The 44,743-nt window shown below is 46.2% G+C and carries 42 protein-coding genes, 1 tRNA gene and 1 pseudogene; 17 read left to right on the top strand and 27 right to left on the bottom strand.

Annotated features, from left to right (window positions below; translation table 11 throughout):
- The 4 genes from BKN38_RS06670 to BKN38_RS06655 all read right to left on the bottom strand — a co-directional run.
- A partial coding sequence (locus BKN38_RS06670) for a hypothetical protein (protein WP_143000234.1) occupies positions 1-367 on the bottom strand: 367 nt, incomplete at its 3' end.
- A gap of 25 nt (positions 368-392) precedes the next feature.
- On the bottom strand, positions 393-932 hold the full coding sequence (locus BKN38_RS06665; RefSeq protein ID WP_066453325.1) for an adenylyl-sulfate kinase: 540 nt from the start codon (positions 930-932) through the stop codon (positions 393-395).
- Between the two features lie 91 nt (positions 933-1,023).
- Positions 1,024-1,854: a class I SAM-dependent methyltransferase gene (locus BKN38_RS06660; protein ID WP_070957745.1), complete on the bottom strand. Its 831-nt coding sequence runs from the start codon at positions 1,852-1,854 to the stop codon at positions 1,024-1,026.
- A gap of 31 nt (positions 1,855-1,885) precedes the next feature.
- The gene (locus tag BKN38_RS06655; RefSeq protein ID WP_066453353.1) at positions 1,886-2,662 is read right to left on the bottom strand and encodes a class I SAM-dependent methyltransferase; all 777 of its coding nucleotides are present in this window, start codon (positions 2,660-2,662) and stop codon (positions 1,886-1,888) included.
- A gap of 179 nt (positions 2,663-2,841) precedes the next feature.
- Between BKN38_RS06655 and BKN38_RS06650 the strand changes: the two genes are divergently transcribed.
- From BKN38_RS06650 to BKN38_RS06600, 11 genes are all read left to right on the top strand, one after another.
- A complete protein-coding gene (locus BKN38_RS06650) occupies positions 2,842-3,069 on the top strand; it encodes a FeoA family protein (RefSeq protein WP_066453356.1) in 228 nt (75 codons plus the stop codon).
- 455 nt (positions 3,070-3,524) lie between these two features.
- Entirely contained in the window at positions 3,525-4,145 is a 621-nt protein-coding gene (nth, locus tag BKN38_RS06645; protein WP_066453462.1) for an endonuclease III, read from the top strand.
- Positions 4,146-4,194: 49 nt separating this feature from the next.
- Positions 4,195-4,608 (top strand): chemotaxis protein CheX, encoded by a 414-nt coding sequence (locus BKN38_RS06640; RefSeq protein WP_066453360.1) that lies wholly within the window; start codon positions 4,195-4,197, stop codon positions 4,606-4,608.
- A 195-nt stretch (positions 4,609-4,803) separates the two neighbouring features.
- Positions 4,804-5,169, top strand: a complete 366-nt coding sequence (gene fliN / locus BKN38_RS06635) for a flagellar motor switch protein FliN (RefSeq protein WP_066453368.1) — start codon at positions 4,804-4,806, stop codon at positions 5,167-5,169.
- Between the two features lie 49 nt (positions 5,170-5,218).
- A complete protein-coding gene (locus BKN38_RS06630) occupies positions 5,219-6,529 on the top strand; it encodes a hypothetical protein (protein WP_070957744.1) in 1,311 nt (436 codons plus the stop codon).
- 6 nt (positions 6,530-6,535) lie between these two features.
- On the top strand, positions 6,536-7,480 hold the full coding sequence (locus tag BKN38_RS06625) for an energy transducer TonB (protein WP_082942403.1): 945 nt from the start codon (positions 6,536-6,538) through the stop codon (positions 7,478-7,480).
- A 10-nt stretch (positions 7,481-7,490) separates the two neighbouring features.
- On the top strand, positions 7,491-8,702 hold the full coding sequence (gene pyrC / locus BKN38_RS06620) for a dihydroorotase (protein WP_066453372.1): 1,212 nt from the start codon (positions 7,491-7,493) through the stop codon (positions 8,700-8,702).
- Positions 8,703-8,854: 152 nt separating this feature from the next.
- Positions 8,855-10,162 carry a serine--tRNA ligase gene (gene serS / locus BKN38_RS06615; protein WP_066453375.1) on the top strand — a complete coding sequence of 436 codons (1,308 nt, stop codon included), beginning with the start codon at positions 8,855-8,857 and terminating at the stop codon, positions 10,160-10,162.
- 20 nt (positions 10,163-10,182) lie between these two features.
- A complete protein-coding gene (locus tag BKN38_RS06610; protein ID WP_066453378.1) occupies positions 10,183-12,819 on the top strand; it encodes a tetratricopeptide repeat protein in 2,637 nt (878 codons plus the stop codon).
- Entirely contained in the window at positions 12,819-14,900 is a 2,082-nt protein-coding gene (locus BKN38_RS06605) for an ATP-dependent helicase (RefSeq protein WP_172798588.1), read from the top strand. Before BKN38_RS06610 ends, BKN38_RS06605 begins: the two co-directional genes overlap by 1 nt.
- Positions 14,901-15,293: 393 nt before the next feature.
- On the top strand, positions 15,294-16,865 hold the full coding sequence (locus BKN38_RS06600; protein ID WP_082942404.1) for an outer membrane family protein: 1,572 nt from the start codon (positions 15,294-15,296) through the stop codon (positions 16,863-16,865).
- Between the two features lie 152 nt (positions 16,866-17,017).
- On the opposite strand, the gene BKN38_RS06595 is transcribed toward BKN38_RS06600, so the two are convergent.
- From BKN38_RS06595 to BKN38_RS06585, 3 genes are all read right to left on the bottom strand, one after another.
- A complete protein-coding gene (locus tag BKN38_RS06595; protein WP_066453382.1) occupies positions 17,018-18,562 on the bottom strand; it encodes a Na+/H+ antiporter NhaC family protein in 1,545 nt (514 codons plus the stop codon).
- Between the two features lie 529 nt (positions 18,563-19,091).
- Positions 19,092-19,439: a hypothetical protein gene (locus BKN38_RS06590; RefSeq protein ID WP_066453385.1), complete on the bottom strand. Its 348-nt coding sequence runs from the start codon at positions 19,437-19,439 to the stop codon at positions 19,092-19,094.
- A 197-nt stretch (positions 19,440-19,636) separates the two neighbouring features.
- A tRNA-Val gene (locus tag BKN38_RS06585) sits at positions 19,637-19,712 on the bottom strand.
- 76 nt (positions 19,713-19,788) lie between these two features.
- Here BKN38_RS06585 and BKN38_RS11130 point away from each other — a divergent pair.
- A complete protein-coding gene (locus BKN38_RS11130; RefSeq protein ID WP_156528067.1) occupies positions 19,789-19,932 on the top strand; it encodes a hypothetical protein in 144 nt (47 codons plus the stop codon).
- A 213-nt stretch (positions 19,933-20,145) separates the two neighbouring features.
- Here the strand turns inward: BKN38_RS11130 and BKN38_RS06580 are convergent, their stop codons facing one another.
- The 3 genes from BKN38_RS06580 to BKN38_RS06570 all read right to left on the bottom strand — a co-directional run bounded on the left by BKN38_RS06580 (position 20,146) and on the right by BKN38_RS06570 (position 22,491).
- Positions 20,146-20,556 carry a hypothetical protein gene (locus BKN38_RS06580; RefSeq protein ID WP_066453388.1) on the bottom strand — a complete coding sequence of 137 codons (411 nt, stop codon included), beginning with the start codon at positions 20,554-20,556 and terminating at the stop codon, positions 20,146-20,148.
- A 79-nt stretch (positions 20,557-20,635) separates the two neighbouring features.
- Complete coding sequence (gene galU, locus BKN38_RS06575) at positions 20,636-21,472, bottom strand: UTP--glucose-1-phosphate uridylyltransferase GalU (RefSeq protein ID WP_066453391.1); 837 nt, start codon at positions 21,470-21,472, stop codon at positions 20,636-20,638.
- 158 nt (positions 21,473-21,630) lie between these two features.
- Positions 21,631-22,491: a menaquinone biosynthesis family protein gene (locus BKN38_RS06570; RefSeq protein ID WP_066453394.1), complete on the bottom strand. Its 861-nt coding sequence runs from the start codon at positions 22,489-22,491 to the stop codon at positions 21,631-21,633.
- A gap of 405 nt (positions 22,492-22,896) precedes the next feature.
- Here BKN38_RS06570 and BKN38_RS06565 point away from each other — a divergent pair, with 405 nt between their 5' ends.
- On the top strand, positions 22,897-23,184 hold the full coding sequence (locus BKN38_RS06565; protein ID WP_143000232.1) for a hypothetical protein: 288 nt from the start codon (positions 22,897-22,899) through the stop codon (positions 23,182-23,184).
- A 143-nt stretch (positions 23,185-23,327) separates the two neighbouring features.
- Here BKN38_RS06565 and BKN38_RS06560 read toward each other — a convergent pair whose 3' ends face one another.
- The 8 genes from BKN38_RS06560 to trxA form a co-directional block, all read right to left on the bottom strand.
- Positions 23,328-24,152 (bottom strand): amino acid ABC transporter ATP-binding protein, encoded by an 825-nt coding sequence (locus BKN38_RS06560; protein ID WP_066453405.1) that lies wholly within the window; start codon positions 24,150-24,152, stop codon positions 23,328-23,330.
- A complete protein-coding gene (locus tag BKN38_RS06555) occupies positions 24,139-24,855 on the bottom strand; it encodes an amino acid ABC transporter permease (RefSeq protein ID WP_066453411.1) in 717 nt (238 codons plus the stop codon). The genes BKN38_RS06560 and BKN38_RS06555 overlap by 14 nt, the downstream gene beginning before the upstream one ends.
- Positions 24,856-24,940: 85 nt before the next feature.
- Positions 24,941-25,864: a transporter substrate-binding domain-containing protein gene (locus BKN38_RS06550; RefSeq protein WP_104720822.1), complete on the bottom strand. Its 924-nt coding sequence runs from the start codon at positions 25,862-25,864 to the stop codon at positions 24,941-24,943.
- Between the two features lie 131 nt (positions 25,865-25,995).
- Positions 25,996-27,111: a metallophosphoesterase gene (locus tag BKN38_RS06545; RefSeq protein WP_158655953.1), complete on the bottom strand. Its 1,116-nt coding sequence runs from the start codon at positions 27,109-27,111 to the stop codon at positions 25,996-25,998.
- A gap of 149 nt (positions 27,112-27,260) precedes the next feature.
- A complete protein-coding gene (locus BKN38_RS06540) occupies positions 27,261-29,549 on the bottom strand; it encodes an AAA domain-containing protein (protein WP_066453417.1) in 2,289 nt (762 codons plus the stop codon).
- Between the two features lie 7 nt (positions 29,550-29,556).
- Complete coding sequence (gene dapB, locus BKN38_RS06535; RefSeq protein ID WP_066453420.1) at positions 29,557-30,321, bottom strand: 4-hydroxy-tetrahydrodipicolinate reductase; 765 nt, start codon at positions 30,319-30,321, stop codon at positions 29,557-29,559.
- 183 nt (positions 30,322-30,504) lie between these two features.
- Entirely contained in the window at positions 30,505-31,449 is a 945-nt protein-coding gene (gene trxB / locus BKN38_RS06530; RefSeq protein WP_066453423.1) for a thioredoxin-disulfide reductase, read from the bottom strand.
- A 63-nt stretch (positions 31,450-31,512) separates the two neighbouring features.
- Positions 31,513-31,830, bottom strand: coding sequence for a thioredoxin (gene trxA, locus BKN38_RS06525; protein WP_066453425.1), 318 nt, complete (start codon positions 31,828-31,830; stop codon positions 31,513-31,515).
- Positions 31,831-31,935: 105 nt separating this feature from the next.
- Here trxA and BKN38_RS06520 point away from each other — a divergent pair, with 105 nt between their 5' ends.
- A complete protein-coding gene (locus BKN38_RS06520) occupies positions 31,936-32,130 on the top strand; it encodes a hypothetical protein (RefSeq protein WP_066453432.1) in 195 nt (64 codons plus the stop codon).
- A gap of 3 nt (positions 32,131-32,133) precedes the next feature.
- Here the strand turns inward: BKN38_RS06520 and BKN38_RS06515 are convergent, their stop codons facing one another.
- The 7 genes and pseudogenes from BKN38_RS06515 to purC form a co-directional block, all read right to left on the bottom strand.
- Positions 32,134-33,726, bottom strand: a complete 1,593-nt coding sequence (locus tag BKN38_RS06515; protein ID WP_143000231.1) for a hypothetical protein — start codon at positions 33,724-33,726, stop codon at positions 32,134-32,136.
- A 208-nt stretch (positions 33,727-33,934) separates the two neighbouring features.
- A complete protein-coding gene (locus BKN38_RS06505) occupies positions 33,935-35,449 on the bottom strand; it encodes a YifB family Mg chelatase-like AAA ATPase (protein WP_066453438.1) in 1,515 nt (504 codons plus the stop codon).
- Positions 35,450-35,930: 481 nt separating this feature from the next.
- Positions 35,931-36,554: pseudogene (locus BKN38_RS11940) on the bottom strand (1-acylglycerol-3-phosphate O-acyltransferase); the annotation flags it as partial.
- Positions 36,541-37,845: a hypothetical protein gene (locus BKN38_RS06495; protein ID WP_066453443.1), complete on the bottom strand. Its 1,305-nt coding sequence runs from the start codon at positions 37,843-37,845 to the stop codon at positions 36,541-36,543. The gene BKN38_RS06495 and the pseudogene BKN38_RS11940, both read right to left, overlap by 14 nt.
- 1 nt (position 37,846) lies before the next feature.
- Positions 37,847-38,590 (bottom strand): phosphoribosylformylglycinamidine synthase subunit PurQ, encoded by a 744-nt coding sequence (gene purQ, locus BKN38_RS06490; RefSeq protein WP_066453445.1) that lies wholly within the window; start codon positions 38,588-38,590, stop codon positions 37,847-37,849.
- Between the two features lies 1 nt (position 38,591).
- Positions 38,592-38,834: a phosphoribosylformylglycinamidine synthase subunit PurS gene (gene purS, locus BKN38_RS06485; RefSeq protein WP_066453488.1), complete on the bottom strand. Its 243-nt coding sequence runs from the start codon at positions 38,832-38,834 to the stop codon at positions 38,592-38,594.
- Positions 38,835-38,994: 160 nt separating this feature from the next.
- Positions 38,995-39,771, bottom strand: coding sequence for a phosphoribosylaminoimidazolesuccinocarboxamide synthase (purC, locus tag BKN38_RS06480; RefSeq protein ID WP_082942406.1), 777 nt, complete (start codon positions 39,769-39,771; stop codon positions 38,995-38,997).
- A 20-nt stretch (positions 39,772-39,791) separates the two neighbouring features.
- Between purC and BKN38_RS11935 the strand changes: the two genes are divergently transcribed.
- Positions 39,792-39,923: a hypothetical protein gene (locus BKN38_RS11935; RefSeq protein ID WP_256325554.1), complete on the top strand. Its 132-nt coding sequence runs from the start codon at positions 39,792-39,794 to the stop codon at positions 39,921-39,923.
- A gap of 129 nt (positions 39,924-40,052) precedes the next feature.
- On the opposite strand, the gene BKN38_RS06475 is transcribed toward BKN38_RS11935, so the two are convergent.
- Together BKN38_RS06475 and BKN38_RS10660 are read right to left on the bottom strand one after the other, a co-directional pair.
- On the bottom strand, positions 40,053-41,417 hold the full coding sequence (locus BKN38_RS06475) for a S41 family peptidase (protein WP_066453447.1): 1,365 nt from the start codon (positions 41,415-41,417) through the stop codon (positions 40,053-40,055).
- A 2-nt stretch (positions 41,418-41,419) separates the two neighbouring features.
- On the bottom strand, positions 41,420-41,617 hold the full coding sequence (locus BKN38_RS10660; protein WP_143000230.1) for a hypothetical protein: 198 nt from the start codon (positions 41,615-41,617) through the stop codon (positions 41,420-41,422).
- Between the two features lie 68 nt (positions 41,618-41,685).
- On the opposite strand from BKN38_RS10660, the gene BKN38_RS06470 reads away from it, so the two are divergent.
- Positions 41,686-41,835, top strand: a complete 150-nt coding sequence (locus BKN38_RS06470) for a hypothetical protein (RefSeq protein WP_156528070.1) — start codon at positions 41,686-41,688, stop codon at positions 41,833-41,835.
- Between the two features lie 19 nt (positions 41,836-41,854).
- The gene (locus tag BKN38_RS06465; protein WP_066453458.1) at positions 41,855-44,422 is read left to right on the top strand and encodes an ATP-dependent Clp protease ATP-binding subunit; all 2,568 of its coding nucleotides are present in this window, start codon (positions 41,855-41,857) and stop codon (positions 44,420-44,422) included.
- Positions 44,423-44,743: the final 321 nt, after the last annotated feature.

Here is a 44,743-nt window from a genome sequence, read left to right as displayed (position 1 = left end):
TTTTTGCCCTTATTGGGACTGACGGTGTAGTAAAAACCCCTTCTCTAAACGCAAACATAGGCATAGGGAGCACAAAAGAAAAATTTACAGGTTTTTTCCCCCCCCCCCCCCCGGCAACCATATTATTTGTGGTATTTTGGTTTTTTGCTGTTTTTAAAAGCGAAATAAAATACAAAAAAGCATGAAACCCAACGCCGTGTGTTCCAAGAATTGCAAAGTCCCATTTTGGATAAGGCTTAATTTTTAAGTAAATATTTGGAAATCTTATGCAAAACCCTAGCTTAAACACAAAAAACAATCCATATTCCAGATAATGTTGTTTTATGTTAGACCATTTGTAGACAATTTTATTAAATATTTTTTTCATACATTCTCCTGTTAATATGTTGATTTTATTTTTTATTTAGCACAGGATAAACAGCATTTAAAACACGCTCGACCTTATCCTCAAGCCGGTCTTGAGCACGATTATCGATAATCAAATGCGGATTTGGCTTATCAAAATCTATATCCACACCTACCACATTTTCTATTTCGCCTTGCATTGCTTTGCTATATAGCCCCTTTTGGTCGCGCGCGCATAGCTCTTCCATATCACATTGTATATAAACCTCAAAATAACGCTTCAAGCGAGATCTATTATAGGCATAAATCTCATCAAACATTGATATAGTCGTGACAATTACGACCATGCCTTGCTCTGCCAAAAAATGAGCGATATCAGAGCGCTTTTTTGCTACCTCTATGCGACTATGTTTATCATATCCATACGCGCCCAAAATATCGCGCAACTCATCGCCATCAAGATATATTACATTTGATATTTGCGATTTGAGTCGCTCATAAAGCGCTCTTCCAATCGTGCTTTTGCCACTTCCTGCTAGCCCTGTAAGCCATATGACTAAGCCAGTATTTTTTGATTTTTCGGTCATGCGCTTCCTTAGATTTTAAAACCATCAAACCCAAATATACCCAAGCATTACTGCAAAAAACCAGAGCGCGCACGCCTTTCAAGCTAGACTTTTAATTGCGTGCTTTGGCACTCCAGCATCTTGTAGTATATTTGATATCAAATTCGCTTGGTAGTTTATGTCGCATTTGATAAGCTATTTTGTCAAAAAGTTCTTGCCCCTCACTCGTCTCTAGATCCCAATATGGATTTTTTACACTCTTCCATGCCGCAATATATGTTTCTATATTTTGATGAAAATAAAAATCCTCTTCTATATATATGATAGTATCAAACAAATCTTTGTGCTGTTCAATCACAGGTCTTTGATCCTCTCTGCGCACGCCTCTAGTGTAGTTTGGCACAAGCTCCAATATCACCTCTTCTGCCACTTCTTGGATAGGATCATTCAAATCCCTATGATTCCACATGCAAGAAAAATATCCTTGCGGTTTTAGCAAGCGATGAGATTCTTTTAGGGCTTGACTTCTATCCATCACATTAAAGCTACTGCCAAATGTCACCCAGTCAAATCCGCTATCCTCTAGGCCAGATTCTAGCCCAGTAGCACGCACCCACTTGATATTTTTATCCTTAGTGCGCGAGATTCCTATTTCCCTCATAGCATCATTTGGCTCTACCGCCACCACTTCGCATCCTCGCTCAAGTAGCATTATGCTTAGATTCCCTGTCCCAGCGCCAATGTCCGCTACTCTTAAGCTATTTTTTGCTGCATTATTTGCATTTTTGGGTGCTAAAGGTTTGCCCCCCCCCCCCCCAATGCCGCCATATTTGCTTACGCAAGCGATCAGCATATCGATTGTAGCATTCGCATAATTAGGGCGAAACTCGTAAAATTTCGCGTGTTTTGTGTAGTCCCAGTGTTGTTCGACAATTTTTTTCATCGTGTTCTCCTTGAAGTTTAGATTGGGGGTTTTAAGCCCTATTTGCTTTTCTTGCAGTCCAAGCGCGTATTTTATAAGGGATTTCAATGATTTGCATATCCTTTATTTTAGATTCTATCATTTGCATGATCTGATTCCAGCGCTCTTCTCCAGCTTGCGCTTGAATATCATTTACCGAATGCCATGCGCCTATATAGCGACTTTTATCCATCATCTCGATATAGTCGCATTCCATAAAAAAGCAATCCTCAAAATCCCCCGTAGAAACAAGCACTTCTTCCCATTTTTTGGTGTTTTGGCTTCCACTAGAAACGCGGTTTAGCTCTGGGACTATGCGCTTTATCTCTTCTTCTATCTCGTAAAATACAGAATCTGGCTTGATATTGCGCGGATTCCAAATGGCCGTGAAATATCCGCCATCTTTTAGTATGCGCGCAAATTCTGGTAGGCTTTGAGCCGGGTCGGTCCAGTGAAATGAGCTTGCCATAATCACCCAATCCGCCACATTAGATTCTACTCCGGTGTTTTCTCCGCTTCCGCTTTTCCATACGATAGAGGTATTTTTGGTATAGTTTATGCCCTCATTGCGCATATTGTCATTTGGCTCTATGGCGGTTAGTTTTAGGCCAAAGTTCGAGAGCATTTTGCTTAGTTTTCCTGTCCCAGCACCCACTTCTACTACGCTCAAATCTTTTGTTGGCAATTTTTTGTCATTGATGCAGCTTATCAGCTTTTCCAATAGCATTGCGCTATATGCTGGGCGGTTGTGGTAGTATTTGGCTACCTTGGTAAAGTCTCCTTGTTTCATTTTACTTCCTTATAAAAAATGACGACTTTAAGATTTACATAAAGATGTATGATTTTAGCAGGCAATAGATAATTTTTACATTAATTTTAAAGCACGCTTTATATTTGTGTATATTTTTAATGTTTTTCAGTCAAATTAGTGCTATAATGATAACACATATTATCATTATAGGGGATAAAATGACACTAGATCAATGCGAATGCAACCACGACTACAAAATATCATCCATAACGCTAGGCAGCGACGCGGCAAAAGAGCGCTTCGAGTCACTTGGCATCATCGTAGGCGCTATCCTCACCCCGCTTTGCATATCGCCCAAAAAAGCCACCATGTCCGTGCAGGTCAATCAAACGCTAGTCGCGATGCGCAGCGAGGAGGCGAAGCATATCAAGGTGGAGTCGTTTTAGATTTTGGCGCTGGATTTTGGCTTGTCATTTTGGCGATTTTGGCTTTCTAGATTCTGCTTTTTGGCTTGGCAAGTGGTAGAAAAATGCTATAATGCGCGCTTTAAAAATCTATAATACACGCAAATCGCACCACGATAAAAAGCCAAAGGAATATGATGCCTAGCGACAGCATAAAACCCGCGCAAAAAGCCAAAAAAGATTCTGCGGATTCTAGGGCAAAAACCAAAGCCACACCAGAATCCAAATCCGCGCGCGCGACCACGACAAAGAAAAAAACAAAATCCAATCCTGTATCAAAACCAGAATCTAAGCTCGCGCAAAAGGCAGAATCCAAAACTTCGATTGCCTCAAAACAAAAAGCCAAATCCGCAAAATCAAAATCCACCGCCCAGCGCACGCCACAACTCGCCACTAAGCCCAATTCACCCCGCACCACCCGGCGCACCAAAGCGCAAATAGACACGATAAAATCGCGCTTTTTAGAGCATTACCCACATGCCAAAACCGAGCTTATCTATCGCAATATTTATGAGCTTTTGGTATGCGTGATGCTTTCAGCCCAATGCACTGATAAGCGCGTAAATATCGTAACTCCAGCCCTTTTTGCGCGCTACCCGGATATCAAATCGCTTGCCAACGCTAACCTTGATGACATCAAAGAGCTCATAAAAAGCGTGTCATTTTTCAACAACAAAGCCAGACATCTGCTGACGATGGCACAGCAGGTGCTAGCGGATTTTGGCGGCGAGGTGCCTACCACGCAAGAGGCGCTAAAATCGCTAGCGGGTGTCGGGCAAAAGACTGCAAATGTCGTTTTGATAGAGTTTTTTAATGCCAATGTGATGGCGGTGGATACGCATGTTTTCCGCGTCTCGCATAGGCTTGGGGTGAGTCGCGCCAAAAGCGCGATAGACACAGAGGCGGATTTGACAAAAGCGTTTAAAACGCAGCTTTTTGCGCTGCATCAGGCGTTTGTGCTTTTTGGCAGATATGTTTGCAAGGCGCTTAGGCCAGAGTGCGCGCAATGTTTCGTGCAGGAATTTTGCACCACTCGTTCCAATTTCAAACCAGCATAAAATCAGAAAAATTGGATATAATACGCAAAATCTCAAAAAAAGGGCGGCAATGGAGATTATAAAAGAGAGCTTTTTTGAAGTCATCAAAAAGTCCATCGGTGTGGAGCCAGAGGAGTCGATCATCCCACTAAAAAGGGGCTATCTAGCATCGATTGAGATGGTGGGAAGCGGCGTTGAGGTGTTTTTGGTGTTTAACAAGCCGTTTTTGAAAATCATGTGTCATCATTTTTTGGGCGATGATGATCCCACGCCAGAATCCCTAGAAGACATGGCGCGCGAGGTGGCAAACCTCACCGTGGGGCATGCCAAAGTCATAGCCCAAGAGCACAACAAAAGCTTCAACATCTCAACGCCAGAATTTCTAGGCATCCGCACGATATCAAACTATAACCACGGAATCCACTTCCGCCTTAGCGGCGTGGGGCATTGCAGCATTTTTATGCGAAACAAGGCGGGCGCGTAGATTCTGGGATTTGGCGCTAGAATCTAAAGGCTAGAATCCAAAAGCTAGAATCTAAAACTAGATTCTGATTCTGGCGCTGGATTCTGGGATTTTAGATTCTAGGACTCCGAGATTTTAGCCCCGCTAGATTTTAGAGGTGCGATAAACCAAGGCGCGAAGCACGCAAAAAGCGCAAAAACACTTTTAAGGAACATTATGGCAGAGCGACCAAACTCCATACTAGACAAACAAAAAGCCCACACGCAAGAGGAAATCGAGCTTGCTACTTATCTTGAAGATATGATAGAAAACTATGGCGGACTGCTTGATATGAGCGTGGTTTTTACCGCTGATCTTGGCTCGACCAAAATCCCTTTGGCAGAGATTTTGAAATTTGAAAAAGGCTCGATTATCGATTTGCAAAAGCCGGCGGGAGAGAGCATCGATGTGTTTGTAAATGGCAGGATCATCGGCAAAGGCGAGGTGATGGTGTATGAGCGCAGCCTCGCTATCCGCTTAAATGAGATTTTGGATTCCAATGCGATTGTGTATTACATCGCTAGAAGCAGCAATTATGATTGATGTTTGGCATGATTTAGCCAGATTGTGGAAGTAAGATTTGGAGCAGAAAATGATTTGCGCGCGCGCTAAATGGGCTTTTATCATAGTTTTTGGTATCTTTGTGGCGGGGCTTGGATTCTTGCAAGCTAGCGCGCTAAAGCAGGTGCAGACATATCCGGACAAAGACAAGCTAGATGTGCTTTTGATGCTGGATTCTGCGTTTGGCGGGGAGGTGGGCACGACAAATATCCAAAATGAAAAAATCACCATCATCTCTGGCGTCTCAAGCCCTAGCAAATGGAGCAAAACCTTCACCACCTCGCCTATCAAAAAGCTAGAGCTCATCTCCAAAAATGGCAATCTCTACATCATGGTGGATTCTCGCAAGGCCCACTACATAAAGCCTAGCATTACCAAAGATAGAAACACCATAAGGCTAAGCTTTTTTGCCTCGGATAATGGCATCATAAATAACCTCCTCCAAGCGCCCACGACGATAAAACCAGCGCCCATAAAAGATATGCTAGAAAAGGATCTAAGTGCTGGGAGTGCTGTGAGCGCGGGCAAAACAGGGGCTGCAAATGTGGCAGGGGCTACGAGTATGGCAGGTGCTGGTGCAGAATCTAAAAAAGTGGATTCTAGCAAATCAAATCTGGCCAATCTAGATTCTAGCGCGCAGAATCTAAGCGCAAAAGCCGGTGCGCGCTCTACCACCAGCGCATTTGCCAGCGCCACCAGCGCAAATGCCAATCCATACGCCAACTCATATGCGATGCACGCTGCGCTAGATTCTAGCAGTTTCCCAAGCGCGCCAAACGCGACCGGCGCAAATGCAAACACAAACGCCGCCAAAGGCGCAAACACCGCTGGCGCGCCAAACACCACCGGCGCATTTGCCGAGAATCTAAAAGACAGCTTCAATAGCGATGATTATCTGATTTATATCATAGGATTTGTGGGCATCATCGCTGCGTTGCTGCTACTTCGCGCGTTTGTTCTGCGCCGCTCGAGCCTAAATGACGCGATAAAAGTCGTCTCCCAAAGCCAAATCGATGCCAAAAACAAAGTCATCATCCTTGAGACCAAAGACTTTTTCTACATGGTGCTTTTGGGCGACAAGGGCAATGTGCTGTTAGATAAAATCGCGCGCGCCAAAGAGGCAGAATCCACCCCAAGCTATATGCCTCTAAGCCAAGCATTGCAGCAAATGCAAAGCGCGCAAAGCGCCCAGCCAAACAACGCGCAAAACACGCGACAAAACACGCCAAAAACCACGCCAAGCACAACACCAAAACAAAGACCAATCACCCAAAACACGATAGCCAATGAAAAAGCGTTTGGCGAGGATTTTTGGAACTCATTACAAAACATCAAAAAATGAAAATAAATGAAAAATCTAGGCGCGCCCGCACACACTAACCAAACAACTCGCGCTAGCCAAACAAACCACGCAAACCACGCAGGCTACACAAACTACGCCAGCCAAGCAACAAGCCACACTAGCCACGCGCGCCCGAGCCTAAGCCTCCGCGATGAGCGCGCTTCTAGCCGCTTTTATATAAGCCTTGCGCTCTCTTTTGTTTTGCACGCGCTTGTGCTTGCTTTTGCGTGGTGGCTTCATGACTACATCACGCACCAAACGCCAAAACTCCACAAAGTCAATCTAGAAAATATGCTAGTGCTCAAACGCGGGCAAAGCCTTGATAAAAACGCTAACACGCCCGGCGCGCCAAAGCCAAGCCTCGCCATGCCACAAAGCCAGCCAACCCCGCCAAGCACATACACACCGCCAATCCCAAACCAATCCGCCCCCACGCCAAGCCAAAAGCAAGCGCAAAATATGCCAAAGCCACAGACAGATTCTGGCGTGCCCTCGCCCGCAGAATCCTATAACCCACGAGATTTGAAACTTTTCAATCCCCTAGAATCCATGGCGCAAAGCAACCCGCGCGCTAGATCAAGCGAAAACGACAAAGGATTAGATAGACTAACTTCGCGCGCGATAAACGAGCTCTATGGCGATGAATGGGGCGATCTAGGCAATGCCGAAAAAGACTATGTCACTAGCAACCTCCGAGAAATCGCGCGCATCACACAAAGCTACCTCGAATACCCCCAAACCGCAGCCTATCTGCGCCAATCCGGCGAAAACGCCGTGGAGTTCTACCTCCTGCCAAATGGCGACATTGATGGCTTGAAATTGCTGCTATCTTCTGGCTTTGTGATCCTTGATAAAAACTCGACAAAAACCATAGAAATCGCCTTCAAAGACTATCCGCGCCCCAAACAGCGCACGCTCATACGATTTCACATCACATACCGAATCTACTAAAGGAGAATCCATGCAAATCACGCTAAAAAACCCCCTAGATATGCACCTGCATTTGCGCGATGGCGCGATGCTGCGCGCGGTGGCGCCATATAGCGCGCAAGGCTTCATAAGCGCTGTAGTCATGCCAAATCTAACGCCGCCAGTAGCTTCGCTAGAATCCGCGCTAAGCTACAAGCGCAGAATCCAAAAGGCGCTGGAGTCGTATAAGGTGGATTCTGACAAAATAGATTCTGGCGCGGAATCCAGTCGATTTTTCATCGCGCGGCATTTTGATATGCGCTTTGATCCGCTTTGCGCGCTTTATATCACTGATAGCCTTAGTGGCGCGGAGCTTGAGCGCTGTGCCGAGCAGGGATTTAGGCTATTGAAGCTTTATCCCAAAGGTGCGACGACCAATAGCGATCAAGGCGTGCAAGAAATCATGAGCAAGCACACGCGCGAGATTTTTGCAATCGCTGAGCGGCTTGGGATGATTGTGTGCGTGCATGGCGAAAGCGGCGGGTTTATGATGGAGCGCGAGCATAAGTTTGGCGAGGTGTTTAAGCGCATCGCGAGTGCCTATCCGCGCCTAAAAATCATCATCGAGCATATGAGCGATAGGCGCACGATCCCGCTGCTTGAGGATTATGAGAATCTCTACGCCACGCTTACGCTGCATCACATTAGCCTTGATCTTGATAGCGTGGTGGGCGGGCATCTCTGCGCGCATCATTTCTGCAAACCCACGCTAAAAACGCCCGCGGACACGCAAGCCCTGCTAGAGCTCGCCCTTAGCGCGCATCACAAAGTGTGTTTTGGCTCGGATTCTGCGCCCCACACGCTAGAATCCAAACTGCAAAAAGGTGCGGCGGGGATTTTCAGCGCGCCACTTCTGCTGCCTCAACTTGCCGAGCTTTTTGACAAACACGGCGCGCTGGCGTCTTTGCAGGCTTTTGTCAGCGACAATGCGATGAAAAATTATGACCTGCTCTCATGGCACAAAGAAGCGCAAAGCTGGGAAGTCTCGCCAAAACTCATCACGCTAGAAAAGGCCGCTACCCAAATGCCTAGCGAGATAAACTACAGCGAAGCAGAAGCTAGATTTTTGGATTCTAGCGTGGCAAATGCTGGCGTTTTAGATTCTGGCAATCTAGATTCTGGCGCGAAACACAAAGATTTGCAAACGCTCATCCCACTACGCGCTGGCGAAACTATCTCATGGAGATATAAATCGTGTCGATAAATAAAGCCTTCAAAACAAGCTAAAATCTAGCGCAATAGCGCAATAAATTGCAAAGCTTTGCGTGTATTCAAGGATTTTTTGGTAAAATTGCGCTTATTTATGCTTGTGCTAAATAAAGCTTTGCCGATAAATTTCTATAGAAAGGAAAAGCAATGATAGACACCAAAGCCCTTATAAGCGATTTTGACAGCGTAGCAAAAAAGCTTGCGATAAAAAAGGTCAAAGAACAAGAACTCGCCGCGCTAAAAGCTATAGTCAGCGAATACAAAACCAAAAAGCAAGCCCTAGAATCCTTGCAAGAAATACAAAACAAATCCTCCAAAGAGTTTGGCGCACTGCGCGCGCAAAAAGCGCCAGAATCCGCGCTTAGCGAGCTAAAAGAAAAGCTAGAAGCCAACAAAGCAAAAATCGCTTCTAGCGAGGCGGAGCTTCGCGAGGTAGAATCTAGCATGCAAAGCCTGCTTTACACCATCCCAAATATCCCAGATTCTCACACACCAGCGGGCGAGGATGAGAAAGATAATGTCGAGCTAAAGCGCATCCTTTCACCGCGCGCGTTTGATTTTGCGCCAAAGCAGCATTGGGAGCTAGCAGAATCCAATGGCTGGATAGATTTCGCCGCGGGCGTGAAGCTTGCCAAATCTAGATTCTCGGTGCTGCGCGGTATGGGCGCTAAGCTTTCGCGCGCACTCATAAACTTCATGCTAGATCACAACCAAAAAGCTGGCTTTGAGATGGCAGTAACACCTGCTATCGTAAATAGCGATATGCTTTTTGGCACCGGGCAGCTGCCAAAGTTTGAATCTGATATGTTTAAAATCGCGTGGAGTAGCAAAGATGAAGAGGATGAAGCCGACAAGGTAAAAAACCGCGAGCTCTACCTCATCTCCACCTCTGAAATCACGCTTACAAACCTTTATAATGATATGATTATCCCTTCCGAGCAGCTGCCTATCTGCCTCACCGCGCAGACTCCTTGCTTTCGCAAAGAAGCGGGCAGTGCGGGGCGCGATACGCGCGGGATCATACGCGAGCATCAGTTTGACAAAGTCGAGCTAGTGGCTATCACGCGCCAAGAGGATAGCGAGGCGATGCAGCAAAAGATGATAGAGACAGCCAGTGGAATCCTAAGCGCGCTAGAGCTGCCGCATCGACTCGTGCAGCTTTGTGGCGGGGATTTGGGATTTAGCGCTAGCAACACAGTAGATATAGAAGTGTGGCTTCCGGGGCAAAACTGCTATCGCGAGATAAGCTCGGTGTCTAACACGCGCGATTTTCAAGCGCGGCGTGCTAAAATCCGCTACAAAGAAAATGGCAAAAATATCCTAGCGCACACGCTAAATGGCTCTTCACTCGCTGTAGGGCGCACGCTAGTAGCAGTCATGGAAAACTACCAGCAAAAAGATGGCAGCATAGAAATCCCGCGCGTGCTAAAACCATATCTCAATATGCAAAGCTAATGCAAAAAAGCTAAGAAAAAATGGCAGATATAAATAGTATCCAAGACGAAGCACAAGAAAAAGCGCCAAATAGTGCGGGCGGTGCAAATAGCGCTGCTGGCAAGCTAGGCAAGATTCTCTCACCCATAAAAAATGCACTAAAAAACGCGCTAGGCGATAAGCTAAAGCTACCTGATAGCCAAGCGCTAAATAAAATCAAGCAAAACAAGCCGCTTTTTTATGGGATTTTGGGAGGGGCTGGGCTGCTTGTGGTGTTACTTTTGGTGCTGCTTATACTAGCGCTTATGCCAAGTGATAAGGCAAATGACAAAACAAGCGATGCCAAAAAAGAAGCGCCAAAAGAAGAGGCGCACTCACAAGATGAAGTCCAAAAACTGCTAGCCACGCCATTGCCAGATCCTACGCCTGATACGCCGGATTCTAGCGTGGATAATCTCATCATAAAAGGCAATCTTTTATACGATCAAGGCTATCATCAAGAAGCCTATGAAGTGTTTCGCAAAATCGCGGATTTCTCGCAATCAATAGCCAACTACAACCTAGGCACCATTGAGCTAAAATCTAAACTCTATGAGAACTCTATAGCAGCCTATGGGGATTCTATACAAACCGGGCAAAATGTCTCTGTAAGCGCGATAAATGCGGCAGTTTCAGCGCTAAAACTCGGGCGCTTTGACTTGCATAGCTATTATTTGCAAATCGCCAATGACAACATAAATGAGATTCTAAATGAGCCGCTGTATAGCTACTCTTATGCGCTTTTGTCTTATTATGGCGATCATTATTTCGAGTCGCTTAGCCCGCTACTAAATCCCAACACCAAGGATTTTGAGCCGCAAAACAACCGCCTTGCCGCGCATATTTTTACGATTTTTGGTGATGATAGCAATGCGATAACACATCTAAAAGCCGCCGCAAACAAAGATGACAACAAAGCCATAGGCTTGCTGTATGCGCGCAAAGGCGACTATGGCAATGCCAAAAGCTACCTTATGCGATATTTGCAAGACCACAATGGCGATGTAGAATCCATAATGGCGCTGCAAATCATTGATCTAAAGCTTGGCAACTACACTGCATCCGCGCAAAGTCTTGATTATATCGCATCCAACAAAAACCTCTCCCAAGCCGCCAAAACCACCTACCCGATAAAAGTCATCATAAACCCAGAGCTTTTTGATGTCAGCATCGCGCAAAAAACCTTTTGGGAGCGGGATTTTGAGAACAAAGACAAGCTTGGATACAAAATGCTTTTCTACTTCGCGCCCTATCGCGTGTTTGACGCTAAGCGCGCGCTAGAGGAGATATCCCAAGCTAGCAACTTCGCGCATGTAAATATCACAGAGGGCAAAAACATCCTCCTGCGCTCCGCTACCACTTCAAAAATCGATAGAGAAATCATCCGCACGCTAGTGCAGCTAGAGAGCAAGGATTTGCGCGCCGCGCTTAGTTTTTTGAAAAACGCCACTGCCAATAACCCAAATCATGCGATTTTATACTACAACCTAGGGCTTGTTTATGCGCAGCTTGGGCAGTATGATGATGCGTATGGCAACTTTATCCGCGCTTATTATCTAGATCAAAGCGACTTTTTATCCGGCATTTTTGCTGTGCTTACCGGGCGCTTTAGCCACAAAGACACCGAGCGCGTGGTATATGATATGCTGCAAGCCTTTCATAGCGATGATGAGCACGAACAAGCAGGGCATGATAAGACAAAGCACGCCTTTATCGGCAATTTTTTAAACTACCTCATCGATAATAAGCTCCAAGATGACAGCTGGATACAAAATGCCACGACAAAAGAGCCCATATACTACGCGCTAGAGTATGTCTATGCGCTAAAAAACAAAGACAAAGAAGCGATGCTAAAAAACATAAACGCGCTAAAAAATATTTATAGCGATGATGTCGTGATAAATATCCTAGCTGTGCTTACCAAAAGCTTTGGCGAGAGTGTGCGCGAGATAAGTATCGGGATGTATAATCTTTTTGGTTCAGATAGCCTTGATCTGCGCCCTATATATTATGGCGGTGCGCTGCCACGCGAGCTTTATGTATATACCGGGTTTATCACAGGCTCTTTGCAAAACCAAGCGCGCATAATCGAGCGCCACCTCATGACAAAAGAGGGCAATCCACGCGGTGCGCTGCAAACGCTTGGCGCGATTAGCATTTATCAGAAAGACTTCCAGAAGGCTTATGCGATTTATAATAGCCTGCTTGATGAGTCTAAAGAGGATGATAGCAGGACGCGATTTCTCACCGCTGTGTCTGCTGTGGGGGCTGGGAACTATAGCGATGCGACACTTTTGCTTCAGCTTACCAAAATGGAGACGCCAACTGCTTATGAAGCGCGCTATGCGCTGGGGCTTTTATACCAAAGCGCGCAGAATCTAAAAGCCGCCGCGACGAATTATAATTTCATCTCGCTGGCGGATTTTCGCTCGGAGTTTTTTGATTTTCAGATAGATACGCAGCGCATTTATTCTTATGAATTGCTAGATGGGGACAATGCAGAATCTAGCGCGCAAAATAGCGCAAATACTTCTATTTCTAGCGCGCAGAATCCCGCCGCGCAGAATCCAGCTAGCGCGACAAACGCGCAGAATCTAAATAGTGCCACCCCGCCAGACACCGCCACAGAGTCTATATAATGGATGAGATTCTAGATTCTCTAAACCCTTCTCAAAGAGAGGCAGCCACGCATATCGATGGCGCGCTTTTGATACTAGCAGGTGCAGGCAGTGGCAAAACCAAAACCCTCACCACGCGCCTAGCCTATCTCATCGATGTGGTAGGCATCGATCCGCTATCCACGCTCACGCTTACTTTTACCAACAAAGCCGCCAATGAAATGCGCACCCGCGCACTTAGCATGCTAAAAAACCAGAATCTCCCCCCGCCACTTTTATGCACTTTTCACAAATTTGGGCTGATGTTTCTAAAGCTCTACATCCACCACCTAGGACGCAAGCCAAACTTTGTGCTAATCGACACAGACGACCAAAAGCGCATTGTCAAAAAACTAGATTCTGCGCTTTTGGCAAACTACACGCCAGCAAATATTCTAGGCTTCATCTCTTCTTGCAAAAACAAAATGATTTTTGCCGATCAAGCGCAAAAAGAAGCCAAAACCCCGCTTTTCAAAGACCTAAGCAAAGCCTATGCTAAATATGAGGCGTTTTTGATAGAGAAAAATATGCTAGATTTTGATGATTTGCTTTTGCTTAGCTATCGCGTGCTAGAGGAGCATAGAGACATAGCGCTTGAAGTTTCTAGCAGGTATCAATACATCATGGTGGATGAATACCAAGATACCAACCACTTGCAAGTAGAGCTGCTAAAAAAGCTATGCACCACGCATGAGAATCTTTGCGTCGTGGGCGATGATGACCAAAGCATCTATGGCTGGCGGGGCGCTGATATTGGCTATATTTTGGGCTTTGGTAAGACATTTGAGAGAGCAAAAACTATCAAGCTTCAAGAAAACTACCGCTCCAAAGAGCCGATTTTGCGCGCGGCAAACAAACTCATCGCACACAACAACAAACGCCTTGGCAAAGAGCTAAAAAGCACGCGCGGTGAGGGCGATGAAGTCGAGATGATATCAAGCGCCGATGAAGTTTTGGAGGCAAACACCATCGCTGCAATGATAAAAGCGCTTATCGCAAAAGGCGTCAAACCGCAAGAAATCGCCATACTTTTCCGCCTAAACGCCCTCTCGCGCAGCATCGAAGAGGGGCTAAACCGCGCGCAGATTCCATATAAGCTAATCGGTGCGACAAGATTCTATGAGCGCGCGGAGATAAAAGATGTGCTAGCGTATTTTAGGCTAGTGATAAATATCGATGATGATTTTTCGCTCTCGCGCATCATAAATGTGCCGCGCAGGGGTATTGGCAAAGTCGCGCAAGAAAAGATTTTTGCGCCAAAAATAGGCGAAAAAGGCGAGAATCTAAGCGTTTATGAAGCTTTTAGTCGCGGCTATTTTGACTCTATTTTGTCAAGCGCGCAAAAAAGCGAGCTAGGCGCGCTGTTTGATACGATAAAAAGCCTGCAAGAAAAGCTAGAAGAAAGCACCATGTCTTTTATCGATGCCTTTGATGAGAAGCTCGCCCTGCGCGCTGATAGCAAGGCAATGCAAGATGATATCGATAGGCGCGCAAATATCGAGGAATTTTATGGATATTTTCGCGATTTTGTGAAGCAAAATCCGCATAGCTCGCTGGATGATTTCCTAAATGAGCTAAGCCTCTCATCTAGCCTAGATGATGAGACAAAAGATTGCATAACCTGCATGAGCGTGCATAGCTCTAAGGGCTTGGAGTTTGATTATGTGTTTATCGTGGGCTTTGAGGAGGGGTTTTTCCCACTGCTGCGCGAAGAGGGCGATATGCAAGAGGAGCGCAGGCTTGGCTATGTGGCTTTCACGCGCGCTAAAGAGAAGCTTTTTGTCTCGCATGCCAGATCGAGATTTTACAAGGGCAACCGCGAGACGCTGGGGCTTTCGCGCTTTGCTAGGGAAGCGGAGATTCTGCCTTCAATTAGCGATGAAGATAGCATAAATGAAGCATCAAATAGTAGCGGTAGCAGCGGCACTATACGCAAAGGCGATGCTGTGATGCATAAAATCTTTGGCGCTGGCGTGGTGCTAGAAGTGCAACAAAACAAGCTAAAAATAAATTTTGGCGGCAATGTCCGCGTGATTTTAAGCGATTTCGTGAGAAAGCTATAAGCGCAATTTTTATGATGCGCCAATGATTTTTTAATGATTTGCTTGCCAAAGCCAGCGCAATGCTTATCAATGTTTGATAGAAATAAATCCTTGATAAGTCGCCAAACAAAACCCAACTCCAAACAAACCAGCTCAAACTAATATTGGGTATATTTTGCTATCAAGCCTTTGGTGCTAGGTTGATATACCATTGCTTAAGTGATATTTAATATAAACACACATAGAATTTTCTAGTTTCAAGATTCTGGCTTTTTGCGAAAAATATCATAAATTTTTGCAAACACATATTGTGTTTGATAGATTTTTATGATAGAATCCGCCTCGTGTTTTTTATCCATTCGTGTCTTGGCGTCTCAATGACGCTTAATTTTGAGAGCTTTTAAGGAGCAAGCTATGATGAATTTTCAGGGGAAAAATCTACAGGGTGCAAATAGTGCAAACACAGCGCACGCACGCCAAACCGCTACAAACACCGCTTACAGCGAGACGCTAGATTCTAGTGCGCACACAAATCACACTGCGCACGCAAAACTTGCAAAGCACGCAAGCCACACCGCGCCAACAAAACGCGCCACACATGCAAACGCTATCGCCACGCCAGCCAAGCGCGCGCTTAGCGCTTGTGCGCTGATAGCCGCGACTTTTGCGCCACTAAGTGCGTTTGACATCAAATACAATGGCTGGCTGGAAAGCTTTAGTAAAGTGGGCTTTGTCGATAATGGCATCGATGAGAATCTAGGCAAATACCCTACCGATAGCTTTACGACAATGATTGGTAGCTTTGGCATCGATGGCAATATCCTATCCCAAGAAAACGCCAAGCACAAAATGACCTATGGGCTTAGCGTGACGGCTGGGGGCTTGGTGCTGGATTCTACCGATAGTAGATTCCCGCTAGGCAGAGACAGCGTAAATAACGAGTATGTGGGTAACTGGAGCGGCTATAAAGGCGATCTCCCATATGGCGAGCAAAGGCGCCTCTATGTCATCAACAACGCATACATCGACTACAAACTCGGCGATTTTTCCAATGACGCGTTTAGCTTCCAGTTCAAAGGCGGGCGCTATGAGTCGGGCGCGGAGTATATGAGCGGTTTTACACAAGGCTTTGAGTTTGCGGCTAGGTTTAGGTTTAGCGACTCGCAAGCGCTGAAGCTTTGGTGGTTTAGCTCGTATGGCAGGGCGTTTGCATCTGGGCAGTGGATGGTGGATTTTTACTCGCCGCGCGGGTATTTTACCGATGGCGGAAGGTTTGCAAACTATGGAATCCACGCATTCAAAGCCACATATAGCATAGGCGGGCTTGATGTCATTCCTTTTATTTATTTTTCGCCCGGCACCTACACAGCGCCAGCATTGCAGCTGCGCTATGATACCAATCGAGGCTTTGAGCAAGAGGGCTGGCGCTCGCAAACGATTTTGCATTTTATCAATCCTATCCATGATGATCGCATAGTGGGGCAGTATTTTTATGGCGATAGGGCGGGCAAAAGCACGCAGACGCTGTATATCTATGAGCGCGTGGATTATGCGCAGTATAATTTCGGGCTTGGGCTGTATAAAAACTTTGGCAATGCAAATGCGCGCATAGGGACTACTGGGAATCCGGTGGCGCTTGATTTTTGGACGGCGAGTGCGTATGAGCTAGGGCGCTCGATAAGCGATATCATCGGCAATGACGCTATTACGCCATTTTTGTTTGTGGGCGGTTTGCACTATAGCAAAAAGTTTGAATGGCAGATTCTAGCGCGCTACACAGAATCCACCAGAAGCCAAGAGCATAGCGTGGCGGGAAGCGTGGGATATCGGTTTGATGGGGGCTTGCGAATCGGCGCGAAGCTTGAATACTACAATGATATAACAAAAGCCGGGTATAGAACGGGCGCAAATGGCAATACAGCCGGCACGCCCCAAAATATCGCTGATAGAAGCCATGCTTTTGCTTGGATAAGGTATGATTTTTAGGGCTTTTCCATAAGGCGGAGTCAAAGAATATTGCAACCAATATTGCAAGCGTTGCTCCGCCTGCAAAGCAATATATTTAGAATTTATAAATTTTTGCAAAATTTCATGGATTATTTTGCTTAAATCCAGAATCTAAATTACAAACAGAAAAACTACTTTTCGCATTCAGATTCTGCGTTTGTTATGCTTTGTGGTTTGGCGTATTTGCCGCGCAGGAAGTAGAGCGCTGCTAGCACACAGCCGATACTCGCTACCCAGCCTAGCGCCACGCTTCCGCTAAATGCCGCCACGCCAAAGCCCACCAAAGCCCCAGCCGCCGCCAAGCTCACATAAGGCAGCTGCGTGATAAAATGACTCCTCGCATCACAGCCCGCCCCTGTGGCAGAGAGTATCGTGGTGTCTGAAATGGGCGAGGCGTGGTCGCCATACACAGCGCCCGCAAGCACTGCCGAGATGCTTAGCATATAGTCTGCGCCACACGCGGCAGCCATGCTGGCGGCTATTGGCAGCATTATCGCGAATGTCCCCCAGCTAGTGCCCGTCGCAAATCCGATAAATCCAGATATCACAAACAAAATCATCGGCAGCGCCAGCCCCGCATTTTGCGCGAAGTGCGCCTGCGTGAGCGCGGCTAGATATTGCCCTGTCTGCATGTCTTCATTTATCGCGGGTCCTATCGCCCACGCCAGCACCAAAATCAAAATAGCAGGCATCATCGAGCCTATGCCATAGCGCACGATAGGGAAAATCGAGCCCGTCTCTAGATGTCTAGCGCAAAGCAGCGCGCTAATGATGAGCGCAAAAAGCCCACCCCAAAATAGCGAGAATCCGGTTTGGGTGTTTTGCAGCATGATTATGGGGTTTGGATTCTGGCTTGTGGCATATCCGCTATAAAATAGCATCGCAAGCACGCCCAAAATCAAAAGCCCAATGGGCGCGACAAGCAGCCACACGCTAGATGCAGAATGCGCGCGCACCTCGCTTTGCGCATCTTTCACGCCGACATTGACATTTTGGCGCATCGCTTTTAGATATATCTGCCAATAAATGCTAAAAAACACCACCATAAGCGCCAGCCATGCGTAATAATTATGCCAAATGCTAGAAACTAGCGTAAAAAGCGCGCCGGATTCTAGTGCTAAGTCTTTTTTATCCAAAATCCCGATGATATACGCGCCCCAGCTAGACATAGGCATGAGGATGCAAATAGGCGCGGCGGTAGAATCTATGATATACGCCAGACGCTCGCGCGTGGAGCCATTGGCGTCGTTTAGCGATTTGGAGATTTGCCCGACACTAAGTGCATTGAAATAATCATCGATAAAAATCACGATGCCAGCGATAAACGCCACGAACTCCGAGCCTTTGGCGGTTTTTATCCGCCCTCTAGCCCATCTCACAAACGCGCCCACGCCGCCAGAATATGCCATAAGCTGGCTAAGCACGCCCAAAATCAGCAAAAATCCAAAGACATAAAGGCTGTTTTGCTCGATGTGGATTCTGCCTGCATCGTGGCTGTAAAATACGCTAGATACGCGCATCCACACATACGCGAGCACCCCAAGCGCGCTATCGCTCATCATCACGCCAGCAATCACGATGCCTAGCAGAAGGCTTAGCATCACGCGCCTTGTCAGCACCACGAGGGCTATCACAGATAGCGGCACGATGAGGCTTAGCGCGGATTCTGCATACATTTGGCGGCTCCTTTGGGGCGGGGTTTGTGTGTTTTTGGGTTGGTGTTTGGTGCGCTTTTGGTTTTTAGACTTTTTATCTTGGTTGCTTGAGGCTTGGTTTTATTTTTGATTGTTTTGATGTTTTTGGATTCTGGCTTCTTTGATTCTACTTTTTCTGGGATTCTATTTTTTCTTTGATTCTATTTTTCTTGGATTTCGCTTTTTGGATTCTGGCGTTTTTAGATTCTGCTTTTTAGATTTTATTTTTGGGCGCGAATAATTTTGGCGTATTTTATCAAGATTATAAAAGAGATTCTATAGGTTTTGAAACTAGCGCTTGAAAGCAAGCGCAGAATCCAAATGCGCACAAAAGTGCAGCAGCACACAAGCGTGATGATAAAGTTTCACAAAATTCCCGCTTGGCGCACCGGTGCTAGCTAAATGTTAGCCAAATGTCAGCTAAATGCAAAAACTATCCGCGCACAAAAAGCGATTTCAAAAAACTCGATGCCAAATAGCCAGAATCTATAGCAAAATCTATCGCTAAATTTTATAGCTTTTTAGCTAGATTTTCTAGCGACTCGCTGGCTTTATTTAGCGCGTCTTTGGTGGTGGATTTTGCCTTTTCTTTGAGCGCGTCGCCAAACTTACTAAACGCATCTTTGGTGGATTCTAGCGTAGATTTTGCCTTGCGCTTGGCTTCTTCAGAAAGCGTGCTAGAAAGCTCCTCGACGCTATCTTTTAGCTCGTCGCGAAAATCCTTTATCGCATCTTTTATTTCTTTATACTCATCTTGCGCCTCGTCTTTTAGGCACTCATCGAGATTTTTCAGCGCCTTTTTGGTGAATTCTAGCGCCTCTTTGGCGGATTCTAATGCGTTTTTGGTTTCTTCATTCATGGAATTCTCCTTGCATAAGATTTTCCTTGCATGGGATTCTCCTTGTGTTTGAGCCAAGGATTTGCGCCTATTTCGCGCGGTTAGAATATTTCGAAGTATGGCAATTGCAATTTGGCTTAATCAATGAGCCTTGCCATGTCGCAGCATAGAGATTGCAAACAGGCTTGTCAGGGATTTTCTATATCCATAAAATTGTATGGTGATCACGATTGGACTTGAACCAACGACCCCTACCATGTCAAGGTAGTGCTCTACCAGCTGAGCTACGCGATCACAAGCGCGCATTATACTGCGTTATTGCTTAAGCGCATATAAGCTGCCAACCGCCTTTCTTTTATGGAGTTTTGGCATGGATTTAGCGATGTTTTCGTCCATCTCGCACATACTCACACAAAACCTTCATTTTCTTATCCCGCCCATTCAAAAATGCAAAATCTATTTTTCATCAGAATCTAGAATCTATAAAAGTAGATTTTGCTTTTTTAGATTCTAGCCTGCGGGCTTAGCCTGGCGTTTTTAGATTCTGCTTATTTTGTTTTCTATAACATACCAAAATACTAGCAAAAGCCGCGTTTGCATTTAGGCCAATCAAACAGAATCTCACTCAAAATCATCTATCCAAAACCTCTTTTATCTTAGGGGCTTTTATTTTAGATCTAGCATTCATCTTGTCAGAATCCGCATAATCTGCTCTTTGCTTAGCGTTTTACCTGACATCCTTCTTTGTCTTTAGTGCCATGCCGACTGCATCGGCGATTTCTTTTTTGAGGCTTGGGTTTTTGGCGATGAGCTGCTCGCGTATTTCAGCCGCCTTATCTGTGTCGATAGATTCTAGCGTGGTTAGCTCCCTTATGGCATCTAGCCACTCTTGCTTCTCGGCAGAATCTGAATGCATAACGCCAAACTTTTTGCTAAATAGCGCCACTAGCTTTAGTGCTTCCTCGGTGGTTTTGCCGCTTGGGATTTTTGCGCGGAAGTCGGCGATGGTTAGCTTTTTGCGCTTGATTTTTGGTTTGTGGTCAAAAAGGCTTCGCATCAAAAAGCCAAATAGCAACACCACAAGTCCCAGCACAAATGATATCACCAAAAATAGCGCATAGAATCCTTGATTATACATTTCGCCCCTTATGTTGCTATTAAAAGTTTTTGCGCCGCCAATCTAGCCCCTAAGCCAAATCCAGCCTATTGCCATTAGCCTATTTCACGCCATTCCCATTTTTCATATTTTCATAAAACGCCATCGTAGCCGCCACAAAGCCATCGATACTTCCGCAGTCAAACCGCTTGCCCTTAAACTTATACGCCAACACGCGCCCATGTTTTGCCTGCTCCATAAGCGCATCAGTGATTTGTATCTCGCCCTTTTTGCCCGGAGGCGTGACGCGCAAAATATCAAAAATATCCGGCGTCAAAATATAGCGCCCGATTATCGCAAGGTTGCTGGGTGCTTCTTTTTTGGATGGCTTCTCGATAGTCCTACTCACGCGATACACGCCCGGCGATATCTCCTCGCCCTCTATCACGCCATATTTATCGACTTCATCCATAGGGACTTCCTCGATAGCCACGATAGAGCATTTGTGCTTGTTAAAAAGCCTAACCATCTGCGCCAGCACGCCCCCGCCTTCGCCCACGCACAAATCATCCGCCAAAATCGCAGCAAACGGCTCATTGCCAATCAGTGTCTCACCTGTCAAAATCGCATGCCCCAAGCCTTTCATCTCGTTTTGCCTCGTGTAAGAAAAGGTGCAGTAGCTCATGAGATTGCGCACATCGGCTATTAGCGCCTCTTTGTCAGTGCCTTTTATCTGATGCTCTAGCTCATAGCTCACATCGAAATGATCCTCTATGCTGCGCTTCCCGCGCCCTGTGACTATCGCCATCGTGTGACAGCCCGCATCTAGTGCTTCTTCGACGCCATATTGGATGAGTGGCTTTGTGAGGATGGGAAGCATCTCTTTTGGCATGGCTTTGGTCGCTGGGAGAAATCGCGTGCCATAGCCGGCGGCTGGGAAAAGGCATTTGTTTATCATGGTACATCCTTTGTGCTTGGTGTTTAGATTTGGCATTGTATCGCGCAAAATTTAAAAAATGGCAAATGTTGGATTCTGGCGCGCTAAATTTGGCGCGCAAATTTAGCACATGTATCGGGGCGCGCTAGAATCTAAAAGTCGCTAGCCTCTTAAAACGCCTAAGAATGCCTAAGCCCAGCATACTCACAAGGTATCATATAGTCCTTGCTTTTTATGATTTGCGGGTAGATTCCAGCATCAAACCCAAGCGCAAACAGCTTATCAATCGCTAGAATCTGCTTTTCTGAAAGGCTTATAGACTCATCATTTGCATAGAGATTTAGGTATGTGTCAAGTGCTTTTGCATCCACGCGGATGAGCCCGCGCGAGAGCAGCATTTTGGAAAGCAGCGATTTGTTTTGCGTGGCGATTTGCACGGCTTTTGTGAGAGTGGATTCTATGTCTATCGCCTTATTTAGCGGGATAGAGCGGCGGAGTGCCATGCCACCAAGCGGCAGCGGCAGCTCATCTTTGGCAAGCTCGTGCCAAATATCCCAAATCTCTGCCTCCACCACCAGCTCATCGCTAAAGTGCAAGATAGACTCATGTATCAGCACGCCCGCATCCACCTCGCCTGAAAGCACGGCGCCCTCGATGTCTAGGAAGTTTCTATACACGATTTTTGCGTTTGGATAGGCGAGCTTGAAAAGCAGTGCGTTTGTCGTGTGTGCGCCACTTAGCGCGACTTTGAAATTACGCTTTAAGACAGAATCTTTGCGCCGAATCAGCTTTGGTCCATAGCCATTGCCAAAGCTAACGCCTGTGCGCAAAAGCGCGTAGCTATCACACACCAAAGGATACAGCGCGAAAGAAATCGCGCTCGCATCGTATTGCTGCTTGATGGTGGCTTGGTTTAGCGTCTCGATGTCTTGGGCGATGTTTGAGAAGCGCAAGCCAAGCGCAGAATCCACCCAGCCAAACGCTATGGCATAATACATGAAAATATCGTCTGCATCGGGGCTGTGGGCTACTTGTATCATAAAAATTCCTATTTACGATTTGCTTTGATTTGGTGTTGCGATTTTGTCGCTTGCTGCTGTGCGTGACTTTTAGATTCTAGGCGTTTTTATGGTTGCGCCTGCGTCGTGCAAAAGCGCATTATATGCAAAGATACTGAAAAAGCGTTTAAATAGCAAGCGCAGGAGGTCAAAACGCAAAGTTTCTAGAATCTAGATTCTAGCTTTTTGGTCGGCAAACTCTTGCCTTTATCCTTGTTGCTAGTCACCTTCCTTTTCTAAAGAAACTGCGTCTGCGGCTTGTTTTCGCAGGGGAACAGGGGGGGGTTTAAATTACTGAAGAAATTGATGTTTTACTTCATTGTTCTGCAAGGAGTAAAACACAAAACTTATGGGGTTTTGCAATCCATAAAAAAGTGTGGATTTTGCATGCATATTATCGCGCTTATGTTGCGGGGCTTGCTCCAAGTTTTGCTCGAGATGGATTTGCAGATACTAGCAAAACTTGCAAATATTTTCTGTCACACATTAGAATGCACCAGATACAAACAACGCATTTTTCTTGCATGCCACGCATTATTTGGCAACGATGCGCTACAAGCTGCCACAAAGCGCGATTTTATCACGCATGATTTAGAAAACGCGCGCGAATTTTGCACGCGCATCATCACGCCCACGCCGCAAGTTTTGCTTGAGATAGATTTTAGGCGCGAATAAACTTTATAAGCATTTCCTTATAAATATTCCCTTGCAAATATCTCTTGGCAAACAAGCCTTATAGGCATCTCTTACAAATCTTTATCCGCCACATATCAAAAGCGGCGCTCGCTTTTTTTGCCTAACTCGCGCACCGAGTCAGACTAATGCCTTATATGTCGCAGAAATGCCGCGAGGCGTTCGCTTTTGGGCGTGGTGAAAAATCTGCTTGGCGCATCATCTTCGATGATCTCCCCGCCCTCCATAAATATCGCGCGGCTCGCCACCTCTTTGGCAAAACTCATCTCATGCGTCACGCACACCATACTCATCCCCTCCTCCGCCAGCTCTTTCATAAGATCAAGCACGCCGCCCACCATCTCCGGATCCAGCGCACTTGTAGGCTCATCAAAAAGCATCACCTCTGGCTTCATAGCAAGCGCCCTAGCGATCGCCACGCGCTGCTTTTGCCCGCCGCTTAGGCGCGAGGGGTATTCATCGCGCTTGTCATACAGCCCGATGCGCGCAAGCAGTGCCGCCGCCACTTCCCTAGCCTCGCTTATGCTAGCGCGCTTTAGGCGCACGGGCGCTAGCGTGATATTTTCCATCACGCTTAGATTCTCAAAAAGATTGAAATGCTGAAACACCATACCCATTTTCGAGCGCGCGAGATCAAGCGGGATTCTGTCTTGCTTGTCGTATTTGGCGATAGCTTGGCGCAGGGCTTTTGGCGGTAAGCCTTGCAGCTCGCTATAAAGATTTGGGCTTAGCTCACAAATGCGCTTGCCATCCAACCACACCTCGCCAGAATCCGGAATCTCAAGCAGATTCATACAGCGCAAAAGCGTGCTTTTGCCACTCCCGCTAGGTCCCACTAGCACGAGTTTCTCTCCGCGCGATATTTCTAGATCAATACCGCGCAGCACGAGCTTTTTGCCCCCGCTTTTCTCATCGCCATAGCTTTTGGTAAGTTTTCTAATGCTTATCACTTTTTCTTAGCCTTTTTTCATAGATTTTGATAAGCGAGCTAGCACCTATCACCATGATGAGATAGCACACCGCTAGGCAAAAATAGGGGATCATCGTCTCATAAGAGGCGTTGGCTATCGCGCTAAATGCGTAAGTCAAGTCATGCACGGCGATGTAGTTTGCCACAGAGGTTTCTTTGAGCAGCGTTATAAATTCATTGCAAAGGTTTGGGATGGCGTTTTTTAGCGCTTGAGGGAATACGACAAATCGCATGCTATCGCGCGATTTTAGCCCAAGCGCGCGCGCCGCCTCATCCTGCCCCCTATCCACGCTCAAAATCCCGCCGCGCACAATCTCGCTCACATACGCGCCAGAATTTAGCCCAAAAATCGCCACCGCCACCAAAAGCGCGCTAAGCCCGCCAAGCCCAAGCAGAGGCAAAAACACAAAATACATAAACAGCAGCTGCACGATTATCGGCGTGCCGCGGAAAAATCCCACATAGATTTTGAGAATCCATGCCAAGAGCTTTTCGAGTTTATTTTTGTCGCGCTTATGCAAAAATATCGCCACAAGCGTGCCGATAATCACGCCTATGATAAAAGCGCAAATGCTTAGCAAAATCGTCGTCCCAAGCCCTTCTAGCACCAAAACATAGCCGTTTTTCTCGACAAACTGATCATAAAAAATCGCTAGCTTTTTGCCTATTTCAAATCCGCTCACTTAAAATCGCCTTTCGTTTTGCTGGTGTTTTGCGTTGGTGCGCTTGTGTTTTGCATGCGTAGCGCGCTAGAATCTTGATCGCGCCCTACTGCAAATATTTCGCAAATATCGCCTCTAGCGTGCCATCATTTTGCATTTGCGCTAGAATCTCATTTATTTGCGCTAGTAGCTCCGGCTTTGATTTACTCACCGCGATGGCGTATTTCTCCTGCGTTAGCGCGTGTGGCAGGACTTTTAGATTCTGGCGCGCTTTGGTTAGCATCTGCGCTGGCTTTTCATCGATGATGACGATATCCACTTGGTTATTTTCTAGCGCGAGCGTGGCTAGCGCGCCATTGGTGAAGCCTTTTACCACCGCATTTTTAAACCCGCCAAATCCCCAATCCTTATCGCCATTGGCATAAAACGCGCCTGTAGCACCTATCTGCACTCCTATTTTTAGTCCGTTTATAGAATCTATCTTTTCATCTATCTCTTGCGCGCTTTGCAAGCCCTCAAATCGCGAATCGCCGCCTTTGATGATAACAACCTGCGAGGCGGAATAATAAGGCGTAGAAAAATTGACAATCTTTTCGCGCGTGGGGTTTATCGTAAGCCCGCTTATCCCCATATCCACGCTGCCGCTGTTTATCGCCATGATGACAGAATCAAACTTCATATCCTTAAACACGACCTTTTTCTCAAGCCGCTTGCCAATCTCGCGCGCGATGTCGATGTCAATCCCGCTAAAATCATCGCCATCAATAAACTCAAATGGCCTAAACTCCGCCGCCGTAGCCACCACTAGCTCATCGCTTTTGCAGCCGCTAGCAATAAAACCGATACCAAAAAATAGCGTAAATGCGAGGAAAAGGCGGGTGATTTTGCTGGTGCGCGCGATTTGCGAAGCATGGGTGGTTTGGTGGATGATTTGGCGCGTGATTTGGCGAGCGCGCGCGATGCTGGCAAGACTTAGATTCTGAAGGTGCGCTAGGCGTGATGTGTTTGTGATTTTTGATATGCAAGACATTTGCAGCCTTTTTGTGGATTTTGCTTTTGTTTGTGATTTGCGCGATTATAGCAGATTTGGGATAAAAGTTTGCGTTTTGCGCGGGAGTTTGCAATCTATCGCGCGGCAGCTTGCAAATATTTGCAATGATTTTAGATAGATTCTAGTGTGATAAAAACAATCTCTGGCGGGTTGAAAATGCGCGGCAAAACGGGGTTGAAACTAAGTCCGCGCGATACGATAAGTGTCTTTTGGCGCATGTTTTGGGGCTTTTGGCGCGCGTTTTGCATCCGCGCGCGAGAATCTAAAATATCAGAATCTGAAACGCTAGAATCTAGACTGGCGGATTCTAGCGTGTATTGTCCGCCGGCGTATTTTGGGAAAATGCCTTGATTTGGCGCGTAGAGCCCATTGACAAAAGGCAAGCGGACTTGCCCGCCATGCGTATGCCCACTAAGGATCAAATCCACCGGAAGCGTGCGAAAAATCTCCACAAACTCCGGGCGATGCGAGAGCAAAATCCTAAAAGGCGCTTTTGGTGATGCGCTAGATTTTGGCGCAGAATCTAGATTTTCACCAGAATCCAAAGGCGCGCGAGAATCTAAATCGCCAGACTTTGCACCAGAATCCAAATCCGCCAAATCTGCATTTTTATCAAAATCAAGCGCATTTTCAAAAATACTTTTTATGCCCGCCTCCCACTGCCTATCAATCACCCGCTCACTCCATTGTTTATTGTGCTTTTTGGTGGCTTCTTTTTTGCGCGCGCCCTCCTCATCATACGCATACACATATGGATCATCCACGCCCCAAATCTCGATATTTACGCCATTTATCGCTAGATTTTGCTTTGGCGCGCTAGAATCTAGCACGATGACGCCAGCCTCGCGCAGTCGCTGCTTGATATGCACTATCTCGCCACTCCAAAACTCATGATTTCCGCTCACATAAAACCGCGGGATATTTTTAAGCGCATGAGAATCTAGGCTATCAAAAAACTCCCACGCATCGCGCATCGCCACCTTATCATCTATCATATCTCCGGGCATCGCGATGATATCTGGCATCCTCGCGCGAAGCGCTGCCAAAATCTCTTTTTGATACATTTTGCCAGAGTGCAAATCGCTAAGCAGCGCTATCGTGATAGGCGCGCTAGAGGCTTGCTCGCTAGGCAGTTTCAAGCGGTATTCCACCACGCGCAAAGGCGCATAAAGCGCGCAAATCGACAAAATCAAAACTGCCAAAATCGCCAAACTAGCTAGAATCACCACTCGCCCTTTTTTGTTCTGTTTATCGTTATTTTGTTTATTGCTGTTTGTTGATCGCATCGCTTGTGTCTTTGATTTTATTTTTATTTGTGCTTGTATTTGTGCTTTTTGCGCGGGGTGCGCGTGTGATTTAGTGCGGTGTGGCATGGCTATATTTGGATGATTTCTATTGGCTGCTGTGGTTTTGGCGCGGGCTGCGCGGGCGTGGTGTTTGCTGGGTTTTGCGCGGGCGCAATATTTTTAGATGCAATATTTGCAGGTGCAATATTTGGCGCGCTAGAATCTAGATTTGCAAAGCCAGATTCTGTATTTTTGGATTCTATATTTTTGGATTCCACACTTTGCGCGCGCGGTGCAGAATCCACTAGAAGTGGTTTGGCATAGCGCAAGATTTCGCTCAAAAACTGCCCGCCACAGCGCATCCAATACGCATAATCACACACGATAATAAGCCGCTTTTTGATGCGACTTATCGCGACATTTAGCGCGTGCGCGGCGTTTTTGTTGCGCGAATCAGTCAGATGATGATGCAGCATCACAGGCGAAAATATCACGCTTTCAAACTCCTGCCCCTGCGAGCCATGAATAGTGTGGATGTGCTTGTATGGCACGCCGCTTTCTGCGAGCAGTTTGCGCTGGCGCACAAAAGGCGTGATGATAGCAAAATCCTCGCCTATCATCTCCGCCACACCCGCTATATCAAGCGTGTTTGCGCCACTAGCGTTTAAATCGCCAGCGCGCGCTGTTTTTTCGCGCGCATTTTTGGGCGATTTTTTATTTTTACTAGCGATGATGGTGGCTATCATGCGCGCTTCGGCTAGATTTTGCTTATCCAAAATCTCTGAACCCCCGCAGTCGATATAATAAAGCTCGGTGTTTTCAGCGTTGCCACGCAAGCCATTTTGATAGATGTGTCTATCTAGGATTTTGGCTAGATTGTCGCCATAGCGGTGCGTTTTGCGAAGTGTGGCAAAGGCGGTGGCGCTAAATTCTAGCAGGCTAAATTGCGTTTTTTGGAAAATTGGCGCGGTGATTTCTGGCTTTTGCTTGAAAAAATCCTCCAAAAAAAGCGATGAGAGATTGAAAAGATTTGCCCAAATGGCCTCGCCTTTTATCTCTTTTGGCGGCATTTCACAGATTGGCATAAGCTGTTTGTGATCGCCTAGCAGCGTGATGGGCGCGCTTTGAGTAGTCAGCGTGAGCGCTTTGATGAGCGGAGTGAAAGCACACTCATCCAAAAAAATATGCCCAAACTCCACGCCAAGCGTCTTATATCGCTTGATAAAGCCATCCATCGTCATGCCAATGACTAGCGATTCTTTAAGCCTTGTTTTGGGGTTTGTCGCGCTAAAGAGGCTTTGGGTTTTTTTCTTTTGCAAAAACTGCGGGTCGCACACCTCCACAAACTGCTCCAAAAACGCATTGCTCGGCGTGCCTAGACGCAGCAGCTTCTCGCGGTTTAGCCCAAGCGCGTCAAACTTTTTGATAAGCGCTTTTAGGACTTGCTCCAAAGCGGCATTTGTCGGGGCCAGCACGCACACGCGCACGCCACTATAAATATAATGCAAAAGCGCCTCAAACAGCACCGCCTGCGTCTTGCCACTGCCCGGCGCACCCCAGATGTAGCTAAAAGGATTGGCAAAAATGGTGTTTAGTGCGCGCTGCTGCTCGGGAGTGAGAGGCGTGGCGGTGGTGGGTTTTGGCGTGGATTTTGGTGCTGGTTTTGGCGTGGATTTTGGTGCGCTGGTGGTGGCGGGGCTAGATTCTGCATTTTGTGCGCGAGAATCTAAAGCCACATCAGAATCTAAAGCAGAATGAGAATCTCGATTTGCGCTAGAATCTACGCTAGAATCTAAATTGTCGCCAGAATCCAAAGCGCCACTAGAATCTAAAGCGGAGCGAGAATCCAAAGTCACTTCAGAATCCAAAGCTGCGCCAGAATCCACAGCCACTTCAGAATCCACAGCCGCGCCAGATTCTGCCTGCACTTTTGGCTTGGACTTTAGCGATGCCAAAGGCGCTTTGGAAGGCAGCGCAAAATAGCTAGATTCTTCAAAAAACGCCTCAAGATTTTGTATCAAAAATTTCAAATCGCTAAAAAGCTTCACCTTGCCTGCAAACTCGCTAGAATCTTGAAGCGCGCGCAGTTTTTTTAGCAGCTTTTCATCATAGCACTCTATCGCCAAAATACTAGCCTTTTCATCATAAAAAAGCACGCCAAGCGCGCCATCCTCGACTATTGGCATATAGCTAGAATCCACCTCTATCATCAGCGAATCGGTGTTTAAAAACTTCGCTTTGATATGGAAGTGCAGGACATTGTCATCGATGTGAAAGCTTAGGATTTGTATCTGCTCGCAGCCTAGATTGTGAGAATCTAGATAGTCATAGTATATGGAAGTGGCGTGAAGCGCGGCGGCTTTGATGTGTGCTTGCACCTAGCACCTACGCAAGCACATCGTTTATGTCGTAGAGGCCTGGCTTTTTGTCTTTGATGAAGCGCGCGCATTTGATAGCGCCTTTGGCAAAAGTCGCTCTAGAGGTGGCGTTGTGCGTGAGCTCAAGATACTCACCATCCACATAAAATCCCACCGTGTGCCTGCCCGCCACATCGCCACCGCGAAGCGAGGTGACAGAGATCTGCCCTTCTTTGCGCTCGCCAGCACTTGCTCTATCAGTTATCATCACGGATTCTAGCGCTTTGCCGCGCGCATTGGCGCAAGTGTTTGCTAGGCGGAGTGCTGTGCCGCTAGGCGCGTCTTTTTTGAAGCGGTGGTGTATCTCGCTTATCTCGATATCGGCATCTTTTAGCTCTTTTGCCACGAGGGCTACGAGTCTATCAAGCACCGCCACGCCTAGAGACATATTTGCCGCGTATAAAATGGGTGCTTTTTTGCTAGCGGATTCTAGTAGCTCAAAATCGCTTTTTTCTAAGCCGGTAGTGCCGATGATGCAAGGCTTTGGCGTGTCTTTTAGCGCTTGCAGGAGCAGATGCGTCGCCTCGCGCTGGCTAAAATCGATAATCACGCTGCAGCATTCCAAAAACTCTTTTATGTTATTAGTCACAAAGCTGCCTTCTGGCAGAGAAAAATCAAGCTCTCTTCTTACAAAAATAGCGCCGATTTCTAGCTCTTTGCTATGTGCCATCACTTCTTGGATGATGAGCTGTCCCACGCGTCCGCTCGCACCAAAAACACCGATTTTTAGCATTTTTGCTCCTTAAGTTTGCTAAATCTATAAATTTTAAAAGTTTAAATCTGCACAAAAAAACGCGCGCAAGATAGCAACTAGCGCGCCCAAATTAAAGCACCCAGCGCGCAAGGCAACCAAAGCGCACAAAAGGCAAACGCAAGGGCACAGAATCTAGCAAATCTAGCAGAATCCAACCAAAATCTATTTATGCGCCAAAGAATCAAGATAGCCAATCGCCTGAAGCGCCGCTGTCGCGCCATCGCCCGCCGCGCACACCACTTGCTTTGGTGCGTTTATGCGTATGTCGCCCGCTGCGTAGAGCCCTTTGACATTGGTATTCATGGAGAGATCCACCACCACCGAGCCATATTCATCGCATTTGCAAAGCTTGCTGCCATCTTCTTGATCGAGCACCTGCGTATTCACATCATATCCGACAAACACAAAAACACCCGGCACGCTTAGCTCTTTTGTCTCTTTTGTTTGCGTATTTTGCAGCATGATGCCAGTGACACCGCTATTATCGCCTAGAATCTCTAGCGGGACATAAGGTGTGAGAATCTCGATTTTTTCATTTGCCCTAGCGTGCTCTAGCGTGATAGGTGCGGCGCGGAATCCATCGCGTCTATGCACGAGATAGACTTTGGCGCACATTTTGGTAAGGTATATCGCCTCTTCTAGCGCAGTGTCGCCCCCGCCGATTACCACGACTTCTTTGTCTTTGTAGAAAAATCCATCGCAAGTGGCGCAAGTGCTTACACCTTTGCCCCAAAACTCATTTTCGCCTTTCACGCCCATGCGCTTTGGACGCCCGCCTGTGGCTAGAATCACCGCTTTAGATTCTACCATTTTGCCATTGCTATGGTGGATTTGAAACACATCGCCATTTTTGCTGATGCGATTTACTTCTACCATTTCTTGCTTTAGCCCAAAGCGGAAGCACTGCTCCTGCCATGGCTCCATAAAATCAAGCCCGCTTTTTATTTCTTTGACACCGGGATAGTTTTCTATCTCGCTGCTGCCTGTAATCTGCCCGCCGGGCATGCCTTTTTCAAACAGCACAACATCTTTTATCCCGCCTCTTGTGGCATAAAGCCCAGCACTAAGACCCGCAGGTCCTCCACCAATAATCGCTAAATTTATCATAAGATTCTCCTAAAGAGGGGATTCTCGCCTAGCAAAAGCCAAAGCGAGAATCTAATTGAAGTATTAAAGAAGAGCGTTTAGTTTGCCTTCTAGGACATCTTTTGTGGCGGCACCTATGACTTGGTCGATAACTTCGCCATTTTTCATAAACAAGATAGTAGGAATAGAGCGGATGCCAAATTTTGCAGCCAAATCTTTCTCATCATCAGTATTTACCTTGCAGATAGCCGCTTTGCCTTCAAACTCGCCGGCTAGCTCATCAATCACTGGCGCTAGCATACGACATGGACCACACCAAGGCGCCCAAAAATCCACCAACGCAACGCCGCTTTTTGTCACGCTCTCGAAGTTGTCTTGTTTTAGCTCGATATATTGTCCCATTTTGTCTCCTTGTGATTTTGGAATTGAGCGATTATATACAAATAGTGTAATTTTTTGGCAAGATTTTTTAGCGTTTTGATAATTTTTCGCGTTTAGGTTGGCGCGATGTGTAGAAACGCGCTAGAATCTAGATTTTGGAAAATAGATTTTGAAATATGGAATCTAGAATCTAGCGAGGCTTTATCTAAACTCCGCCTTTTTAGATTCTGCCTTTTCGCATCCTATTTTTTTAGATTCTGCATTATTGATATTTTTAGATTCTGCTTTTTTGCATCTTGCTTTTTAGATTCTGCCCTTTAGCCCCTATTTTACCAGCACAAAATTCGCGCCCTTTGTCGTATAGAGCTGGTTTTGATACTCCACTTGCCTATCTTTGATAGATTCTTTGAAATACCGCTTCGTGCTCCTATCACTCATCCACAAGCCAAACTCCGTCCCCACCGAAGTCGCATAGCTCACCCAGTCATATCGCAAATCGCTATTCAAAAGCATCGCGTATTCGATGAGGCTTTGGTTGGTCGCATCTATAGAGCTCACGACAAAAAGATTTTCGCGACTTTTTGGCGAGGCGAGCTGCAATATCACGGGGTTGAAATTTATTTGCGTGGAGAGAAAGATTTTTGGCGGATTTTCGGCGTATTCTAGCTGGGATAGGATGAGCCCGGTTTTTGATGCGGCGGTGTTTAGCATCAAAACATTATTCTCCAAATAGCGCTCCTCGACATTTAGCATTTTGTTGAAATGCGAGGCATCTTGGTTATTCATCGCTTTTTTGCGGATGATTTTAGGATTGTATGAAGCGAAAAGTTCGGAGAGATAGCTGCCTATTTGGCTATCATCGGCGTATTCTACGACAGAAGAATCTTTGATGATTGGCATTAGGAGCTGGATTTGCTGCTGGTAGCTGATACCGCCGAAGTAAAGATTTGCCGGGATTTCGCCTTCATCGATGTTTTGCAAAATGCGCTCTTTGTTTATCGTGGGAATATATGTCGGATAGAGCACATTGCCATAGCTTATGAGGTTTTGCACGCCTTGGTGGCTTAGCATCGCGATGACAAAATCGAAGTTTTTTTGTATCACTTGATTGTAGCTAGATTCTAAGTTTGCCACGCTTTCATCCACGCAATCAAACACTTCTAGCTCAAAATCTATCCCCCTAGCGATGAGATATGCCAAAATCGTGTTTGCCACGCTTACAGAATACCTGCCTACAAGCTGTTTTGGGATGATGAGTGCGAGTTTGAAATGGCTAGAATCGCTGGGCTCTCTGCCTATCGCGCCATTTAGCTGGGCTAGCGCATCAGCATAGTAGCCTAGCAGTTTTTTGTCATTGGTGGTTTGGTTAAATTTGGCGAGAAATGAAAAAATTAGCCCTTGATTGTAAAGCTTTTTTAGGCAGCTCTCATTGCATTGTTTATCATCGATGTCTAGGATTTTTTGCGTGGGTAGTGGCAGGGGCGAGATTATCGAGCTTTTGGCGTGTAGCGTGAGTGGTGCAAAAGATAGCAGCGCAAACAGCGCGCAAAATGTAGCAATAAGGCAGAATCTAAGGGGAGAGATTTTTGCGAAACTAGATTTTGCGAAAATAGATTCTGCGAAAATAGATTCTGTGGAACTGGATTTTAAAAAACTAGATTTTGCCAGCGCCAATCTGCCAGCGCTAACGCCAAAAGGTTTTGATGCCAAAATTTTGGATTCTGCGAAACCAGAATCTGCCAGCGCCAATCTGCCAGCGCTAAAAAGCTTTGGCGCCAAAGATTCTGGCAAATTGCTAGATTCTGGCAGGCTGTTAGAATCTGATGAGTTGCTAGAATCTAGCAAGCCACTAGATTTTGATAAGCTGTTAGATTCTGATAAGCCGCTCATTTTTACAAAATTTCCAAAATTTTTCATTTTTCTAAAAACTCCCAAAAATATTTTCTTTACCCAAAACATTTCTACCATTTTAAACATTTTTGCCACCTTTGCCTAAGATTCCGCTTTTGATTAAATTACGCCTCAAATTTTCGCTTGACTTAAGATTCTACCCAAGATTCTACCTTTGCCACCTCGCTTTTGCGCCCAGAATCTAGCCACGATTTTACGCATTTTAGCACATCCACTATGAAATGCGCCTATAACTAAGCGCCTCTAGCAAATGCTTTTTCTCTATGGGCTCGCTCGCATCGATGTCTGCTATCGTGCGCGCCAGCTTTTTTAGCTTTTGGATGCTGCGGTGCGAGAGGTTGAAGCGCTGCGTGGCTTGGTGCAAAAGCGTCATCGAGCCTTCATCTAGCACGCAAAACTCCGCGATTTCTTTCTCGCTTAGCTTGCCATTTAGGCTACTTTGTGCGCGCGATTTTTGCGCTTCAAACGCACCAAACACCGCATCTTGCATCCGCGCAGAATCAATAGAGGGCTTAGCGTTTGTCTCATTTTCTTGCATCTGCACAAACATATCTATCCTATCCAAAAATGGCTCGCTTAGGCGCGATTTGTAAGCGGCTATCTCTTTTGGCGTGCAGCGGCACTCTTTGGTAGGACTTAGCAGATTCCCGCAAGCACATGGATTTTGCGCGCCGATGAAAATAAAAGAAGTCGGATACGCCACCTTGCTATGCACCCTCGAGACGACTAGCTCATTGTTCTCCAGCGGCTCGCGCAGGGACTCTATCACTTCTTTGGAAAAATGCGGCAACTCATCAAAAAACAAGATTCCATTGTGCGCTAGCGCGATTTCGCCGGGCTTTGCTTCATTTTGCGTGGCAGAGCCGATGATAGAGGATTTGGACGCACTTTGATGAGGCGCTCGAAATGGGCGCAGGGGCGAGTATGAGGGCGTCTGCGCGCTTAGGGCTTGGAGCTTGACGCATTCTATCATCTCTTTTAGGCTTATAGGCGGGAGGATGTATCGCAGGCGCTTTGCTATCATGCTTTTGCCACAGCCCGGACTTCCTTCATAGATGATATTGTGAAATCCGCTAGCAGCGATTAGCGCGGCGCGTTTGGCGACTTCTTGGCCTTTGACTTCCAAAAAATCCAGCGCAAAATCGCGCATAAAATAAAACGACTCGCCCTTAATATCTAGCGCGCTAAATTTGAGACTCGCGGGATTTGCACTGCTAGCAAATTCTGGATGCGCGATGATATCAAGCGCTTCTTGCAAAGTATTAGCATAAAAAATCTGCAAATTTGGTATATGGCAAAACAGCTCCTCGCCCGCTTTTGGCAAGATAACTTTGGCGTTTTTGTGGCCCAAAGAGACTTCCAAAAGCAGCGGGTAGATAGTATCGCTATAAGTGAGGCTGCCATCTAGCCCAAGCTCGCCAAAGGCAAACCAATCATCTGGCGTGATATTTTGCTTTTGCAGCGCGATTAGCAAGGCGATAGGCAGGTCAAAGTGACTGCCGGATTTGGCTAAATCAGCGGGCGCTAGATTGATAGCGATTTTTATCGGAGGGAAGGAGAATCCGATGTGATGCAGCGCGCTTTGGATTCTCTGCTTGCTTTCTTGGATGGAGTTGCTAGCAAGTCCGGTGATGACAAATGCGGGCAATGCGCGCACAAAAGTCGCCTGCACCTCGACTATCGCCCCGCCGATGCCACTTCTTGTGGCGCAAAGGATTTTATTTACCATGCTTGCGCCTTTGTGGTGCTGGCGTTTGTGGCGCTTTGGTGCGCGTTTTGGATGCGAAAATATAGATTCTAGTCATTTATTTATCTTTGTTTAGTTGTTTGTAATGATACAAATGCACTTCTTGCATAAGCGATGCAAGCGTGCCATACCAATCATTAGAATCTGCTTTGGTGGATTCTGTGTTTTTAGATTCTACATTTGCGCTTTGGTTAGAATCTAGATTTTTAGAATCCACTTTTTTAGATTCTGCGCCTTTAGATTCTGCATTTTGAGATTCTGCATTTTGGCTAGAATCCAAATCGTGCGCACTAGCATCTCTAGCATCCAGCGCTTCGCCTTGTATTTGCACCAGCCCAACGCGCTTCGCGCATTTATTGCCACTATCGCCACCTGCTTTAGATTCCACGCCAGAATCTAGAGAATCTAGAGAATCTAGAGATTCCGCCTTTTTGAAAATCCTAGCCTTTGGCATCTCGCCTATGGTGAAAGGCTCAAGGCATACCATCCTAGCGACATTTGAGGTGGCTTCCATAGGCGAAGTATTGTATATTTTGCGCGTGTTTATTAGCACTATTGGCTGGATTTTTAGCGAAAAGCGCTCGGCGATGATTTTCGCCCCGGGTTTAAAAGGCAAAAACTTCTCCTTGCCCCTCCCGCGCGTGCCCTCTGGGAAAATCACTATCGGGCGGTTTTGTGCGAGCTTTTCTTTGACAGATTTTAGCAAAAATGCCAAGCCCTTTTTATTCTCCCTATCGATGAGTATCATCTCTGGACCATTCAGCGCATAGCCATAAAATGGTATCTCGCCTAGCTGCTTTTTTGCCACCCAGCAGATATTGCGCGGATGATAGGCTTCTAGGCATAAAATATCCGCCACGCTTTGATGATTCATAATGATAAGATCAGCGCTCTCATCAAAATCGCCGATTTGCTCCAATCGTATGCCTGAAAAGCAAAAAAACAGCCGACAGCCCTTGCGCGAGCTTCTGGCGTTGTTTTTTTGGCGATTTATGAAAATAAAGCAGATGATGATAGCTAGACCGATAAGAATCAGCACGCCTTCATAGATGCCTTTTAGCTTGCATTTTAGGTTATTTAGCATCATCTTTCCTTATCCAGCCGATTTTTTCATCAGGCGTTATGATTTTGTAGTATTGCCCATGCTCGCCGATGATTTTGATATCTATAGGCTTTGATATAGTCTCTAGCAGCGTGGAATTATGCGTAGGCAGAATCCAAATATTCGTCTTTGGCGCGAGGGTGGCTGTTTTGGTATAAAAAAGATAATACAAAAGATAGCAAAAGATAATAGCACTTAGCACCCAAAGGATTTTACGCAGTCGCTTAGCAAAAAAGCTAAGTAGCACAAGCGTCACTATCACACCCACGATAAAAAGCGTCCAATACATAAGATAGGTGTTTTTGGGCTTTAGATTCTCTTGTGTGGCGACACTTTGGGTGGTGGGGATGACTGGGATGCGGATTTGTTCGAAGCGGTTGGTGCTAAGTGAAAAATACTCAAAGTTTAGATTCTGGATGCTTCTAGGCAATATCGCATAAAAAATCGCGCTTGATTTTGCCCCGCCAAAGTTTGAGCGCTCGATGCCCTGCTTTTCGACATTTGGCAGCTTGAAGTCTTCTAGATTTGCGCCGCTTGCAGTGATTTCAAAGGCTAGCAAGTTATTATGCTCATCATAGGGCTTTGCCTTGTAGATTCCTAGCGCCAAATCATCCGCGATGACGCCGACATAGTTTTTGTTTTGGTATAAATCATTGGCTTCGAGATTTATCGGCTCACTTGTCGCAGAATCCACATACGAGCCATCGCTTGAAAGGGCAGAGACTTCAAAGGCTGGGATGCGCGCGGATTTGGCGGTGATTTTAAAGATATAGGTGATTTCGTAGGTTTTTTGTCCGCTTAGGACTACAAACTGATTTGCTATTGCCATATTTTGCGCGCGCGTGGATTCTGATACGCCTTCCTCTGATACGCCATCTTCTGATATTTTTTGCCAAGGTTCATTTGGATTCTCTAGCACTATTTTGTCATTGGTGGTTTTTTCTTTGAAAGAGCTTTGGTTTAGCGAGGCGTGGTTGAAAAATATCGCTCTATAGGTGATAGGCACTTTTTGCCCGATATAAATTGGCGCGCTTAGGATAGATTCTGGCGTGATGTTTTGGAGGTGGATGATGCTTTCAGTTGGGATTTGTGCTGGTGGCATTTGTGCTGGATTTGCTCTTTCTGGCAAATATTGCACTGATGTGTTTGATTCTTCATCTACATCTTGTGGCGCGGCGATAGCAGCGAGCGTCAAAAGGCACGCGCCAAAAATCGCCTTTAGCGCTATTTTTCCTAAAGCTGCCAAAGCCGCTGATTTTGCTACAAAATCTCGCATCCTATGCCTTATAGATAGATTCTAGCATGCTTAGCCCATGCGGTGTGGTGCGCGCAGAAGCAGAAGTAGAAGCAGAATCTAAATCTTGCGCACCCCACATTTCACACGCATAATGCGCGTTTGAAGCAAGCTTTTGCGTGATGTGCTCGCTTGCGCGCTCGGGGTGAGGCATCAGCCCAAAGATATTTTTTTCTTTGTTGCAAATGCCAGCGATAGAATCTATCGAGCCATTTATATCGCAAGCATAGCGCATAAGGATTTGGTCGTTTTCTTGCAAGGATTCTAAGCCCTTTTTATCGATGTAATAGTTGCCATCGGCATGCGCTACAGGCAGCGAGATAATCTCATCTTTTTGATAATCGCGCAAAAATGGATTCTCATTGCTAGCAATTTTTATCGGCGTATTTTCTGAGATAAAATGCAAGTTTTTATTCCGCATAAGCGCGCCGGGCAGCAGCTTCGCCTCTGTCAGAATCTGAAAGCCATTGCAAATGCCTAGAATCCGCCCGCCTTTTGCGCCAAAATCTTTCACCGCTTTCATGATAGGCGCAAAGCGCGCGATAGCACCACTTCTAAGATAATCCCCATAGCTAAATCCGCCCGGAATCACCACGAGTTTGGTCTCTCGCGGCAGCGCCTTTTCTTGATGCCAGATGATAGCACTAGGGATACCCAAAATCCCCTCATAAACATGCTGCATATCAAACTCGCAGTTGGTCCCGGCAAATCGCACGATACTTACCATACTATTCCTTTATGCGCACTTCATAGTCTTCGATGATGGGATTTGCTAGCAAATCATGCGCGATTTCTGTAGCGATGTCTTTTGCCTTGCTGGCATCCACGCCTTCTAGCTCTAGCACTATTTGCTTTTTTACCACCACGCGCGCGACTTGCGAGAATCCAAGCGTGCCTATCGCATGGTGAATCGCCTTTGCCTGCGGGTCAAGGACGCCGTTTTTTAGGTTTATGGTTACTTCTGCTTGCATGTTTTGCCTTTTTTGTGATTTGCTATTTTGTCGTGATTTGCTATTTTGCGTTTGGATTCTGCTTTGCTGGCGTGTGGCGTGCGTGTCGTGATTTGCCACGCTATTTTAAAGCGTTTTGGCGCGCTTTGCGACTATTTTACGCGCTCCTGCCAAACACAAATCAATGCTGTATGCGCTCTAGCACCTCTTTATACGCCTCTTTTAGATTGCCTAAATCTTGGCGGAAGAGGTCTTTATCCATTTTTTTGCCCGTTTTTTTATCCCACAAGCGGCAGCTATCTGGCGAGATTTCATCCGCTAGCAAGATTTCACCCTTTTCATTGCGCCCAAATTCTAGCTTGAAATCAATAAGATTTAGCCCCTTTTTGTCAAAAAAATCTTTCAATATCGTATTTACCTTTTTTGCCTGCTCCCGCAAAATGTCTAAATCCTGCTCGCTTTTGATGATGCCTAGAATCTTGCAATGCTCATCTGTAATGATAGGATCGCCCAGCGCATCATCTTTATAATAAAACTCCACAAGCGTAAAAGGCAGCACTTTGCCATCCTCGATGCCTAGCCGCTTGCTAAGCGAGCCAGTCGCGATGTTTCGCACTACCACTTCGATGGGGATTATCTCTACTTTTTGGCAAAGCATATGCGTGTCATCTAGGCATTTGATGAAGTGGCTTTTGATGCCGTTTTCATCCAATAGCTTAAAAAGCACGCTGCTTATGAGGCAGTTTAGCGCGCCTTTGCCTTCTTCGCTGCTTTTTTTCTGCGCGTTAAACGCGGTCAAATCATCTTTAAACTCCGCGATGACTTCGTTTGCATTCTCTGTAGCAAAAAGCTTTTTACCCTTGCCTTCATAAAGCATTTTTTGGAGCATTTTTTGTTTGCCTAATTGTGCTTGCTGCGTTTGTTGTGTTTGCTGCGTTTGTTGTGTGTTTTGGCTCATTTTTCCTCCTTTGAGTTTTTGTGAGATTTTGTGAAATTTGTGCGCCAGAATCCAGATTCCACAAATGCCAGAATCTAAAATCTAGATTTCAAAAATGCCAGAATCTAAAATCCAGATTTTGCGATTTGGATTCTCGCCCGCTTGGATTCTAACAAGCGCTTCTAAAAGCTAGATTCTAGCATTTTAGAATCCAAAACTAGATTCTAGCACTTTAGATTCTAGCCGCCTTATTTTTTACATTCTCACCTTTATTGTTTATTTGCGCTTGGTTTAGCCGCGCCTTATTTCGCGGCATTTGCCTTAGCATCTTTTGGCTTTTTGGCAGTATCTAGTATCGCCCACGCCTTAAGCGCGTCAATCGCGGATTTTAGCTGGATATCGCTAGATACATCCGCATGCGTGATGCTTTTTTGCGCTTCTTGCAAGGAGGCTTTGGCAGTGTCTTTGTTGTCTTTGTTTTCTATCTTTTTTAGCTCATTTTGCAAATGGTTTCGCAAATCCGCCTCTTTTATCTCAAAGCCACTCTCACTATGTGGCACGCTTCCGGGATACACGATGATATCAGGCGACACGCCCACAGCTTGTATCGTCCTGCCGCTTGGCAGGTAGTATTTGGCAGTGGTTAGCTTGATGGCTTCTGTCGTATTTATGGGGATGACGACTTGCACGCTGCCCTTGCCAAAGGTATCTTCGCCGATGATTATCGCTCGGCTGTGGTCTTGCAGCGCACCCGCTACGATTTCACTCGCACTCGCTGTGCCCGCATTTACTAGCACCGCGATAGGAAGCTGGGCGTAAGGCGCTCTGCCATTTGCCTTATACACGATGTTCTCCTCTTGTAGCTTGCCTTTTTGTGAGACGATGATACCCTCTTTTATAAAGAGGTTTGACAAATCCACCGCTTGGTCTAGCAGCCCGCCCGGATTATTGCGTAAATCAAGCACCAAGCCCTTGATTTTGCTATGCTCTTTTAGCGCTTGCTTTACAGATTCTGTGACATTTTTGTCAAAAGAATTGATACGCACATAAAGATAAGGCGTATCATCGATGGCTTTGGCATACACAGATTTTACTTTGATAATGTCGCGCACGAGTTTAAACTCTAGCGGTTTGCCCTCGCCCTTTCGCACGATAGTGATGTTTATCGCGGTTTTTGGCTTGCCGCGCATGAGATTTACCGCATCATCGATATTCATTCCTATCGTGCTTTGGTCTTCGATTTTCAAAATCACATCGCCGCTTTTTAGCCCCGCTTTTTGCGCTGGCGTGTCATCTAAGGGTGCTATGACAGTGAGCGCGCCATCTTTGATGCCAACCGTTATCCCAAGCCCGCCAAACTCGCCATCGGTTTGCGTTTTTAGCTCTTTGTATTTTTTCTCATTGAGATAGGCAGAGTGTGCGTCGAGATTGGCGATAAGCCCATCTATCGCCTTATCGATGATATCATCTATCCCCACTTCATCGACATAATACGCCTCAATAGTCGCAATCGTCTTTGCGAGCCTATCATAAGCCTGCGCGCGCTGCTTTTTGGAATCTACTGCGGGCGCTTTGGGGCTGCCTTGCGTGAGTGCTGTGAGGTTGCTAGTGGTGAGAAAAACCCACAAAAAAGCGATGCCTATGCCAAACAAAAAATTTCTACTCATCATCAAACCTTTCTAAATAATAATGCAGATAAAATAAGCAAAGCTCGCCGCCAAGCCACAAACTCCGCAAACTCCGAGAATCTAATCACAGAATCTAAGACTAGGTATGTTTTAGATTCTGGTATTTTGGATTCTAGCGTGCAGGCGGATTTTGGCGTTTGGCGCGAAAATGTCTGGCATTTTATCCAAAAATATCTCAAAAAATTATGAAATTACAAACTTTGCTTTTTTGACAAAATCTTTGCAGATTTTTCACAAATCTATGCGTATGTTTATAAATAAACTTGACATTAAACGACTAAACTTATATAATGCCGGACTTATAAAGCTTGCTAGATTCTGGCACGCCAAAAAGGCAAAAAAGCAAAGACGCCAAGAACGCGCCAGAATCCAGCCAAGCCAAGCTATCGCCGGATAACCGGATAAAAGGAGCCATTATGCTAGATAAAATGACAAACCAACTAAAAGAAACACTAGATTCTGCGGCATCGCTTGCCATGCATGCCAAAAACCAAGAAATCACCACTTCGCATTTGATTTGGGCTATGCTTTTGGATTCTCAAAGCATCCTAAACCAAGCGCTAAACAAAATGAACGCCGAGCGCGCGGAGCTAGAGCTAGCGGCAAAAAGCGCGGTAGAGCGCCTGCCAAAAGTATCTAGCATCGAAAAAGAAGGCATGCGCATCGACAAAGAGCTTAGCAACGCGCTAGAAAACGCGCTAGGCTTTGCCACGCAAAATGGCGACAGCTATGTTGCGCTTGATAGCTTCATCATCGCCAATATCAAGGCGGATGCGTTTAAGCAGATTCTAGGGCAATACATCGATTTAAGCGAGCTAAAAAAGACACTAGAATCCATACGCGGCGGCGTGAAAATCGAGAATCAAAATGATGACTCAAACCTAGAAAGCCTTGCAAAATTTGGCGTAGATCTCACGCAAAAAGCGCTTGAAGGCGCGCTAGATCCAGTCATCGGGCGGGATGAAGAGATTTTGCGGATGATGCAGATTCTGATACGAAAAACCAAAAATAATCCCATATTGCTAGGCGAGCCCGGAGTGGGGAAAACTGCGGTGGTAGAAGGTTTGGCGCAGAGAATCGTGCGTAAAGAAGTGCCTTTGAGCCTGCAAAATAAACGCGTGATAGCGCTTGATCTAAGCGCGCTTGTGGCTGGCGCGAAATATCGCGGCGAGTTTGAAGAGCGGCTAAAAGCGGTTATCGATGAAGTGAAAAAAGCCGGCAATATCGTGCTTTTCATCGATGAGATACACACTATTGTCGGTGCTGGGGCGAGTGAGGGCAGCATGGATGCGGCAAACATCCTAAAACCAGCGCTTGCGCGCGGCGAGCTACACACCATAGGCGCTACCACGCTCAAAGAATATCGCAAATATTTCGAAAAAGACGCCGCTTTGACGCGCAGATTCCAGCCTATCGCGCTAAATGAGCCAAGCGTAAATGAAGCATTGCAGATTTTGCGCGGCATCAAAGAGCGCCTAGAAGCGCATCACAAAGTAAATATCACGGATTCTGCACTGGCGGCTGCGGCGAAGCTTTCTAGCCGATATATCACGGATAGATTTTTGCCAGACAAGGCAATAGATCTCATCGATGAGGCAGCGGCGGAGCTAAAAATGCAGATAGAATCCGAGCCGCATGAACTAAGCGCGATAAAAAGGCAAATCCAAACGCTAGAAGTCGAGAGAGAAGCGCTAAAAATGGAGAAAAAAGACACCAACAAAGCGCGCCTAGAAGAGATAAAAAAAGAGCTAAGCAATGCCAATGAAGAAAAAATGCGCCTAGAAGCGCAGTTTGAAAACGAAAAATCAGTGTTTCAAGAAATCGCGCAAGGCAAGGATAAAATCGAATCATTGAAAAACGAATCCGAGCGCGCCAAACGCGAGGGCAACCTGCAAAAAGCTGCCGAAATCGAATACAGCCTTTTGCCACAAGCGATACAAGATGAGCAGAATCTAAACGCCAAATGGGAGCAAATGCAAACCAAAGGCACGCTGCTTAAAAACGCTGTGACAGAAGAAAGTATCGCAGGGATTGTTAGCCGCTGGACGCAAATCCCTGTCAAAAAGATGCTCCAAAGCGAGAAAGAAAAGATTCTAGGCATCGAAAATGAGCTAGGCAAAAGCGTCATCGGACAAAGCGAGGCGATAAAAGCCATCGCGCGCGCTATCAAGCGCAACAAAGCGGGACTTAGCGATAATGCGCGCCCTATCGGCAGCTTTTTGTTCTTAGGACCAACAGGCGTTGGCAAAACACAATCCGCTAAGGCGCTGGCGAAATTTCTCTTTGATAGCGAGAAAAATCTCATCCGATTTGATATGAGTGAATATATGCAAAAGCATGAAGTCAGCCGCCTTGTAGGCGCAGCGCCCGGATATGTGGGCTATGAGGAGGGCGGACAGCTCACAGAAGCGGTGCGTAGGAAGCCTTATAGCGTGGTGCTTTTTGATGAGATAGAAAAGGCGCATCCAGATGTGTTTAACCTGCTTTTGCAAGTGCTTGATGATGGGCGCTTGACAGATAATAAGGGCGTGACGGTGGATTTCAAAAACACTATCATCATCCTTACAAGCAACATCGGTAGTGATAAGATTCTCGAGATAAGCGACAAAAATGCGCGAGAAGCCGCGGTGAAAGAGGCGCTCAAAGGCTTTTTCAAGCCAGAATTTCTAAATCGGCTTGATGATATGGTGATATTTAACCCGCTTGATATGTCTAGAATCACGAGCATCGTGGATATATTGCTGGAGGGCATCGCCAAAAAGCTAGCTGATAGAGGCATCAAAATCTCGCTCACACCAAAGGCAAAAGAGTTTGTCGCGCAAGTGGGCTTTGACCCGGTGTTTGGCGCGCGCCCGCTCAAAAGAGCGCTCTATGAAGAAGTCGAAGACCGCCTAGCCGAGCTTATCTTGGAAGATAAGCTAAAAGATGGCGATAGCGTGGAGTTTGACAGCGATGGCAAAGGCTTGAAGGCAAAAGTGAAGTAGGATTTGGCTAGATTCTGGCAGTCTTGCAAAACTTGTGAGAATCTGCTAGTTTCTAGCGGGACTAAAAGCGCGGATTTGAAAACTTAAGATTTTGCCAGAATCCACAAAAACCCACATAAAAAGCTTGCATAATCAAAAACCTAGCGTTAAAATCTAGCGTTAAAAACCCAGCCACAAAACCCAGCAATAACACTTACGCGCCGCCTAGTCGCATTATGCCTGCCACTATAGCAGATATCACGCCCACTAGCACATATCCTGCAAATGCCGCCGGTCTGCTCTCATCATCAAACAAGCAAGCCACCGATACCACCGCCCAAA

Origin of the sequence: Helicobacter sp. CLO-3, assembly GCF_001854545.1 — a bacterium.
Taxonomy (GTDB): domain Bacteria; phylum Campylobacterota; class Campylobacteria; order Campylobacterales; family Helicobacteraceae; genus Helicobacter_B.
Note: the sequence above shows the minus strand (reverse complement) of the source record. Positions and strands in the feature narration are given on the sequence as shown.

Bases quoted from the DNA above. Each gene is read 5' to 3' on its own strand.
- BKN38_RS06665 (WP_066453325.1), bottom strand. From the start codon at position 932: ATGACCGAAAAATCAAAAAATACTGGCTTAGTCATATGGCTTACAGGG.
- BKN38_RS06660 (WP_070957745.1), bottom strand. From the start codon at position 1,854: ATGAAAAAAATTGTCGAACAACACTGGGACTACACAAAACACGCGAAA.
- BKN38_RS06655 (WP_066453353.1), bottom strand. From the start codon at position 2,662: ATGAAACAAGGAGACTTTACCAAGGTAGCCAAATACTACCACAACCGC.
- BKN38_RS06650 (WP_066453356.1), top strand. From the start codon at position 2,842: ATGACACTAGATCAATGCGAATGCAACCACGACTACAAAATATCATCC.
- BKN38_RS06640 (WP_066453360.1), top strand. From the start codon at position 4,195: ATGGAGATTATAAAAGAGAGCTTTTTTGAAGTCATCAAAAAGTCCATC.
- fliN (WP_066453368.1), top strand. From the start codon at position 4,804: ATGGCAGAGCGACCAAACTCCATACTAGACAAACAAAAAGCCCACACG.
- BKN38_RS06630 (WP_070957744.1), top strand. From the start codon at position 5,219: ATGATTTGCGCGCGCGCTAAATGGGCTTTTATCATAGTTTTTGGTATC.
- BKN38_RS06625 (WP_082942403.1), top strand. From the start codon at position 6,536: ATGAAAAATCTAGGCGCGCCCGCACACACTAACCAAACAACTCGCGCT.
- pyrC (WP_066453372.1), top strand. From the start codon at position 7,491: ATGCAAATCACGCTAAAAAACCCCCTAGATATGCACCTGCATTTGCGC.
- serS (WP_066453375.1), top strand. From the start codon at position 8,855: ATGATAGACACCAAAGCCCTTATAAGCGATTTTGACAGCGTAGCAAAA.
- BKN38_RS06610 (WP_066453378.1), top strand. From the start codon at position 10,183: ATGGCAGATATAAATAGTATCCAAGACGAAGCACAAGAAAAAGCGCCA.
- BKN38_RS06605 (WP_172798588.1), top strand. From the start codon at position 12,819: ATGGATGAGATTCTAGATTCTCTAAACCCTTCTCAAAGAGAGGCAGCC.
- BKN38_RS06600 (WP_082942404.1), top strand. From the start codon at position 15,294: ATGATGAATTTTCAGGGGAAAAATCTACAGGGTGCAAATAGTGCAAAC.
- BKN38_RS06595 (WP_066453382.1), bottom strand. From the start codon at position 18,562: ATGTATGCAGAATCCGCGCTAAGCCTCATCGTGCCGCTATCTGTGATA.
- BKN38_RS06590 (WP_066453385.1), bottom strand. From the start codon at position 19,439: ATGAATGAAGAAACCAAAAACGCATTAGAATCCGCCAAAGAGGCGCTA.
- BKN38_RS11130 (WP_156528067.1), top strand. From the start codon at position 19,789: ATGGATTTAGCGATGTTTTCGTCCATCTCGCACATACTCACACAAAAC.
- BKN38_RS06580 (WP_066453388.1), bottom strand. From the start codon at position 20,556: ATGTATAATCAAGGATTCTATGCGCTATTTTTGGTGATATCATTTGTG.
- galU (WP_066453391.1), bottom strand. From the start codon at position 21,472: ATGATAAACAAATGCCTTTTCCCAGCCGCCGGCTATGGCACGCGATTT.
- BKN38_RS06570 (WP_066453394.1), bottom strand. From the start codon at position 22,491: ATGATACAAGTAGCCCACAGCCCCGATGCAGACGATATTTTCATGTAT.
- BKN38_RS06565 (WP_143000232.1), top strand. From the start codon at position 22,897: ATGCATATTATCGCGCTTATGTTGCGGGGCTTGCTCCAAGTTTTGCTC.
- BKN38_RS06550 (WP_104720822.1), bottom strand. From the start codon at position 25,864: ATGTCTTGCATATCAAAAATCACAAACACATCACGCCTAGCGCACCTT.
- dapB (WP_066453420.1), bottom strand. From the start codon at position 30,321: ATGCTAAAAATCGGTGTTTTTGGTGCGAGCGGACGCGTGGGACAGCTC.
- trxB (WP_066453423.1), bottom strand. From the start codon at position 31,449: ATGATAAATTTAGCGATTATTGGTGGAGGACCTGCGGGTCTTAGTGCT.
- trxA (WP_066453425.1), bottom strand. From the start codon at position 31,830: ATGGGACAATATATCGAGCTAAAACAAGACAACTTCGAGAGCGTGACA.
- BKN38_RS06520 (WP_066453432.1), top strand. From the start codon at position 31,936: ATGTGTAGAAACGCGCTAGAATCTAGATTTTGGAAAATAGATTTTGAA.
- BKN38_RS06515 (WP_143000231.1), bottom strand. From the start codon at position 33,726: ATGAAAAATTTTGGAAATTTTGTAAAAATGAGCGGCTTATCAGAATCT.
- BKN38_RS06505 (WP_066453438.1), bottom strand. From the start codon at position 35,449: ATGGTAAATAAAATCCTTTGCGCCACAAGAAGTGGCATCGGCGGGGCG.
- BKN38_RS06495 (WP_066453443.1), bottom strand. From the start codon at position 37,845: ATGCGAGATTTTGTAGCAAAATCAGCGGCTTTGGCAGCTTTAGGAAAA.
- purQ (WP_066453445.1), bottom strand. From the start codon at position 38,590: ATGGTAAGTATCGTGCGATTTGCCGGGACCAACTGCGAGTTTGATATG.
- purS (WP_066453488.1), bottom strand. From the start codon at position 38,834: ATGCAAGCAGAAGTAACCATAAACCTAAAAAACGGCGTCCTTGACCCG.
- purC (WP_082942406.1), bottom strand. From the start codon at position 39,771: ATGAGCCAAAACACACAACAAACGCAGCAAACACAACAAACGCAGCAA.
- BKN38_RS06475 (WP_066453447.1), bottom strand. From the start codon at position 41,417: ATGAGTAGAAATTTTTTGTTTGGCATAGGCATCGCTTTTTTGTGGGTT.
- BKN38_RS06470 (WP_156528070.1), top strand. From the start codon at position 41,686: ATGTTTATAAATAAACTTGACATTAAACGACTAAACTTATATAATGCC.
- BKN38_RS06465 (WP_066453458.1), top strand. From the start codon at position 41,855: ATGCTAGATAAAATGACAAACCAACTAAAAGAAACACTAGATTCTGCG.